At 41.3% G+C, this 57671-nt stretch carries 58 protein-coding genes, 1 tRNA gene and 1 pseudogene (2 of these 60 cut by a window edge); 20 read left to right on the top strand and 40 right to left on the bottom strand.

Annotation, left to right across the window (positions count from 1 at the left end; genetic code table 11):
* The 3 genes from FAI41_08905 to FAI41_08895 form a co-directional block, all read right to left on the bottom strand.
* Window positions 1-552, bottom strand: the 5' portion of a protein-coding gene (locus FAI41_08905) for an iron ABC transporter substrate-binding protein (protein ID QCE33846.1). The gene continues 636 nt to the left of window position 1, outside the view; the window shows 552 of its 1188 coding nt (coding positions 1-552); it begins with the start codon at window positions 550-552; its stop codon lies off the left edge, out of view.
* A gap of 110 nt (window positions 553-662) precedes the next feature.
* Entirely contained in the window at window positions 663-1184 is a 522-nt protein-coding gene (locus FAI41_08900; protein ID QCE33681.1) for a hypothetical protein, read from the bottom strand.
* Window positions 1185-1222: 38 nt separating this feature from the next.
* Window positions 1223-1921, bottom strand: a complete 699-nt coding sequence (locus tag FAI41_08895; protein ID QCE33680.1) for a Tim44 domain-containing protein — start codon at window positions 1919-1921, stop codon at window positions 1223-1225.
* 244 nt (window positions 1922-2165) lie between these two features.
* On the opposite strand from FAI41_08895, the gene secB reads away from it, so the two are divergent.
* Window positions 2166-2696 (top strand): protein-export chaperone SecB, encoded by a 531-nt coding sequence (gene secB / locus FAI41_08890; protein QCE33679.1) that lies wholly within the window; start codon window positions 2166-2168, stop codon window positions 2694-2696.
* 63 nt (window positions 2697-2759) lie between these two features.
* On the opposite strand, the gene FAI41_08885 is transcribed toward secB, so the two are convergent.
* Both FAI41_08885 and hemC read right to left on the bottom strand, forming a co-directional pair.
* Window positions 2760-3449, bottom strand: a complete 690-nt coding sequence (locus tag FAI41_08885) for a uroporphyrinogen-III synthase (protein ID QCE33678.1) — start codon at window positions 3447-3449, stop codon at window positions 2760-2762.
* 42 nt (window positions 3450-3491) lie between these two features.
* The gene (gene hemC, locus FAI41_08880; protein QCE33677.1) at window positions 3492-4541 is read right to left on the bottom strand and encodes a hydroxymethylbilane synthase; all 1050 of its coding nucleotides are present in this window, start codon (window positions 4539-4541) and stop codon (window positions 3492-3494) included.
* 117 nt (window positions 4542-4658) lie between these two features.
* Here hemC and tsaD point away from each other — a divergent pair, with 117 nt between their 5' ends.
* The 6 genes from tsaD to FAI41_08850 all read left to right on the top strand — a co-directional run bounded on the left by tsaD (window position 4659) and on the right by FAI41_08850 (window position 15035).
* A complete protein-coding gene (gene tsaD, locus FAI41_08875) occupies window positions 4659-5774 on the top strand; it encodes a tRNA (adenosine(37)-N6)-threonylcarbamoyltransferase complex transferase subunit TsaD (GenBank protein QCE33845.1) in 1116 nt (371 codons plus the stop codon).
* A 50-nt stretch (window positions 5775-5824) separates the two neighbouring features.
* Complete coding sequence (locus FAI41_08870; protein ID QCE33676.1) at window positions 5825-6808, top strand: glycerol-3-phosphate dehydrogenase; 984 nt, start codon at window positions 5825-5827, stop codon at window positions 6806-6808.
* Window positions 6809-6824: 16 nt separating this feature from the next.
* Complete coding sequence (murJ, locus tag FAI41_08865; GenBank protein ID QCE33675.1) at window positions 6825-8417, top strand: murein biosynthesis integral membrane protein MurJ; 1593 nt, start codon at window positions 6825-6827, stop codon at window positions 8415-8417.
* Between the two features lie 80 nt (window positions 8418-8497).
* The gene (gene mutS / locus FAI41_08860) at window positions 8498-11029 is read left to right on the top strand and encodes a DNA mismatch repair protein MutS (GenBank protein QCE33844.1); all 2532 of its coding nucleotides are present in this window, start codon (window positions 8498-8500) and stop codon (window positions 11027-11029) included.
* A 14-nt stretch (window positions 11030-11043) separates the two neighbouring features.
* Complete coding sequence (locus tag FAI41_08855; protein QCE33674.1) at window positions 11044-13704, top strand: hypothetical protein; 2661 nt, start codon at window positions 11044-11046, stop codon at window positions 13702-13704.
* Between the two features lie 65 nt (window positions 13705-13769).
* Window positions 13770-15035: an insulinase family protein gene (locus FAI41_08850; GenBank protein ID QCE33673.1), complete on the top strand. Its 1266-nt coding sequence runs from the start codon at window positions 13770-13772 to the stop codon at window positions 15033-15035.
* 42 nt (window positions 15036-15077) lie between these two features.
* On the opposite strand, the gene FAI41_08845 is transcribed toward FAI41_08850, so the two are convergent.
* The 6 genes from FAI41_08845 to FAI41_08820 all read right to left on the bottom strand — a co-directional run bounded on the left by FAI41_08845 (window position 15078) and on the right by FAI41_08820 (window position 22937).
* A complete protein-coding gene (locus tag FAI41_08845; GenBank protein ID QCE33672.1) occupies window positions 15078-15731 on the bottom strand; it encodes a class I SAM-dependent methyltransferase in 654 nt (217 codons plus the stop codon).
* 394 nt (window positions 15732-16125) lie between these two features.
* Window positions 16126-17097 carry a glutathione synthase gene (gene gshB, locus FAI41_08840; protein ID QCE33671.1) on the bottom strand — a complete coding sequence of 324 codons (972 nt, stop codon included), beginning with the start codon at window positions 17095-17097 and terminating at the stop codon, window positions 16126-16128.
* A complete protein-coding gene (greB, locus tag FAI41_08835; protein ID QCE33670.1) occupies window positions 17094-17603 on the bottom strand; it encodes a transcription elongation factor GreB in 510 nt (169 codons plus the stop codon). The genes gshB and greB overlap by 4 nt, the downstream gene beginning before the upstream one ends.
* The gene (gene uvrB, locus FAI41_08830; protein ID QCE33669.1) at window positions 17604-19724 is read right to left on the bottom strand and encodes an excinuclease ABC subunit UvrB; all 2121 of its coding nucleotides are present in this window, start codon (window positions 19722-19724) and stop codon (window positions 17604-17606) included.
* Entirely contained in the window at window positions 19721-21124 is a 1404-nt protein-coding gene (locus FAI41_08825; protein QCE33668.1) for an AarF/ABC1/UbiB kinase family protein, read from the bottom strand. Before FAI41_08825 ends, uvrB begins: the two co-directional genes overlap by 4 nt.
* Window positions 21117-22937, bottom strand: coding sequence for a M3 family oligoendopeptidase (locus FAI41_08820; protein QCE33667.1), 1821 nt, complete (start codon window positions 22935-22937; stop codon window positions 21117-21119). The genes FAI41_08825 and FAI41_08820 overlap by 8 nt, the downstream gene beginning before the upstream one ends.
* 171 nt (window positions 22938-23108) lie before the next feature.
* On the opposite strand from FAI41_08820, the gene FAI41_08815 reads away from it, so the two are divergent.
* From FAI41_08815 to FAI41_08770, 10 genes are all read left to right on the top strand, one after another.
* Window positions 23109-23195, top strand: a tRNA-Leu gene (locus FAI41_08815).
* Window positions 23196-23260: 65 nt separating this feature from the next.
* A complete protein-coding gene (locus FAI41_08810; GenBank protein QCE33666.1) occupies window positions 23261-23908 on the top strand; it encodes a ribonuclease D in 648 nt (215 codons plus the stop codon).
* 17 nt (window positions 23909-23925) lie between these two features.
* Complete coding sequence (locus FAI41_08805; protein QCE33665.1) at window positions 23926-24534, top strand: SIS domain-containing protein; 609 nt, start codon at window positions 23926-23928, stop codon at window positions 24532-24534.
* 174 nt (window positions 24535-24708) lie between these two features.
* On the top strand, window positions 24709-25479 hold the full coding sequence (locus FAI41_08800) for an LPS export ABC transporter periplasmic protein LptC (GenBank protein QCE33664.1): 771 nt from the start codon (window positions 24709-24711) through the stop codon (window positions 25477-25479).
* Window positions 25480-25622: 143 nt separating this feature from the next.
* A complete protein-coding gene (locus tag FAI41_08795; protein ID QCE33843.1) occupies window positions 25623-26372 on the top strand; it encodes a hypothetical protein in 750 nt (249 codons plus the stop codon).
* On the top strand, window positions 26362-27117 hold the full coding sequence (lptB, locus tag FAI41_08790; protein QCE33842.1) for an LPS export ABC transporter ATP-binding protein: 756 nt from the start codon (window positions 26362-26364) through the stop codon (window positions 27115-27117). The genes FAI41_08795 and lptB overlap by 11 nt, the downstream gene beginning before the upstream one ends.
* A 58-nt stretch (window positions 27118-27175) precedes the next feature.
* Window positions 27176-27724, top strand: coding sequence for a peptide deformylase (locus FAI41_08785; protein QCE33663.1), 549 nt, complete (start codon window positions 27176-27178; stop codon window positions 27722-27724).
* A gap of 3 nt (window positions 27725-27727) precedes the next feature.
* Entirely contained in the window at window positions 27728-28654 is a 927-nt protein-coding gene (locus tag FAI41_08780) for a methionyl-tRNA formyltransferase (protein ID QCE33662.1), read from the top strand.
* Window positions 28651-29439 (top strand): tRNA pseudouridine(38-40) synthase TruA, encoded by a 789-nt coding sequence (truA, locus tag FAI41_08775; protein QCE33661.1) that lies wholly within the window; start codon window positions 28651-28653, stop codon window positions 29437-29439. The genes FAI41_08780 and truA overlap by 4 nt, the downstream gene beginning before the upstream one ends.
* Window positions 29440-29688: 249 nt before the next feature.
* Window positions 29689-30855, top strand: coding sequence for an MFS transporter (locus tag FAI41_08770; GenBank protein ID QCE33660.1), 1167 nt, complete (start codon window positions 29689-29691; stop codon window positions 30853-30855).
* Here FAI41_08770 and FAI41_08765 read toward each other — a convergent pair.
* The 28 genes and pseudogenes from FAI41_08765 to FAI41_08630 all read right to left on the bottom strand — a co-directional run bounded on the left by FAI41_08765 (window position 30852) and on the right by FAI41_08630 (window position 55222).
* Window positions 30852-31181: a multidrug efflux SMR transporter gene (locus FAI41_08765; GenBank protein ID QCE33841.1), complete on the bottom strand. Its 330-nt coding sequence runs from the start codon at window positions 31179-31181 to the stop codon at window positions 30852-30854. The genes FAI41_08770 and FAI41_08765 overlap by 4 nt on opposite strands.
* 11 nt (window positions 31182-31192) lie before the next feature.
* Window positions 31193-32317, bottom strand: a complete 1125-nt coding sequence (gene dapE / locus FAI41_08760) for a succinyl-diaminopimelate desuccinylase (GenBank protein QCE33840.1) — start codon at window positions 32315-32317, stop codon at window positions 31193-31195.
* Window positions 32318-32373: 56 nt separating this feature from the next.
* The gene (gene dapD, locus FAI41_08755) at window positions 32374-33207 is read right to left on the bottom strand and encodes a 2,3,4,5-tetrahydropyridine-2,6-dicarboxylate N-succinyltransferase (GenBank protein ID QCE33659.1); all 834 of its coding nucleotides are present in this window, start codon (window positions 33205-33207) and stop codon (window positions 32374-32376) included.
* Between the two features lie 2 nt (window positions 33208-33209).
* Complete coding sequence (argB, locus tag FAI41_08750; GenBank protein ID QCE33658.1) at window positions 33210-34052, bottom strand: acetylglutamate kinase; 843 nt, start codon at window positions 34050-34052, stop codon at window positions 33210-33212.
* Between the two features lie 37 nt (window positions 34053-34089).
* Window positions 34090-34763, bottom strand: a pseudogene (locus FAI41_08745) (YihA family ribosome biogenesis GTP-binding protein).
* 40 nt (window positions 34764-34803) lie between these two features.
* Complete coding sequence (yidC, locus tag FAI41_08740) at window positions 34804-36603, bottom strand: membrane protein insertase YidC (GenBank protein ID QCE33657.1); 1800 nt, start codon at window positions 36601-36603, stop codon at window positions 34804-34806.
* Window positions 36604-36645: 42 nt separating this feature from the next.
* The gene (yidD, locus tag FAI41_08735; protein QCE33656.1) at window positions 36646-36858 is read right to left on the bottom strand and encodes a membrane protein insertion efficiency factor YidD; all 213 of its coding nucleotides are present in this window, start codon (window positions 36856-36858) and stop codon (window positions 36646-36648) included.
* A 6-nt stretch (window positions 36859-36864) separates the two neighbouring features.
* A complete protein-coding gene (rnpA, locus tag FAI41_08730) occupies window positions 36865-37224 on the bottom strand; it encodes a ribonuclease P protein component (GenBank protein QCE33655.1) in 360 nt (119 codons plus the stop codon).
* Window positions 37221-37355: a 50S ribosomal protein L34 gene (locus FAI41_08725; GenBank protein ID QCE33654.1), complete on the bottom strand. Its 135-nt coding sequence runs from the start codon at window positions 37353-37355 to the stop codon at window positions 37221-37223. Before FAI41_08725 ends, rnpA begins: the two co-directional genes overlap by 4 nt.
* An 88-nt stretch (window positions 37356-37443) precedes the next feature.
* Window positions 37444-38295 carry an LpxI family protein gene (locus tag FAI41_08720; protein QCE33653.1) on the bottom strand — a complete coding sequence of 284 codons (852 nt, stop codon included), beginning with the start codon at window positions 38293-38295 and terminating at the stop codon, window positions 37444-37446.
* Window positions 38270-39085, bottom strand: a complete 816-nt coding sequence (lpxA, locus tag FAI41_08715; protein ID QCE33652.1) for an acyl-ACP--UDP-N-acetylglucosamine O-acyltransferase — start codon at window positions 39083-39085, stop codon at window positions 38270-38272. Before lpxA ends, FAI41_08720 begins: the two co-directional genes overlap by 26 nt.
* Window positions 39086-39147: 62 nt before the next feature.
* Window positions 39148-39651 carry a 3-hydroxyacyl-ACP dehydratase FabZ gene (fabZ, locus tag FAI41_08710; protein ID QCE33651.1) on the bottom strand — a complete coding sequence of 168 codons (504 nt, stop codon included), beginning with the start codon at window positions 39649-39651 and terminating at the stop codon, window positions 39148-39150.
* Between the two features lie 69 nt (window positions 39652-39720).
* The gene (lpxD, locus tag FAI41_08705; protein ID QCE33650.1) at window positions 39721-40788 is read right to left on the bottom strand and encodes a UDP-3-O-(3-hydroxymyristoyl)glucosamine N-acyltransferase; all 1068 of its coding nucleotides are present in this window, start codon (window positions 40786-40788) and stop codon (window positions 39721-39723) included.
* 86 nt (window positions 40789-40874) lie between these two features.
* Window positions 40875-41765, bottom strand: coding sequence for an OmpH family outer membrane protein (locus FAI41_08700; protein QCE33649.1), 891 nt, complete (start codon window positions 41763-41765; stop codon window positions 40875-40877).
* Between the two features lie 33 nt (window positions 41766-41798).
* The gene (bamA, locus tag FAI41_08695) at window positions 41799-44267 is read right to left on the bottom strand and encodes an outer membrane protein assembly factor BamA (protein QCE33839.1); all 2469 of its coding nucleotides are present in this window, start codon (window positions 44265-44267) and stop codon (window positions 41799-41801) included.
* A gap of 178 nt (window positions 44268-44445) precedes the next feature.
* A complete protein-coding gene (gene rseP, locus FAI41_08690) occupies window positions 44446-45552 on the bottom strand; it encodes an RIP metalloprotease RseP (GenBank protein ID QCE33648.1) in 1107 nt (368 codons plus the stop codon).
* The gene (locus FAI41_08685; protein QCE33647.1) at window positions 45545-46735 is read right to left on the bottom strand and encodes a 1-deoxy-D-xylulose-5-phosphate reductoisomerase; all 1191 of its coding nucleotides are present in this window, start codon (window positions 46733-46735) and stop codon (window positions 45545-45547) included. Before FAI41_08685 ends, rseP begins: the two co-directional genes overlap by 8 nt.
* A 24-nt stretch (window positions 46736-46759) precedes the next feature.
* Window positions 46760-47488, bottom strand: coding sequence for a CDP-archaeol synthase (locus FAI41_08680; GenBank protein QCE33646.1), 729 nt, complete (start codon window positions 47486-47488; stop codon window positions 46760-46762).
* Window positions 47489-47500: 12 nt separating this feature from the next.
* On the bottom strand, window positions 47501-48199 hold the full coding sequence (gene uppS, locus FAI41_08675) for a di-trans,poly-cis-decaprenylcistransferase (GenBank protein ID QCE33645.1): 699 nt from the start codon (window positions 48197-48199) through the stop codon (window positions 47501-47503).
* A 44-nt stretch (window positions 48200-48243) separates the two neighbouring features.
* Complete coding sequence (locus FAI41_08670) at window positions 48244-48810, bottom strand: ribosome recycling factor (GenBank protein ID QCE33644.1); 567 nt, start codon at window positions 48808-48810, stop codon at window positions 48244-48246.
* Window positions 48811-48859: 49 nt separating this feature from the next.
* The gene (locus FAI41_08665; protein QCE33643.1) at window positions 48860-49588 is read right to left on the bottom strand and encodes a UMP kinase; all 729 of its coding nucleotides are present in this window, start codon (window positions 49586-49588) and stop codon (window positions 48860-48862) included.
* 86 nt (window positions 49589-49674) lie between these two features.
* A complete protein-coding gene (locus FAI41_08660; GenBank protein ID QCE33642.1) occupies window positions 49675-50595 on the bottom strand; it encodes a GTPase Era in 921 nt (306 codons plus the stop codon).
* Between the two features lie 14 nt (window positions 50596-50609).
* On the bottom strand, window positions 50610-51314 hold the full coding sequence (gene rnc, locus FAI41_08655) for a ribonuclease III (protein QCE33641.1): 705 nt from the start codon (window positions 51312-51314) through the stop codon (window positions 50610-50612).
* Entirely contained in the window at window positions 51314-52189 is an 876-nt protein-coding gene (lepB, locus tag FAI41_08650; GenBank protein QCE33640.1) for a signal peptidase I, read from the bottom strand. Before lepB ends, rnc begins: the two co-directional genes overlap by 1 nt.
* 41 nt (window positions 52190-52230) lie before the next feature.
* Window positions 52231-52629, bottom strand: a complete 399-nt coding sequence (locus tag FAI41_08645; protein QCE33639.1) for a holo-ACP synthase — start codon at window positions 52627-52629, stop codon at window positions 52231-52233.
* On the bottom strand, window positions 52626-53267 hold the full coding sequence (locus FAI41_08640; protein ID QCE33638.1) for a bifunctional (p)ppGpp synthetase/guanosine-3',5'-bis(diphosphate) 3'-pyrophosphohydrolase: 642 nt from the start codon (window positions 53265-53267) through the stop codon (window positions 52626-52628). Before FAI41_08640 ends, FAI41_08645 begins: the two co-directional genes overlap by 4 nt.
* Window positions 53268-53275: 8 nt before the next feature.
* Window positions 53276-54853, bottom strand: a complete 1578-nt coding sequence (locus FAI41_08635; GenBank protein ID QCE33637.1) for a bifunctional (p)ppGpp synthetase/guanosine-3',5'-bis(diphosphate) 3'-pyrophosphohydrolase — start codon at window positions 54851-54853, stop codon at window positions 53276-53278.
* Window positions 54854-54880: 27 nt separating this feature from the next.
* Window positions 54881-55222 carry a DNA-directed RNA polymerase subunit omega gene (locus tag FAI41_08630; GenBank protein ID QCE33636.1) on the bottom strand — a complete coding sequence of 114 codons (342 nt, stop codon included), beginning with the start codon at window positions 55220-55222 and terminating at the stop codon, window positions 54881-54883.
* Between the two features lie 303 nt (window positions 55223-55525).
* On the opposite strand from FAI41_08630, the gene FAI41_08625 reads away from it, so the two are divergent.
* Window positions 55526-56134, top strand: coding sequence for a superoxide dismutase (locus FAI41_08625; protein ID QCE33635.1), 609 nt, complete (start codon window positions 55526-55528; stop codon window positions 56132-56134).
* 73 nt (window positions 56135-56207) lie between these two features.
* On the opposite strand, the gene yajC is transcribed toward FAI41_08625, so the two are convergent.
* A complete protein-coding gene (yajC, locus tag FAI41_08620) occupies window positions 56208-56567 on the bottom strand; it encodes a preprotein translocase subunit YajC (GenBank protein ID QCE33634.1) in 360 nt (119 codons plus the stop codon).
* An 88-nt stretch (window positions 56568-56655) separates the two neighbouring features.
* On the opposite strand from yajC, the gene mutT reads away from it, so the two are divergent.
* A complete protein-coding gene (gene mutT, locus FAI41_08615) occupies window positions 56656-57072 on the top strand; it encodes an 8-oxo-dGTP diphosphatase MutT (protein QCE33633.1) in 417 nt (138 codons plus the stop codon).
* A gap of 13 nt (window positions 57073-57085) precedes the next feature.
* Window positions 57086-57671, top strand: the 5' portion of a protein-coding gene (locus tag FAI41_08610) for a competence/damage-inducible protein A (GenBank protein QCE33632.1). 179 nt of this gene lie beyond the right edge of the window; only the first 586 of its 765 coding nucleotides appear in the window; it begins with the start codon at window positions 57086-57088; its stop codon lies off the right edge, out of view.

Below are 57671 nucleotides of genomic sequence, written 5' to 3'. Positions count from 1 at the left end.
CTCAGCCTGACGATCTAAAGCCTCGCCAAGTAAACGGAGACTTGGTACGGTATTCGTAACTGGATCATGCCGAAAATCAACAAAAATAATAGGAATATTCGCTTTTTGAAGTCTAAGCGTTAAAGGATCTTCCAATCCTGGACCGTGACCTGAAGTGCTTAAAATAACAAGATCAGGATTTAAATCTAAAACCTTTTCAGGATTTACGCTATCTGCTGTTGTTTTTCCAATGACAGCCACTTTATCCATTTCTGGAAAAGATTTCTTTATTTTTGTATAAGTCTGCGTATCTGCCTGCTTAAACTCACCTTGCCACCCGACAACCCGATCAAAGAGGTTTTTCCCCTCTAATGGTTCCAGCGCATAAATAAGACGCCCCTCACCCAATAAAATTCTTTTTGGATGGTCTGGAACAGAAACATTCCGTCCCAAAATATCTTTAACTGTTTTAGCCTGTGCACTGGATGGCAATATTGGCAACGCAAAAAAGAGGCCGGCAGCAAAAACACCTAAGGAAAAACTTTTTATAATCCGCTTCTGCCATCCATACATCATATAAGCCTCATTTGTATTTATATTTCTCAGTTGCAAATGACAATTATTTGCAACAAGTATTTTTTAACCGATTTTTTTAAAATAAGCGACTAAGAAATCTACATATTTTATCTTATTGAAAATTTTACTCTTACAGCACCTAAATTATTAGGCGGATGAAAAATTTCCGTGATCCGAGAGGAATATTCTTTCCGCTCTAACCAATGACGCAACTCACGCCGAATGATACCTTTTCCGGAAATACCTAAACCCGTAATAATTTCCACCTCTCGCCAACGCTTCCCTTTTGCCCTTTCCATAAAAGAGCGGAACGAACAAAAAGCCTCCTGAACGGTAAAACCATGCAGATCAAGAACGTGAAGAATTTCTGTCGCTTCTTTTTTTGGGGGTCTTTCCTTTTTCTTTTCTCCCTCAAAAAAAACAATACGTGTTTTATTTTGAAAGTGCGGAATCCAGGTAGCTTTCTCTGGAAGAGTCACATGCACTTTGCGTGTTTTACGCAATAACGGTTTCATTGGACTATGTAGAGGACGTACCCGCTTTGCAATCAATTCCCAGAGCTGTTGCTCCCCCTCTGAAAGTTTTTCTGCAGGTGAAGAAATTTTTAACGCTGTTTTTTTCAATTCCAACACACCCTTCCATCTACAGAAAAATATTCAGCGATTGCTTAAACAGATTCAACCGCAATGGCACGCCAGACAGAACCGGATTCTTCAAAAAGCCATTTTTCTGAAAAATGGGTCAGACCCTGCGTTCCGAAAACAAGATGCCCAGAATCCTCCTTAGCCCCATTAATTTGCCAAGAAGAAATCTCAACCTCAACTCTTTTATGAGAGAACGATTCCTCTTCCAGAGGTAGCTCAGGTGGAAAAATAATCCGAATAATTTTCATCGATTCAATAGAGCTGACATGCGAAAACACAACCTCTTTTCTTTCGGCACGCAATGCCAGTTCTTTTGCAAATGCCTGCATCGCTTCTTTACCAAGAAGAGGCTCCAGCTTTTCTATCTGCCGAGCATCATACGCTTCCATAATATTACGGTAATGCTTCTCAATATCTTTCAAAAGTGCTTCTGCTGAAAAACCAGCCTGCTGTTCTGCGGCACGGGCAATAGAAGCAGCTCCCTCAGAACCAAGCTCTGGCATAAAATATTGCGTAGGATCTTTAGGAAGAGATGCATGCGTAGGCAAAGGCGGCGGCGTAGGCGTCACTTGCTTCCCAATTTGGATTGAAGCATTTGTTGAACTTTTCCACACCTGAATGCCGACACGTTTTCCAACAAAAAGATATAGCAAAACACCCACAACGATAACGGCGACTGCCAAAGACACAATGTCCCATGGAATATGATTTAAATAGTTCATAACCTACCAATAATTTTAAACACAGGCCTCACATTAAACAACAATCTTATAAAATATTCTACATGCAATTTCTAAAACATATTTAGTCTTTTTTAAGTGCGGTAAAGTAAATTATCACATTTTCCCCTCTTTAGCCTTTTGGGGATAGACATTTATCTATTGTTTTTCTTTAATATCTTCCTACATATCTATTCTAAATTCATTTTCAGACTTTATAAATTCACAGCTTTAATCATAAGGACACATCTCTGTGACTGACCAAACAGCTGACACATCAAACACACCTCTTCCACCACAACTTATCCATCAATATACGAAGGATCTTTCGTTTGAGGTGCCGCATGGTGCCGCGATTTTTATGGCCTTACGCTCTGCACCGCAGGTAAATATCAATATTGATGTGCAGGCCAATCAAATTAAACCTGCAGAAGCTGAAAATGGGAAACCACTTTTTGAAGTCATCCTTTCTATCAAAGCAGATGCAACTGAAGCCTTGCCAGAAGGTGAAACAAAAAAACCTCGCACTGTCTTTATTACTGAACTTGCCTATGCCGGTGTTGTCACACTAAACGGCGGCGAAATTGGACAAGAAGCCTTAGAAGCTTTCCTTCTTGTTGAGGTACCTCGATTCCTTTTCCCTTACGCACGTGCCATTATTTCCGATGCAACAAGAGAAGGTGGCTTTCCGCCAGTTGTTTTGCATCCAGTTGATTTTATGGCACTCTATCAAAGTAAACGTGCTCAAAATTTCCCAGAGCCCGCTGGCGAAGCCTAAAATAAGCTTTTCTGAACTCTTTGGGAGAAATTGCAAGAATATCCTCTGCGTCTCCCAAAGGTTTTACTTAAATATCTCAGAAAGATTATCTTCTATTCTTGCCCATTCTAAAGAATGTGCGTCTTCTTTAAGAATTTTTGCAATTTCAGGCGAGAAACAAAATATTTCTATTTTTCCCCGATCGATTTGAAAATCAGTTTTTTTTTCCTCTCTCTGAATCAGATTAAAAAAGGAACGTACCGTTTCTGAAGAGTAAAATAAAATTTGTTTCCGAATAGGTTGCTTTAAAAAATCACGCACCTCTTTTGAGAGGGAAGATGTCCACCGAACCTGATACGTTTTAAAGCGCCTAATTCCCAGAGATTTAACCAAGAAATCTCCATAAAGCTTTTCATTATTTCCGCAACCGATCGCAAGCCATGAATCTTTGGCTGTACATCCCATCTTTTCGTAAAGATTTTTTAGTTTTTCGGCATTCCCACCTGCGGAAAAAACATGTCGGAATCCAAGTTCTTTTGCCTTTTGCGCTGTGCTTTCGCCAACGGATAAAATACGACAGTTACGATCCTGTCGCTTTAAAGCCGGCAAAGCGTGGGAACTGGTAATTAAAATCGTGTTTCCAAAAATCGGTGCTAAAGGCGAAGAAATTTCAATTTGCAACATTGGTGCAGCAATAGGCTCTTTCTTTAAAGCCACCAACCTAGCCATAAGCTGAGAGAGACCTGGTTCCGGGCGAGTAACTAAAATTTTCATAGCTAACCTGCCTCTCCCTAAATACCGATCGCTGAAAAACCCTTAGTCTGATATGATGGCTTTAAAGATTTCAGCAGGCGTATCACGGCGCAGGGCTTCCCCTAACTCCTTGCCTAATCTCTCGGCATCTGAAGGCGTTCCCCATGTTGATTTTTTCAACACAAAAGAACCATCTTCACTCGCAAGAAGTCCTGTCAAATGGAGTGACCCCTCTAAAATTCGTGCATATCCGCCGATAGGTGTCCGGCATGAACCATCTAACTCTGCCAACAAAGCACGTTCAGCCGTTGCAATAGCACGCGCTTCCGGATCTTCAACAGCAGCTAAAAGCGCACAGAGTTCTTCATCTTTTTCTCTTGCTGTAATTGCAACAATCCCCTGCCCTGCGGCCGGAACCATAAAATCATGATTAAGAACAATATCGACACGATCTTCCATTCCGAGACGGCGAAGACCAGCGAACGCTAACATCGTAGCGTCGCATATACCTGCTTTAACCTTATCTAAGCGGGTTTGTACATTTCCTCGAATCAAGCAGAAACGTAAATCCGGTCTGATCGCAGAAAGCTGTGCTTGACGTCGAACAGAAGCACAACCAACAAGTGCGCCCTCTGCAAGAGCTGAAAGTGGATTTTCTGGACTTCTTAAAGCATCCCGATCCCGAAGGATAAGAACATCTCTGGCGTCTTCCCGTTTCATTGTACAAGCAAGCACAATACCTTCTGGAAGATGTGTTTCCAAATCTTTTAAACTATGAACGGCAAGATCAATCTTTTTTTTGTAAAGTGACTCATGAATTTCTTTTGAAAAAAGTCCTTTACCTCCAATTTCGGCCAAACGATCCTTTTGATTTCGATCACCGCTGGTTTTTACCTGGACTTCTTTAAAGGCGCCAATCTCTCGAAGTTGCGGGCAAAAACGTGTCAAACTTGTCATAAAGCTATGCGTCTGAACCAAGGCTAAAGGAGAAGCTCTTGTTCCAACCTTAAGAGGTAAAGCATAATCTAAAGACGATTTATGCCTGCAAGCAGGCGAAGTTTCATCTATGGCGTTCGAGGGGTGTGGGGCTGCTAATTTCAATGTATCCGTCATCGCAAAAAATGTAATTTGTCTTCGCTTATATATTGCCTTGAGCAAATCGTCATTAAAATAACAAAAAAAAATCTTTATACATGGCTTCTTGAAAGGAAAACTTTTACGTTAATGGTTATGCAATCTTCATCAGCTTCTCTCTCAAATACCCCATACATTCTTGCAATTGAATCATCTTGCGATGATACGGCCTGTGCTGTTCTGGCAGAAGACGGAACTGTTTTATCTCACCTAACAAAGACACAAATCGAACATCTTCCTCTTGGGGGTGTCGTCCCTGAACTTGCAGCACGTGCACATTTACAGGCTTGCGCTCCTTTGATTGAAGAAACACTCCTCAAAGCAAATGTATCGCTTGAAGATTTTCATTTCATTGCAGCAACAATTGGACCTGGGCTCATTGGCGGTCTTTTAACAGGAAACGGAATAGCCAGAGGGCTTAGCCTCTCAACAAAAATTCCCTTTATAGGCGTTAACCATATTGAAGCCCACATACTCTCCCCTTTATTTGATTTAAAACAAGAAAAGAAATCAGCGCTCCTTACCCATAATAAAGATTGCTTCCCCTACCTTGCCTTTTTATTTTCAGGTGGACATTGCCAATGCGTTCTGGTTGAAGAAATCGGAACATATACCCCATTAGGAGGGACGATTGATGATTCCATCGGTGAAGCCTTTGATAAAGTTGCCAAAATGCTTGGACTTGGCTGGCCCGGCGGACCTCAGATTGAAAAACTTGCTAAATTAGGCAATCCAGCATTCTTTTCTCTCCCCCGCCCCCTAAAAGGCAGAGAGGGATGTGATTTTTCCTTTTCAGGTTTAAAAACAGCTGTAAGCAAATTAATTGAACCTTATAACAATACAGCCCTGCCACTTTCACTTGTCCAAAATATTGCCGCCTCCTTTCAAAAAGCAGTCACAGATATTGTTGAAGACCGTGCCAGAAATGCTCTAAAAATAGCGCTTGAAAAGAATAATCTAAAATTCATCGCAACAGGTGGCGGCGTTGCATGTAACAGCGCAATCAGAAAATCTTTAGAAAAGATTGTAGAAGAACATGATTTGACATTTTTAGCCGCACCAAAAAATCTGTGCCCAGATAATGCTATTATGATTGGATGGGCAGCACTTTTACGACAGAAATGGCATGCAACACCTTCCTCTTTTAATGACATCCCACGTCCCAGATGGCCATTAAAAGAAATGAAAATTCTTCAAAACACTCCAGAATAACAAAAAATATATCACTCCATTTTGATAAAAGAAGATGAAAGCAGACGGAAATGAGATCGAAAAACACCTCTTCCCTTCATATTATTGGTGCAGGTGCGTGGGGAAGTGCGCTTGCGATCGCTTATAGCCGTTTTTCTACTTTAAATGTCATCCTTTGGTCTCGAAAAGAACTGAATAAAAATCAACCTTTTCCACGTCTTTCTAACTTTGTCCCCCCAGAGAAACTTCATCTTCGACAGGGACTTCCAACAGAAAACGATCTTTCTGAAACTGATATTATTTTCTTTGCAACACCGATGTGGACCTTAAGACAGGTTTCCTCCAGTCTCCCTCGGTCTCTTTCGCAAAAGATTTCTCTCGTGACATGCTGTAAAGGACTAGAAAAAGAAACAGAGTTAATGCCCTTAGAGGTGCTAAAGGAGATTTTTCCTCTAAATCCAAATTTTGTGCTTGCTGGACCTAATTTTGCCAAGGAAGTCGCTCAGGATTTACCTGCTGTGGCAACACTTTCCGGAGAAGATGAAGGCAAAACACAAAATCTTTCCGACAAGCTGTCTTTACCCACCTTTTTCATTTCACCTGATTTGCATCCAATTGCCATCCAAATAATGGGGGCCGCAAAAAATGTTGCAGCGATTGGTGTCGGAGCCACAATCGGTGTTGGACTTGGCGAAAATGCAAGAGCGGCTTTTATTACCTGTTTCCTACAGGAAATTCATCTTCTCATTAAGAAAAAGTCTGGAGATCCAAAAGGAATTTTTACCTTTGGGGCTATTGGAGACCTTTTCTTAACAGCGACAAGCTCTGCCTCACGCAATTATGCACTCGGTGAATATCTTGGAAAGCATAAAACCTACCCTCCCCATGCAGGAACAGATAAAGTTGCTATCACAGAGGGCGCTTTCACAGCTCCGGTTCTTTTAGAAATGGCTGAGCGCTTCAAAATTGATTTGCCCGCCATAAATGCCGTTAATAAAATTCTTCGAAACCCTTCTGAAACAGAAAAAACCATTCGAAGCCTCCTCTCCAACTAAATAAAAAGTTTCTCCTATGCTTAAAAATCTTTTTACTGTTGGCGGCTGGACAATGATCTCTAGGGTCTTAGGCCTTATAAGAGATCAACTCTTAGCCATCCTACTTGGAGCAGGGGCCGCTCAAGATGCCTACCAAGTGGCCCTGCGTCTGCCAAATATGTTTAGAAGATTTTTTGGAGAGGGTGCTTTTAATGCGGCTTTCATTCCACTTTTTACAGAAGAATGGGAAAAGAAAGGCGAAAAAGAAGCCCTTGCTTTTGCAAGCGAAGCTTTAACGACCCTTTTAGCCTTTCTTGTTGGGATTACCCTTTTAGCTGAAATTACGATGCCTTGGCTCGTTACCGCTTTGGCTCCAGGTTTTTTACATGGCGACGGCACACGTTTTCAGCTCGCTGTTCAATTTTCCCGCATCACAATGCCTTATATGACATTGATCTGTACGGCAGCCTTGATCGCCGGCATCCTCAATGCACGAGAGAAATATGCAGCGGCGGCCATCGCTTATGTGAGCTTTAATATTATTGGTATTCTGGCGATCATTCTCGGGGCATTTTTAGGAAAACTCTATATTCCCTCTAGCGAGATTTTTGAAAAAGAAATTTTTACAGCAAAAATTGGCGCATGGGGTATTTTAATTTCCGGCTTTGTACAACTTTTAGCTCTTTTCTGGGCCTGCAAGCGCGCAAAATTATTTTTCAAAAAACAGCTTCCTACCTTCTCTTACCGTATCAAGAAACTCTCACAACGTATCTTGCCAGGTCTTATTGGTTCCGGTGTTACCCAGCTAAACCTTACAATTGACACAATCATTGCCACATTATTGCCAACAGGTTCTGTTTCCTGGCTATATTTTGCAGATCGCTTAACCCAACTTCCACTTGGCATTTTGGGCGCTGCCTTGGGAACAACACTTTTACCTACCTTTTCTAAATCTATTGCCAACCAAAAAATGGAAGAACTGGTTCAGCAACTGTCCAGAGCCATTGAGCTAGCCTCTTATGTCATTTTACCAACAACCTTTGGCATTATAGCAATTGCGCCTTTAATTATTTCAGGACTTTTTGGATACGGCCATTTTCAAGCTTTTGATATTTTACAAACATCTAAAGTGTTGCGTGTCTATGCATTAGGATTACCCGCTTTTGTCATTTTAAAAGCAATCACCCCTGTTTTCTTTGCGCAGGGCGATACCTCAACGCCTGTCAAAGCAGGATTTATCGCCATTATTATCAATTTGACGGCCTCTATTCTCTTCTATCACCCTCTTGGTCTGCTGGCTCCTGCTATTGCAAGTGATCTCGCCGCTTATTTTAACCTTTTTATGCTCAGCATCATCCTTTATCGCAAAAAAATATTGGATCTTCCCTCCCTGATAAAAAGAGAATTTAAAATACTCATTCTTTCTCTCATGACAGGCGCACTTGCCTTCGAAATAATGCATTTCTTTGGAGAAAAGATTATTTCTTTTCATATGATTCCTAGATTAACCCTTCTTTTTTCCGTTATTCTTATTTCCGCCCTTTTCTATGGACTTTCCTCGTGGAAATTAAATCTCTTACCAAAAGAATTACTTTCTATCCTCGTACGTAAAACAAAACATTCTTCCTAATAGAAGTGATCTCCCAGATGAAACCCTTAAAACCAAAAAACAATTATCAAAGACCTATAAGAGATAATGCAACACCAGCAATGTCCCAATGGTTTGATCTTAAAGAACAAGAGCCGAATGCTTTGCTCTTTTTTCGAATGGGAGATTTCTACGAGCTTTTTTTTGATGATGCCCACATTGCAGCTTCTGCGCTCGATATTGCACTGACTGCTAGAGGCGAGCAACAAGGCCTGCCAATACCAATGTGTGGTGTGCCTGTTCGTGCGGCAGATGCTTATCTTGCACGTCTTATTAAACAGGGCTTTAGAATTGCTATTGTTGAACAGGATAATCCACCACCCGGTACCAAAGGTCCCATGCCGCGAAAAATTGTGCGTATTGTGACACCGGGAACCATTACGGAAGAGGAGTTACTCGATTCAGAAGAGCCTAACCTGCTACTTTCTATTAGATCTTATCGTAACAAATTAGGAATTGCTTGGGCGGATATTTCAACGGGAGCCTTTGAAACCAAAAGTATTTTTACAGCTAATCTTTCTGAATTACTTGCACGCTTAACACCCTCTGAAATTTTATGTGAAAAATCCCTACTTCCGCCAGAGTTTCGCCCTTTATTAGCGCCTGTTTTTCCAAATCCATCCCTTAAAAAATCTCAAAAGCTTCTTTTGGAAGCGACAGGGAAAGATTTTGAAACAAAGACACAAGAAGAAACCCTTGCTTGCGGTTCTTTGCTTGATTATTTGCAAGAGACGCAAGCAGGAACGCTGCCGCCCCTCCATGCTTCTGAAGAAAAAGAAGTTTCTGTTCTTGGAATGGATGGGCCAACACGTCAAAATCTTGAAATCGTAAAAAGCCGAAGAGGTGAAAAAAAATATAGTCTTTTATGGGCCGTTGATCGGAATATAACACCAGCTGGAAAACGCCTTCTAAAATCTTGGCTTTCCTCACCAAGCTGTGACATTAAAATCATTGAAGAAAGACAGCTTGCTTGGACAAAACTGTCCATTGAAACCGAACAACTTCAAAAATTACAATCAGCCCTGCGCCAAGTACCGGATCTTGCGCGCGTTATTGGTCGCATTCGTAACCAAAGAGGAAGTCTCAAATCCCTCATTGAAACACGCAACGCTTTACTCGGATGCGATGAAATTATTATTCCTTTGCAGGCGATCTTAGCGAAAGAAAAAACGGGAAACATTCCCTTAAATACTTTTTTAGCAAAAATTCTCTCTGCTCTTTACGGACGGGCCGACAATTTAAAAGATCAGCTCACTGCGGCCTTCCCTCCAGATCTTGCCAATGAAACCATTACCGATGGATTTGATCCCAAGTTAGATCGCTTGCGCCATACGCAACGAAATAGCAAAGCGATGATTATCGCACTTGAATCAAAATTAAGAGAACAGCTTGAGGTTTCCTCTTTAAAAATTAAATACCATAGTCAGCTTGGCTTTATTATTGAAATGCCCTCTGCTCAAGCCTCAAAATTAAAAACCAAAGAAGGTTTGATCTTAAGGCAAGGGACAGCCAATCTTACACGTTACTCCTGCTATGAACTTGAAGAACTCTCCGTTACCATTAAAAATGCAGAAACAGAATCTGAGATTGAAGAAAAACGTATTGTCGAAGAGCTTACTTTAAAAATCGCCACTACTTTTGAACTTGACGAAATTAGCCAAGCACTCGCCGAAATAGATGTTCTTTGCAGCTGTGCCACCCTTAAAAATGAAAAGGGCTGGTGCTGCCCAACAATCAGCGAAACACCAGAATGTTATCTGACAGGATCATGGCATCCAATTGTCGCCACAGCCCTAAAGGAACAAGATAAAGATTCCTTTATCCCCAATGATTGTGCGCTCTTTCCTGAAAAACGCTTAATGTTGCTGACAGGCCCAAATATGGCTGGAAAATCAACATTTCTTCGTCAAACGGCTTTGGCCGTCATCTTGGCTCAATCTGGTTTTCCGGTTCCTGCAAAACAAGCCAAAATTGGAATTTCAGACCGTATTTTCTCCCGTATTGGCGCTTCAGATGATCTCGCACGTGGACAATCCACCTTTATGATTGAGATGGAAGAAACAGCAGCGATCTTAACGCAAGCGACAGAAAAATCTCTCATTGTCGTCGATGAAATTGGACGTGGGACGGCAACAGCAGATGGGATCTCCATTGCTTGGGCGACGCTTGAGGCGCTTCATTCTAAAATTAAATGCCGTGGAATTTTTGCATCCCATTTCCATGAACTTGCGACCCTATCAAAAACGCTCTCTGCGTTATCACTTTATACAATGGCAACACGAGAATGGGAGGGAAAGCTGATTTTTCTCCATGAAATAAAGCCCGGCGTTACATTTGAAAGTTGGGGAATTCATGTTGCCGCTATCGCAGGTATTCCAGCCTCTGTTATAAAAAGAGCAAGAGAAATCCGAGAAAAAATAGAAAACCCGACGGTTACAATCAATCAACTTCCCCTTTTTGAGACCTCTGTAACGCCTCTTGATTCAAAAGAAAGTATTTTACACGATAAAATTGAAAAAATTGATCCTGATTCCTTAACCCCTCGACAAGCACATGATCTTCTTTACGAACTTAAAAATTCTCTTCAGAGCTGAAAGATAGAATATCTATGACAAAGGTTTCGCATTATTGGCACCCTTCCGAAAGACAGATCAAAAATTCTGAAATTTCATCACATTCCCGAAAATTACAGAATTTACTCGGAAAGAAACGTTCTCTTATTCGCGAAACTTTTCAAAATGAAGCCCTTGGCGGAGCTAAGGCTGCTAAAAACTTTTCACGTTTCTCTGACCGTATTATCTTAGAGCATATTATTCCGCTGACAGAACTTGCGAAACGTCAGGAAAAAAATTGGGCTATCTGTGCAACAGAAATCTTTGGAACAGGCTATCTCTCTCCTTTTGATCCTCTAAACCTTATTTTGATTTATAAGGGTAAAGCTTCCAGCCGCCTCAAAAAAGAATTTGAATCTTTTTTATATCTACTTTGGATTGCAGGATTTCGACTTCAGGCCGAAATTATTTCCTTTGAAGATACCCCTAAAAAAATACCCATGCCTTTAAGATTTATTTTTGGTGAAAAGGAAATTTTATCTGAATTTAAAAAAGAGAATCATATTCTCTTTCAAAAACAAATCCATAAACTCATCGAAAAAAAAATAAAATCTCTCTATGGCCAACAAAATATGTTTGCCTTTAATCAAAAAGATGAAGAAAAATTCTCTCCGATACGGAGCATTCTTGAATTTGATCATATTCTAAATTTTTTGCACTCAGACCATCTTTCAGAATTTTTTCAATTTCAAAAAAAACCAAAAAACATCGAAGGTGAAAATTTTCCACTTTCCATTCTCATAGAAAATAAAATTCTATTGCCGAATGAGATTACTTTATTTCACTTTATCTGGCGCTTCTTATGGACAGTACGTTTTCACCTTCATTATCTAACAAACCGCCCCCAAAAGAACCTAACGCCTTTTCTTCAGCCGCTTATTGCCGCTAAAATGAAATATCCTGGCACACGTAATGAAAATTACCAGGATCAATTTATGCGACATTATTTCCTTTCCATTCGAATGTTAGAGCGCTTAGAACGCACCGTTGATCCGATGTGTTTCAGAAAAATCTCTCCCTCCTTGTCAATTGCACAAAGAATTTTTCTGACCTCTCCACAAAATATGGATAACCCCATAACAATTCTTCGCACACTTGAAAAAGCAAATTTAACCCGAAAATCTTTACACCCCGAAGATATTAGCCTTATCATTCGTTCCTCTTCTAAATTACGTAACCTCATCGGAGATCCGGAAGCCTCACGCATTTTACTCAATCTCATTCGAAAGGCGCCGCTATTTTTAGGGAAATATTTCCTAAATAATGCAGGAATTCTCTCGGCAATGATCCCGCCATGGCAAAGATTTTTTGGCATAACAAGAATTTCTCCAAAAGGCACTTCATACCTTCTGGATCAGGAATGCCTTAATGTTGTTAATATTCTTACCTTGCTTGAATATGGTTTTTTTCAAAAAAAAGCACCTCTTGCCTCCAAACTATTTAAAACAATTTCAGAATGGAAAGCGCTTTATTTAGCGGCTCTTTTACAAAAAATTGGTGAAACGATTGAAATTGATAGCTATGTTGAAAGTGCTGCGATCGGGCGCAATATTGCAGCACAGTTAGGTCTATCCGAAGCTGAGCAAGAAACTGTCTATTGGCTCATCCTCCATAGAGATATTTTACATGAATCAATCCATAAAACAGAAAATATTAAGGAAAAAATGCGCAATATTTCGCGCAAAATTCAATCACCAAGCCGTTTAAAACTTATTTATCTTTTAACCATTGCCGACATTATGTCCTCCCGCAATGATATTTCTACAAACTGGGATGAAAGCCTTTTACAAAAAACATATTTTAGGCTTTGTAACCGATTACGAGGGAATATTAGGTTAAAGCAACGAGATGTTCTGCATATTAAACAGCAAAAAGAAATGCTTCAAAAATTTCTCGATAAAAATACCGACCATAAGACCCTAAAAGAATACCTCAATATTGGCTCTTACGAATATTGGTCTAAATTTTCAACGGAAGAGCAAAGAGAGCATTTTAACCTTTTCCATGAATATTTAAATTCGTCTTTAAAAATTAAATATCACATTCAAATCCATCAGCAAGAAACAATCATCACGATCATGGTGCCCGATCTTCCGGACGTTTTATCCTATTTGACAAAGCGACTACATGAAATTCAGGTGAACATTAATTATGCAGAATTTTATGCCTTCCCTTCGATAAAAACTGCCTTATTCATTCTCCACTCACCGTGGTATGGTGGTATTGTCGAAACAATTGAAGAAAGTATCCAAAATCTTACAATCCTCTTAAAATTCGCTTTTGATGAGGATGCTAAAAATTTTGAAAAAATTCTCACAGAAAACGCATTTCCTGAACTCGAAAAATATTCAATTCTGCCCCAAAAAGAGAGAATTCTTTCGCCGGCACATCTTTACTTCGATCATCACTTTTTTGATAATAGGCTTTTTATTGAGATTAATGGTCGTGATAGCAAAGGCTGTCTGGCACGCATTTGTGCGACTTTTTCCAAGCATAAGATCAGAATTAAACAAGCAAATATTCGAACCTATGGCGTGCGTATTACAAACACTTTCCATGTCACAGACCAAAATGAACAAAAAATCACAGATCAAAAACTTTTAGCGCATTTTCAAGATGATATAACAAATATTCTTAACCGAAACTTTGATAATTAATCATTTATAGCTATGAAAATAATCTCTTTTTCCTTTTGATTTTTAAAAACGGGTATCCCTTATCTATGTCCACTCCTCCCAAGATCTCAACATTACCAAATGGCCTTACGATTGTTTCTGAAACAATGAAAAACGTTGAAACGGTCTCTTTCGGCGCTTACGTCAATACGGGCGCACGTAATGAATCTGCTGAGATTAATGGCGCAGCGCATTTTCTAGAACATATGGCGTTTAAGGGAACAAAAAAACGTACTGCTCTTGAAATTTCAGAAACAATCGAAAATGTCGGCGGATATATCAATGCCTATACAGCACGTGAAACAACCGCATACTATGTTAAACTTCTAAAAGAAGATCTTGCTTTAGGCGCTGATCTGATTGGGGATGTGCTTACCCACAGTCTCTTCGCAGAGATGGAAATTGAAAAAGAACGCAAGGTGATCTTACAAGAAATTCACCAGTCTCACGATGCACCGGATGATATTGTTCATGATATTTTCCAGCAAACTGCTTTTCCAAACCAGCCCATTGGACGCCCTATTCTAGGAACCACCTCTAGCGTTCAAAATATGAGTCGTGAAAATCTAATCCATTATATGGGATCACATTACTCTGCAAAAAATATCACAATTGCCGCCGCTGGGAACTTAGATCACGATCATCTTGTTTCCACTGTGCAAAAATCTTTTGCAGATTTGCATTCAAACGCTGCCCCAAAAAGCCTAGCGGCAAAATATATAGGCGGAAGAGACCATATTGAACGTGATTTGGATCAAATGCACCTTGTTTTAGGATTTGAAGCACCCAATTATCACGATGATGATTTTGATGCAGCTGCAACCTTATCGGTTATTTTAGGTGGTGGCATGTCCTCTCGTTTATTCCAAGAGGTTCGTGAAAAACGTGGACTTGTTTATACAATTTATAGTTTTCTGCACGCTTTTTCAGATAGTGGCATTTTTGGAATTTATGCTGGAACCAGTGCTGATGAAACGAAAGAACTTCTCCCTGTCATTCAAGAGGAACTCCATAAAACTCTTAAAAAAATCACTGAAGAAGAGCTAAAAAGAGCAAAATCACAACATAAAGCTTCCCTCCTTATGTCCATGGAAAGCACAAATAATCGTTGTAGCCGTCTCGCACGACAAATGCAGCTCTGGGGACGCATTATTCCATTAGAAGAAAGAATTCAAAAAATTGAAAACCTCACTTGCGGTGATATTCTTCAAAGTGCCCAGAAAATTTTCTCAACGCCAAAGACAATCAGCTCTATTGGCAAAATGAAACACGAACAATCTTTTGAGGATTTCAAAAAAGAAAATTTTCTTTAAAAATAAAAAGAGCCCCTCCAATTTTGAGGGGCTCTTTTTTTATCAGGATTTTTCGTTTTTCAAAATAGCGAGAGAGAATAATCCAAAAGGCGGAACGGAACTAAAATGTACTTTTGGAAGAACCTCTTGAGGGAAAAGCTTCTCAATGGGGAAATCCGGGTGCCAGCCTAAAGCTCTCGAAGCCCGTGCTAGTTTTTTCTCTGCGAATAAACGCAAACCATTTCGTGCATTAAAATGATTGATAAAAAGAATATATCCATTGGGACGAACCACTCTGGTGAGTTCTTTAAAAAGCTTATCTGGATTTGGAACAACAGAAGCAACAAACATCCCAACCGCAATATCAAAACTATTATCAGGGAAATCTGTATGTTCGGCATCTATCTCCTTAATCTCAAAAATATTGGTGAGATTAAGACGATCCACTCTTGCTCTGGCTTTTTCTAGCATATGGGATGAAAGATCAATGCCAGTGACATTTTTTTCAAGGTTATAATGCGGTAAAGCTAAACCCGTACCGACCCCGACCTCTAAAACATCTGTTCCTGGAAGGGAATTTACAGCTTTGATTGCACGACGGCGTGCTGGCCCTGAAACGCTTCCGAAAACAATATCATATACTTTTGCCCAACGTTCATAAGCATCCTTTACACCTTTTTCATCTAAAAAAAATGTCTTGCCTTTTTTATCACTCATTTGACGTCACATTCCCTAATTTGTTGCTTGTCATCCTCTTTAATAAGATCTCAGACAAAACGCCCTTGCATTAAAAGGGCACATTCTGGCACAAAATTATCAACAACTTTTTAAAAGAAAAAATATGTTCTGGCTGAATCTTCTCTTCTGCATTATCGCGATCTTCTTCTGGCTTAGTCTTATACTTTTACAGTTTAAGAACTCAATTCACGTATGGTTTCTTTGCGTTTTCCACAAACCCCCGGAAATTCCTAAAAGCCAAGAATTAGGTTTTACCCATATATTTCCTAAGCATGACAGAAAATCCTTATCAAAGGATTCTAAGGAGCATAATTAAAACACAGAGACGTTCCCTTATACATAAGAATCCCATCTCTGTGAAAAAATATCTTCCTTATTTCAACTTCTTTAGAATTGAATCCCAAATTTTACCTGCAATGTTCGTATCATCAAAGCGGCTCATTTCTCTCACCCCCGTCGGCGAAGTCACATTAATTTCTGTTAACCAATCCCCGATGACATCAATGCCCGTTAATAACAATCCCTCTTGACGCAAAAAGGGCTTTAAACGTTCACAAATTTCCAATTCTCTTGAAGTCAGCTTAGAGGATTCCGCACGCCCTCCGACATGCAAATTTGAACGATCTGACCCTTCTGCCGGAATACGGTTTATCGCCCCGACAACCTCGCCATCCACCAAAATAATACGTTTATCGCCCTTACGCACCGCAGATTCATAACGCTGTAGAATAACCGGCTCTTTTGAGAGAGAAAAAAACATTTCCAAAAGAGAAGCAAAATTTCCATCTTCGGAACGAACACGAAAAATACCCGCACCCCCATTACCATAAAGCGGCTTGAGGATAATATCTTGCCACTCTTCCCTAAAAGCCTGAATTGCCTCAAGATTTCGTGAAATCAATGTCGGTGGAAAAAGTCCCGGAAAACGTAAGGGCGCTAATTTCTCAGGCGCATTAATAATACCAGAAGGTTTATTAAGAATTAAAGGTCCACTTTCCTGTGAATCCAATACATCAAGTAAATAGGCGGCTGTTAAATAAGACATATCAAAAGGCGGATCTTGGCGCACAAGGATAACATCCATTTTTTTGAGATCTAAAACTTCCCAAGCCCCGAAATCAACAAAATCTTTTTCCTGATCCCTCAAAGAAACTTTGCGTGCCTTTGCTTCAAATAAGGGGGCACCTGTTTCTTTCTCTGTTTTTAAAATCAAATCAAGCGGTGAATAAGTATAGATTTCCATTCCACGTGCTTGTGCCTCTAACATCAGCGCAAAAGTTGTATCCCCTTTGGTTTGAATATGCTCCACAGGATCCATTTGAACAGCAATTTTTAACGGCTTCATAAGCTCTCCTCTGTTTCTGGATAGGTGATCTCCAGAATCTCTACAAATTTATCCCCTTCAGGACTTTTAATAATTCTTTCATCCCCGACAGAAGCGCCTAAAATAGCTCTCGCCAAAGGTGATACAATACTGACTTCAGACCTTTCCATCTGCGCCTCATCAACCCCAAGAATGGTAAAAGAGTTTGTAATATCATCCTCATTTACCACTTTTACGGTTGCACCGAAAAAAACACGGTGACGTGTTTTTTGATCTTCCGGTTTAACAATAAGTGCATTCTCCAAACGTTTAGCTAAAAAACGCATACGACGATCAATTTGACGCAACCTCTGACGCCCATATTGATAATCGGCATTTTCCGAACGATCTCCATTTCCGGCCGCCCACGAAACAATTTCAACAATTTTAGGACGCTCTACGAGTCTTAATTGATCTAGCTCTGCGCGGAAACGGGCAGCGCCTTTTTCCGATAAATATTTTCGAATAGAAAGATTAATTTCTGCCATTTAGTGCGATCTGCTTTTCTGACGATTACGTGCTTTTTTCTGTGGCATCAATGCCGTATTTGAAGGCGGAAGAATTACCCCTAACTCCTCTGCTTCCAAACGCCGAATCTGATCTCTGAGAGACGCTGCCTCTTCAAACTCTAAAGAAGCAGCAGCCTCTCTCATTTTTACTTTTAACTCTGCGATGGAAAGTTTTTTCTTGTTAGGCGTTTCAAGACTCTCTCCTTTTTCCGCATCTACATCTGAAAAAAGATCTGTTCTAATTTTACTCTGAGCAGAACGTGGCGTAATGCCATGTTTTTTGTTCCACTCAATTTGAAGCTGACGGCGTCGGTCTGTTTCCTCAATCGCATATTTCAAAGAACCTGTTAAACGGTCAGCATAAAGCAAAACACGTCCATCAATATGCCGAGCCGCACGTCCAATCGTTTGAATCAAAGAAGTGCGTGAGCGTAAAAACCCCTCTTTATCCGCATCCAAAATTGCCACCAGAGCACATTCTGGAATATCTAAACCTTCCCGTAAAAGATTGATCCCAATCAGAACATCAAAGACACCTAGGCGAAGATCTCGAATAATTTCCACACGCTCCAGCGTATCAATATCCGAATGAAGGTAACGTACACGAATTTGAGCCTCAGAAAGATATTCTGTTAAATCTTCTGCCATTTTTTTTGTTAAAGTGGTTACGAGAATGCGGCCGTTTTTTTCAACCGTTTTTTTGATCTCATGCAAAAGATCATCAACTTGCCCCTCAACAGGTCTCACTTCGGTAATCGGATCTACCAATCCTGTTGGACGGATAATTTGTTCTGTAAAAACACCTTCCGTTTGATCCATTTCCCACTGACCAGGGGTTGCAGAAACAAATAAAGTTTGCGGCCGAAAAGCATCCCATTCAGAAAAAGAAAGCGGCCGATTATCCATGCAGGAAGGTAAACGGAAACCAAAATTCGATAATGTTTGCTTCCGGGCGTTATCCCCCCTTTCCATTCCACCGATCTGAGGAACGCCCACATGGCTTTCATCAACAATTAAAAGCGCATCTTCTGGCAAATATTCAAAAAGTGTCGGTGGCGGATCACCTGCCCTGCGTCCAGATAAATAACGGGAGTAATTTTCAATGCCTTTGCAAACCCCTGCGGTTTCGAGCATCTCCAAATCAAATTGCGTCCGTTCCGAAAGACGTTGCGCCTCTAAGAGCTTATTTTCATTTTTAAGCTCTATGAGACGAGTTTCTAACTCCTCTGATATAAATTTCATCGCCTGATTGAGTGTCGGACGTGGCGTAATATAATGAGAGTTCGCATAAATCCGAACCTCCTCATGCGCACCTGTTTTAGCACCCGTTAAGGGATCAAATTCCTCAATCGTTTCAACTTCGTCGCCAAAAAAGCTGACCCGCCAAGCCCTGTCCTCATTCTGAACAGGAAAAATATCAATTTGATCCCCACGAACACGGAAACAGCCACGTTCAAAAGCATGGTCGTTACGTTGATATTGTAATTCAACTAAAGAACGAATGAGACTATCCCGATCAAACTCCTCTCCTGACTTAACGAGAACAGTCATAGCCGCATAGGCTTCTGGGCCGCCAATACCGTAAATACAAGAAACAGAAGCAACGATAATCACATCATTACGTTCTAATAAAGCTTGTGTTGCCGCATGGCGCATCCGATCAATACGCTCATTTCTTTGACTATCTTTTTCAATATAAGTATCTGAACGCGCAACATAGGCTTCAGGCTGATAATAGTCGTAATAAGAAACAAAATATTCTACCGCATTTTCAGGAAAAAATTTTCTCATTTCTTCATAAAGCTGAGCGGCCAAGGTTTTATTCGGCGCCAAGATAATTGCCGGCCGCTGAAGCCTTTCGATGACTTTCGCCATCGTAAAGGTTTTTCCTGAGCCTGTTACCCCTAAAAGAACATGATTTTTTTCTTCTGTTTTTAGACCTTTAACAAGATTCTCAATTGCCGCTGGCTGATCTCCAGCGGGTTCATAGTCAGAATGAACCTTAAATAACCTTGTTTTAGGCTTAATTTTCTGCGGTTGCGGAAAAAAATCTGTTTGCCTTGGTGCTATCGGTTTCTTTTTTTTTCTTGTCGCTTTCATGAATGAAATACGACCTCATCACCTTGTATTTTCAATCCTGCTGATTGCAAGATCTCCTGCTGCGCATTTGCAAGATTTTCCATCGAAAACAAAGCAATCTCCTCTTCAAAAAGTGCTTTCCAATTAATGGATGCCCCTAACCTTAAAAAAGCGCCCCCCAGACCTAAGGCAGAACGATCTAACAGGACAAATTCTTGTGGCAAGGTCACGCCACCGCCCTTTTTGAGCGTTGCATAAACATTTTCCAAAACCTCATGCGCTGCTTCAGAATTATTCGTTTTTTCAAGAGAATGTTCTCCCTCAATCAAGAAAGGACGAAAAAAGAAAGAACTCCATAAATTCAAAGCCTCAAAAATATCATCGTTTACTTCTTTAAATCCCCACATTTCATAAGCTTTGCGCTGTTTAAGGGGATCTTGCTCTTTCATCGCTTGATAAAGCTGCACAACGCCCTGAACAAATTTTGCAGGGAAAACACGAATGCTTCCAAGGTCAAATAAATTAACGTCCCCATTCTCTCTTACACCGTAATTTCCAGAATGTGGATCTCCATGCAAAAAGCCGAAACTATAGAAGGGAAGGTACCAAGCCTTAAAAAGCGTTCTGGCAACTTTATTACGTTCCTCTTGTGAGGGGTTTTTAGAAAGAAAATCTGAAAAACTTATCCCTTCCAGCCATTCCATCACCAAAAGACGATGCGTAGAAATACGTTTCGCCGGCCTTGGTACATGAATTTCCGGGATGGATTTTAAAATATTGCCAAAAATAGAAAGATTAGCGACTTCTCTCCGGTAATCTAGCTCTTCTCTCAGACGATCTGAAAGCTCCTTAAAAACACGGTCTTGTTTAATCGCACCATCAAAAAAAGAATAAACACCAAAGAGGGCTTTTAACTGTAATAAATCCGATTCAATGGATTTCTCCATTCCCGGATACTGGAGCTTACAGGCAACCTTATATCCATTAGAAAGAAAAGCCTTATGAACCTGCCCTAAAGACGCAGCATTACAGGCTTTCTTATCAAAAGAATTAAAATATCTTTCCCAATCTTGTCCGAGTTCATTGCGCATGCGGCGTTGGACAAAACTCCACCCCATTGCTGGCGCCTGCATCTGCAGCTCAGAAAGTTCCGCAATATAATCCTCTGGCAAAAGCCCAGGAATAGATGCCATAAGCTGAGCCACCTTTACCAAGGGACCACGCAAATTTCCTAAAGCAGCCTTAAGCTTCTCTGCATCTTGACGAACAGAGCCAGTCTGAACAGAAGAAGGAGAAAATTTACGCCATGTGGCTCTAGCAACGGCGCCACCGACAACTGTTCCTGATTTCACCATTCTTCGTGCATTATGCAAAAGATTTGGGTGGTCAAGAGAACGTTCTTCAAAAGATTTTTCAGACATCGTCTTTTTCCAACTGGTTGATCAATTTTTGAATTTCTTCCAGACCATGTTGCCAGAAAGAGGGATCTTCCGGATTAAAGTCAAAAGTTGCCAATAAATCTCGGTAATCTTTTGACCCGCCAGCACTCAGTAACGCCATATATTTAGAAACAAAACCTTCTGGCTGATTTTGATAAAGTGAGAAAAGTGCATTTACCAGACAATCGCCGAAAGCATAGGCATAGACATAAAATGGCGCATGAATAAAATGCGGCACATAAGACCAGAAATAGGCATAATTCCCTTCCAGCTTAATCGCATCTCCCAAACTTTCATGCTGAATTTCACGCCAAAGCTCACCGAAACGCTCTGCTGGAATCTCTCCCTTTTGGCGCTCTTCATGGATGGCTTTTTCAAAACGATAAAAGGCCATCTGCCGCACAACAGTGTTGAGCATATCTTCCACCTTTCCGATGATAAGAATGCGGCGTTCCTCTTTCGTTTTGGCCTGTTTTAACAAATATTTAAACGTTAGCATTTCCCCAAAAACAGAAGCGGTTTCTGCCAATGGCAAAGGTGTTGAGGCCTTCAAATATCCCTGTGTTTCCCCTGCTAAAAGCTGATGAATACCGTGCCCAACCTCATGTGCTAAGGTTGAAACGTCACGTGCCTTCCCTTGGAAATTTGTTAAGATATAAGGATGCACCGCAGGCGTAACAGGGTGCGCAAAGGCACCTCCTGACTTTCCGGGAACGGCCTTGGCATCAATCCAAGCATTATCAAAAAAGCGCCGAGCATATTTTCCCATTTTAGGATCAAATTCCGTATAAGCGGCGCAGACAATTTCAACCGCCTCTTCCCATGTAAAGCGTTTGGTATCTTCTTGAGAAACCGGTGCGTTACGATCCCAATAATCCAGATAATCTTGCCCTAGCCATTTAGCTTTTAAACGATAATAGCGATGAGAAAGAAGAGATTGTTTCTCTTGAACAGCCGCATCTAAAGCGTCAACAACTTCACCGGAAACCCGATTTGCCAAATGTCGGGAAGATTGCGGAGTCTCATACCCACGAAGACGATCCTCTGCACCTTTTGCCTGTAATAAATTGTTCATAATGCGGGTAAAAAGAGAAGATTTCTCTTTTAATAAATTCCCAACAGCTTCCGAAGCTTCCTTTCTGACTGTTTGCTTCTGATCCGTTGTCCGAGAAAGCGCTTCAGTTAAAGAAATTTCCTCACCATTAAGCGTAAGGGTTAATTCTGCCATTGTTTCATCAAAAAAACGCACCCAAGCAGCACGTCCGCTTAAAGAAGTCTCCATAAGGGCAAGCTCTGCCTCTGCTGAAAGCTGATAAGGCTTAAACTTCCGTATTCCCTCTAAAAAGAATTTCCAACTTTCTAAAGAAGAATCTGAAGACCATTCTTCAAATTTCTTATCCTCAACAGCAATGGTTTCCAAAGAAAAGAAAAGAAGATTACGAGAGATTTCAGTCATTTTCTCCCGAATATTTTGAACCTGACGTCCAATTTTCGGATCATTTGTATTGGCGGCAAAAGCAAGATGCGAAAAAGCAGAAATTTTTCCTGAAAGCTCTTCAATCTGCTCATATTCTTGTATCAGCGCTAGAAAGGATCTTGCAGAAAGCATTGCAACCTTTCCCTGATATTGCTCTTGAAATTTTTTAGAATGCGCCAAACAAGCTTCTAAATCATGCTTTAAATTCGAATCCTCAAAATTTTGATAAAGGTCTGACAGATCCCACCTAGGGGCCTTCACAGCTTCAGAAACGACTGCTTTTGTCTCATCTTGCGTATTAAAGACCGTTTGTCTCATTTGAATATCCATTTTAAAGCCATAATCCAGTTTTCTATAAAATCTAATGACGAGAGTAATTCAATAAAAAGCGCTTTTCTAGAAAAAACTCCCGTTGACGAAAGCCATAATGACTTATAATAAAAAGACTTACTATCCTAAAGGAAAAGCTTTAAGATAGGCTATATATTAGCCCAGATGGCGGAATTGGTAGACGCGCAGGCTTCAGGTGCCTGTGTCCTTCTGGACGTGGAAGTTCGAGTCTTCTTCTGGGCACCATAGTCTTTTGCGAAAGACGATATTTCAAACAGAATTCCCTAAAAATAATAACGGGACGATTAATTATGAAAACGCCCGAATCTTCCATACATTTTTATAAAAACGATCTTCCAGATGACCTCCATCTTGGAAACTCTGTTGCCATTGATACAGAAACAATGGGACTTAATCTGCACAGAGATCGTCTTTGTTTAGTGCAAATCTCACCAGGAGATGGAAGTGCGCACCTTGTTCAACTTCTACCTGAATCGCTTGGCGGAAATGGGTATCATGCCCCCAATCTAAAGCGCCTTCTTTCAGATCCGAATGTTACAAAAATCATGCATTTTGCACGCTTCGATCTTGCCGCAATCTGGCAATATCTTGGTGTTGTTGCTGCCCCTGTTGTCTGTACAAAAATCGCTGCAAGACTAACAAGAACCTTTACTGACCGTCATGGCTTAGCTGCTTTGTGCCGAGATCTCCTTGGTATTGAACTCTCCAAACAGCAGCAAACTTCTGACTGGGGAAATCCTGACCTCAGTTCAGAACAGTTACATTATGCCGCTTCGGACGTTCTCTATCTCCATAAGCTATGGAAAGAGTTAGAATCTCTTCTCATTCGGGAGGATCGACTCTCCTTGGCGCAAGAATGTTTTTCATTCCTGCCTACACGTGCCAAATTGGATTTAATGGGTTACGATCAATCTGATATTTTCTCTCACCGAGCCTAAATAAATACGGTCACTCAATGCCTGACACGATACTTAATGCTTTTGAACGCTCTTTATATCTTGAAAAAGAAGCCATTCAAAAGCTGTGTCTTCTCTGCTCAAAAGATCAGCTCTTTCGTCAATCTATTCTTGATCTTGTTATTCACCTCAATAACATTCCCAATCATATTGTTTTTTCTGGTGTCGGAAAATCCGGATATGTTGCGAGACTTATTCAATCCGGATTTTCTTCTGTAGGTATTCCCTCTTTTTTCCTTCATCCCACAGAAGCTGCACATGGGGAGCTTGGAACTTTGAAGAAAGATAATTTCCTATTGCTCCTATCTAAATCCGGGAATACGGCTGAATTACAGACAATGATTGAATATGCGAAATCACGCTCTATTCGGACAGGCATTATTACAACCACAAAGAAATCCCCTTTAGCTCAAATGAGCGACATCGTTATCGAAATGCCTATTTCAACTGAATCAGGTCTTTTTGGAATGTCTCCGACAACAAGTTCTCTTTTATTTTTAGCCCTTGGAAATGCACTAGCAACCTCCATTGCAGAATTAAAAAAAGTAAAAAAAGAGAATTTTTTAGAAAGTCATCCCGCTGGTGCTATTGGGAAAATTTCGCTTTAAAATGCCTGAAATAATCCTAAAAACTTCCTTCTTAAAAGATCCATTTTTGAAAAAAAATCACATATTTTTTCAAAAAAACTTAAAAAATTTTAAGGAAGTTAAAGCCCATGATATTATACTTCGATTACCGACAGTTTTGGGTTTTAAAATAACAATGGGTGCGAATTCTAAACGGTGACAGACGAAACGCATATTTCTCAAACTTCAGATGAATCTCCTTCTCGAAATACCTCTCAAATTCAAAGGGAGGATTTTAATACTTCGAACCGAGAGAAAAGAAGAAAAGAGTTAGAACACCTTCAGGAAGAAAGCCGTTCAAAAAGAAAATTACCGACACCAGAAGAAATTGAACGCCATCAAAAGAAAATCTTAATTGCTAAATGGGCCTTACCTGCCATTGCTTTCACGCTTTTAATTTCTATTATTCTTTGGCCAGAAATTTCGCATCTTGTTCATGAAAACAGAGTGATTAAGTCTCATATTACCCATAGAGGCCCTGAAAGTAGCAATATGGAACAGGCCGTCTATCGGGGGGTTGATTCCCATAACCGCTCTTATATGATTACCTCTATTACCGCCCGACAGATTGGCGCTGAAAGAATTGATATGGATCATCCCATTGCAGATATGCATCTTTCTGATGGAAAATGGATTGAAGTAAGGGCTGATCGAGGCACATTTATGCAAGATCGAGGGCTTCTAGATCTTGATGGGCATGTCTATCTTTACCGTAGTGATGGGCTTTTTATAAATGGCCTATCTACCAGTATTAATCTTAATAAAAATATCATTGCCTCTCCTGATTGGGTACATGCGGAGGGCCCAACAGGAACACAAGATGCTGAAAGCTTTTTTATGGATCAAAACCGTGGTGAAATGCTCTTTATAGGGCCGGGACGCTCTCTCCGAAATCACGATGAAGAAAATACTGAATCACATCCATGAAGCCACTCTTTTCTTTAAAAAAAAATATTCTCTTCTTTTGTATTGGAAGCCTCTTCGCAACACCGTTATCTCTCAAGATGACCCTCGCCGCAGAAGATGAGTCTCACGGCCCAACTGTAAAGCTTTATTGGAAAAAAGAAGAAATTTACGATCGGAACACCCATACTGTCACCCTTACAGGCGGTGCGCGTGGTATTCGTAAAGGTATCACCCTCGATGCAGATACGCTCATCGGTTATCTTCGAAAAAAGGCACCGCTTGATCCTGTAACCAAAATGCCTCTTTCTCAACCTCGTCCAGAAGATCAAGATTCAGATGGAGATCAGGATCTTTATCGTATCGAAGCCATTGGTCATGTTCATATCTTTAACCAAAAAGATCAAGCTTGGGGAGATCATGGAATTTATGACATGGATAAAGGAATTATGCTCTTAACTGGCAAAAAATTACGTGTGGTTTCAGCCAAAGAATTTATTACGGCACGTGATGTCATGGAATATTATCCAGATACCCATATCTCCATTGCCCGTGGCGATGCAACGGTCACAACCAATGAGGGCAAGCGTATTACAGCAGACATTATTAAATCAATTGGTTACTCTGATGAGGAAAAAGCTAAACTTGGCCCTAACCCACCAGATCTTGATCGTGCCTTTGGCTGGGGAGATGTGACCATTCGAACACCGACTCAAACAGCTGTTGGGGATCGCGGAGTTTATTTATTTGGCCCTGAACTTGCGCGACTAATGGGGCATGTCCGTGTAACCCAAGGACAAAATCAAAATAATGGATCTCAAGCAATTGTGAATATGAAAACAGGGATTTCACGAATGCTTCCGGGAGGAAATGATCCCGTCCAAGGCTTAATCGTTCCCAATGAAAATGCGAGCTAAAATGATCGAAAACGATATTCTCAAAACAGGTCTTGTTGCGCACAACATCATCAAATCCTATAAAAAACGACAAGTTGTTAAAGGTGTCTCCTTACACGTGCAAAAAGGTGAAGCCGTTGGATTACTCGGCCCTAATGGTGCTGGAAAAACAACCACTTTCTATATGATTGTCGGCCTTGTGCAAGCGGATCAAGGTATGATTACGCTCGATAATGCGGACATAACACGTCTTCCAATGTATCGTAGAGCCCGTTTAGGCGTTGGCTATTTGCCACAGGAAGCCAGTATTTTTAGAGGATTATCCGTCGAAGAAAATATCATGGTTGCCCTTGAGGTTGTCGAATCAGATCGTGACAAACGCCACATGATGCTTGATAACCTCTTAGAAGAATTTGGGATTACACGCTTGCGCAAATCCTCCTCCATGGCTCTCTCTGGTGGGGAACGTCGAAGACTTGAAATCGCCAGAGCACTTGCGAGCCAACCGGATTATATTCTCCTCGATGAACCCTTTGCAGGTATTGACCCGATTGCCGTTAGTGAAATCCGTGAACTTGTTATCCATCTCAAAGACCGTAATATCGGTGTGCTTATTACAGACCATAACGTGCGTGAAACTTTAGGGGCGATTGATCGCGCTTACATTCTCTATAGCGGTCAGGTTTTAACGGAAGGTACCCCCGAACGTATCGTTGAAAATGATGACGTGCGACGAGTCTATCTCGGCGAAAACTTCTCGCTATAATGTCTCTTTTAAAAGAACACTCGTCAATCCTGCTCTTTGTCTGATATACTCCTCCATTATGCTTAAATCTCTACTTAAAAATCTTGATAAAAGTAAATTGCTTCCTATCCTTATTCCCCCCCATCCTATTTTGCATAAACGTGCAGAAGAGGTGCTTCCCAAGGATATGGAAGAAATTAAAAAAATTATCCCTGCAATGTTTAAAACCATGTACGATGCACCGGGCATTGGCTTGGCAGCACCGCAAATCGGCATTTCAAAAAGATTCTATATTATGGATCTAAGCCGTGACGAAGAAGCGCCTGATCCTAAAGTTTTAATCAATCCTGAAATTATTGAGAAAAGCGAAAAGCTTTCCTCACGGGAAGAAGGCTGTCTTTCTCTTCCCCAGCAATTTGCTGAAATTATTCGTCCTGAAAAGGTTAAAATCCGCTACCAAGATCTTAATGGAAATATTATTGAGGAAGAGGGAGAAGACCTCAAAGCGGCCTGTTTTCAGCATGAACTTGACCATTTAAATGGTGTCCTCTTTGTGGATCATCTTTCAAATTTGAAAAAAGGTCGAATTCTTAAAAAGCTTATTAAAGAACAGCGGAAAAAAGGATAAAATATGCGCCTTATTTTTATGGGCTCTCCAGAATTTTCTGTTCCTGCGCTTAACGCTCTCATTGAATCAGGACACGAAGTGGTAGCTGTCTATACCCAGCCCCCTCGCCCAACAGGACGTGGCAATAAAATTACCAAGCAACCTGTTCATCTCGCCGCCGAAAAAGCTGGGATTGAAGTCCGTTGCCCAGAGCGCCTTCGAAAACGACCTGAAATTCTTAAAGAACTTCAAGAGCTTAAGGCCGATTTAGCTGTCGTTTGCGCCTATGGTCTCTTATTACCGCAAGAAGTACTTGATGCGCCACGTTTAGGCTGTATCAATATTCACGCAAGCATCTTACCACGCTGGAGAGGCGCCTCTCCTATTCAGGCAGCGATTGCGGCTGGTGACAAAGAAACCGGTGTCACTCTCATGCAAATGGATGCAGGGCTTGATACTGGAGATATTTTAGAAATTTCCAGACTGCCTATCCTTCCAGAAGATACCGCAGAAACGCTTTCCGCTCGCCTCTCACACCTCGGCGCAGAACGAATCAAACATTTATTACAGAATCCTCTTCCCTCTCCTACTCCCCAGCCAACAGAAGGTGTCACCACCGTTGGCCGCTTAAAACGGGAAGATGCTCAAATTGACTGGCATCAATCAGCACAAGAAATTGAAAATAAATTTCGAGCCTATCAGCCTTGGCCCGGAAGCTTTACATATTTAAACGGCGAAAAACTTAAAATCGGTGATTTAAAAATTGTAAAAACACCAATTCAGCACTCTACAAAACCGGGATTAATTATTGCACCTGACCTGACAGTTGCAACTGGAAACGGGTTCGTTTCCATTGAAAAAATCCAAAAGCCCGGACGTAAAATGGTCAGCGCCAAGGATTTTCTGAATGGAAACCATCTGGAATCTGACGCCGCTTTTGATTCAAAATGAGAGATGCCTGCCTTCCCGATAAGAAAAGATGGGCGCTTCTCATTGAGTATGACGGTACCAACTATGTTGGCTGGCAACGTCAAAAAACGGATATTGCCGTCCAAGAGCTCTTAGAAGAAGCCGCATCCAAGCTCGTCAAAGGCAAGTATGTGCATTCTGTTGCTTCTGGCAGAACGGATTCTGGTGTTCATGCCTGCGCCATGCCTGTTCATTTGGACTTTCCGGTTGATGCAAAACTTTGTGAGCGTAATGTCATTGATGGGATTAACTATCATCTAAAGCCGCATCGTATCGTTGTCTTAAAGGCAGTTCCTGCTCCCCAAGGATGGCATGCCCGATTTTCTTCTTTATGGCGGCGCTATGAATATCACCTCCTGACACGTCGTGCGCGCCCTGCTCTCATGGAAGGGAAAGTCTGGCATTTCCCTTTCTCTTTAGATGTAAAAGCAATGCAAAATGCGGCACAGCATTTATTGGGTCAGCATGATTTTACAACCTTTAGAGCGAGCGCCTGTCAGGCGCTCAGTCCAATCAAAACATTGGATCAATTAGATATTATTCAAGAAAATGATCTCATTCGTATCATTACGAAATCCAGATCCTTCCTGCACCATCAGGTCAGAAATATGGTAGGCACCTTAACCCTTGTCGGGCGTGGCCAGTGGAGTGAAAATGATTTAATCCGTGCCCTAGAAGCCAAAGACCGCGCCGCTGGCGGACAAACAGCTCCCCCAGAAGGCTTATTCTTTATGGAAGCCGGTTATAAAGAAAATCTTTTTTCCTAAAATTTTTCTCTTTAATCCAAAAAATTTGAATCTTTTAAAAATTTTGATTGCTTATTTTTTAAAGGAAAATAAGCGATGGTCAGCCTTTATCCCATAATCGTTATTTTTTATTCATTATTAAAAAAATGACAATGGATAGTGAAACTATTAAAATAGATATCAATATTTTGAGTAAAAAAGTTGATTTTGTATCTGGCGATAATATGCGCTGCTCTATTACTGGCTTTTTCTTGTAAGTAAACGATATTTATGTTTCCGATTTTATTACGATCTATTCGTAAATATGCTTGGCTGAGAGGGCTTCTCTGTGCCTTAATCTGCAGCTCTATCGGCTCTGGTCTTACTTTTATTATGGTTTTTGGTGCGTTAGCCAAGTTGAAGGCTTCTCCTTCCTCCTTTGCGCTCGCTTTTATTCTCTCTATCTTGCCTGGCTTTTTTGGCAGCATTTTAGGAAAATCTCTTTTAGAAAAAATAGAAGCAAAATATTGCTTTATCCTTGCGGAAGCGATTGGTGCTTTAGGCTTGCTCATTCCTTATTATGGCCTGCATCAAGAATCTGTTTTTATTTTACAGCTTACAGAAACAGCCTCTTCGCTTGCTGCTGGCATTCTTATTCCTTCCCTCAATCATTACAGCAAAACAAAACTTGATCCTCAGGATATTGCTTCAGCCTCTATCATTGATACATTGGTCTTTACCTGTCAGGTTTTATTTGGAATTGGCTTAGGCGCCTTTCTTTACGGCAAAATTGAAAACAGCACTTATTTACTGACTGACCTGTTCAGCTACCTGATTGCGATCTTTTTTCTCTTTTTATTGCCAAAATTAGGCAATCTTTCCAAAGAAAATCCCCCAGTAGAATCGCTTCCTAACTCTCTCTCTTCCCGACAACATGCAAGTCTTTATTTATTGCCAGCCTTAGCGGCAACAAGTGCCGCTGCAATGTCACTTTTGCCGACCTTAATTCATGCTTCTCAAAAAGATCTGTTACTTTTATTATTTTCTAGAAGTTTAGGTCAGCTTATGGGACCTTTTTTAATCAAGGAAGAACGCTATAAAAACCATTCTTCCTTCTTTATTTTCATATGTCTCTTGATTTTCATCGGGTGCTATCTTTGCGTACCACTCACCCAATCATTCCTCATTGCATTGGTCCTTGTTTTTTCAGCCCATATTTTTTCCAATATCGTTTATAGTCTTGGCTGGTACAGCTTATTAACAAACTTCAACCAACAGCAAATTGCTGCAGCCTCTGCTAACAGTTACCAAAAACAAATTTTTGTCAGTGCCATTGTAAGTCTTTTGGCTGGCATTCTTGCCGATAAAATCGGTAGTTCTTTGTCTTTATTTTTATGTTCTTTCATCGGATTATCGCTTTCTGCCATAATTCTTTTTCGTACAAAAAATAGGACTTAGCCTTTAACACCACCACCTGCTGCGGCGAGTAGAGTTCCCAAGAAAATAAAACCAATCCCTGTCCATGCCATCAAGGAAAGATGCTGCTTGAAAATAAGCAGGCCAATAAAGGCAATGGCGATAATCCCTCCACCACACCAGATCGCATAAGCAAGGCCTACGGGGATTGCGACCAAAGCTCTGGCCATACAAAAAAAGCACATGCCATAAAGACAAAGAGCCGACAGAGCAGGCATGATTTTTGAAAAACCTTCGCTTTGATTCATCAAAGAGGTTGCCGTGACTTCAAGGAGAATTGCAACAGATAAATAAATCCACGGCAACATAGAAACGAAACTCACCCGAGAAATTCCTCACAGATTTTTGTTAATTTTTCAATATCTTCAACAGACGTACATTCATTGATCGCATGCATGGTTTCATTCACTAATCCAAGCTCTGCAACCTGCATATATTTAGAAATAAATCTTGCATCTGAAGTGCCGCCGCCTGTTTCACGACGTGGAAAATATCCTGTGACTTTTTCAGCCGCTTTTTCCAGTCTTTGAACATATTCACCCGGTTCTGTAAGAAAAGACTCTCCGCTAATTGAAATTGCCACTTCTGCTTCAGGAAAGGCAGAAATAATCTTATGAATCTGCTCTGAGAGTGACTTTCCTGAATGAAGTTCATTAAAGCGAATGTTAAAACATGCTGAGGCGCTGGCTGGAATAACATTACTTGCCCCCTCCGCTGTTTCTAACGATGTAAACTGTAGAGAAGATGGCTCAAAATAAGCACTCCCCTCATCTAAAATCCAGCTCTGGAATTCATTCAAAATTTTAGAGAGAATTGGAATAGGATTTTTTGCTAAATGTGGATAAGCAACATGCCCTTGTTTACCTTGAACTTTAATAAGCGCATTCAAACTCCCTCTGCGCCCGATTTTCAGCACATCTGCTAATTTTTCAACGCTTGTTGGTTCTGCTAAAAGGCAAAAATCAGGCTTCTCTCCCTGCTTTTCCAGCCATTCTAAGACTTTACAAGTCCCAAAAGTTGCTTTCCCTTCTTCATCGCCTGTCAATAAAAAGGCAATTTTTCCCTCTAAGGGCTTTTTTTCAAGATGACGGGCAACAGCCGCAATCATACAAGCAATACCGCCCTTCATATCGACAGCGCCACGCCCCGTAATAACGCCATCGACAATATCACCGGCAAAAGGATCTAGCCGCCACCCTTCACCAGCAGGCACAACATCCGTATGGCCTGCAAAACACAAATACTCGCCGCCCTCTTCCCCAATAGAGGCAAAAAGATTAGGTGTTTCTTGTCCCTCAGGGCCAAAAGAAAGATTTTGACAGGAAAAGCCCAGTTTTTCGAGCATTGCCTGCACCAAAGATAATGCGCCGTCATCTGAAGGCGTTACCGATTTGCGGCGTAGTAAATGCTGTAAAATGAAGGTTGGATTTTTCAAATCCTCCAGAGCAAAAAAGTCTGTTTTCCTCTCTAAGCTTTCCACTGCCAAATCTCTTTCAATTCTTAATCACGTAAAAGTTCATTAATACCTGTTTTTGAACGTGTTTGCGCATCAACTCTTTTAACGATGACGGCGCAGGAAAGACCAGGCTTTCCTTTTTCAGATGGCTCACGAAAGCCGGGAACAACAACAGAATAAGGCGGAACTTCTCCACGGAATTCCTCTCCTGTATTGCGATCAATGATTCTTGTCGAGGCGCTTAAGAAAACGCCCATTGCAAGCACCGAACCTTCACGGACGATAACACCCTCTGCGACTTCGGAACGTGCCCCAATAAAACAATTATCTTCAATAATCACAGGTGCTGCTTGTAATGGCTCCAAAACGCCACCAATACCTGCTCCGCCGCTGATATGACAATTCTTGCCAATCTGTGCACAAGAGCCAATCGTTGCCCATGTATCAACCATGGTCCCCTCACCAACACGTGCCCCAACATTGACAAAAGAAGGCATGAGGACAACATTTTTTTCAATATGTGCAGAATAACGCACGACAGAACCTGGGACAGCTCTGAAACCGGCCTTTTTAAAATCTGTTTCCGTCCATCCTGTACATTTTAAGGGTACTTTATCAAAACCAGATGCCCCACCGCACGCCTCTGGAAGAACTTCGTTATGAGAGAGTCTGAAATAAAGAAGAATGGCTTTCTTTAACCATTCATTCACCTGCCATTTTCCATTTATATTGCATTCTGCAACACGAAAGACCCCTTCATCCAAGGATTGGAGAACATGCTGAACAAGCGCCAGCTCCTCTGAATTTTGGCCAGGAATCAAAGAATCTCGGCGTGTCCAAAGTTCTTCTATTTGTGTCGAAAATTTGTTATCTGACATTTTTATTTTTCCATTCCTTCGTGCAAAATAATCGGTCTCTCGTCTATTTGAATAGATGTTCCAATGTTCGTTTCTTTTGAAATAAGTATTTTTCTAAGATTTTCAGGCGAGCGTCCATCTAAGATAATCGCCTCCTCTGCCCCCGCTTTTAAAGCATCCAAGCAGGCCTTTACCTTAGGGTACATCCCGTGACGGATAATTTTTGCCTCATAAAGCTTGACGATTTCAGCCTCATTTAAATGATGTTGTATGATCCCATTTTTATCAAGAACACCAGCAACATCCGTTAAAATAAAAAGACTTGTCTTTAAAGTGGCAGCGATGATTGCGGCAACAGTATCCGCATTGATATTATAATTTTGTCCGGCACTGTCTCTGCCAATAGGCGCAATAACAGGAATAATCCCAGCATTTAAGAGAGTCTTTAAAAGATCCTTGTTGATTTTAAGGGGATGCCCAACAAAACCTAATTCTTGGTTAATCGCTGTTGCCTCAATAAGAGAGGCATCCGTTCCAGAAAGGCCAATCGTGGGAACGCCTTCTGATGTAATTTCTGCAGCAATACGCTTATTAACCAAACCACACAAAACCATTTGTGCGACATCTAAAGATTCTGAAGTTGTTTTTCTAAGGCCATTAATAAAAGTACTCTGAATATCCAAACGCTCTAGCATTTGGGTAATTTCAGGACCTCCACCATGAACGATAATCGGCGCTATATTTTTTTGATATAAGGAAACAATCTGCTTCGAAAAAGAAGCACCGCCCCCCACCATTGCATGCCCACCATATTTAATGACGGCATAACGCATAAACGGGCTTGAAAACGTTTTTTTTTCTCGCATATTTTTCTAGACCCACCACCCTACAATAGAATTGTACCTAAGTTGTTGGTTTCGTAAGTGAAAAAGTCGTTAAGGCAGCTCTTAATTCTTGAATTCCTAAATTTTTCCGACTACTCGTAAAAATATCTCTGGGTTAGCTGCCGGATGCAGGCGTAAAATATTCTCTAAGGTTTCAAGCCCTTTTTGCAAATTAGCAGCGCTTGTATCATCCACTTTTGTCAGAACAACCCGATATGAGATAGCGGCCTTATCTAAAAGCGAAAAAACATCTTTATCACTTTGTTTCACACCGACCCTTGCATCAACCAAAACGATCACCTGCCGTAGTGTTGGACGCCCTTGAAGATACAGAAACATTGTTTTCTGCCAATCTTCTTTGACCGTTTTGGAAGCCTTCGCAAAACCGTAACCCGGCAAATCGACTAAAATAAGCTTTTGACCTAGATTGAAAAAATTCAACTGTTTCGTACGGCCAGGTTCAGAAGACGTACGTGCTAAGCCATTTTGCCCCGTCAGCGCATTAATAATGCTTGATTTTCCGACATTAGATCGACCAACAAAAGCAACTTCAGGAAGAGAAGGCTCAGGCAAATGTTCTAAGACCTGCGCTCCATGAAAAAAAGAACAATCCTGTGCAAAAAGTTTTCTGCCTGCTTCTATTTCTTCAGGAGAAAAACGATCTTCCTCAAGATTTACCTGATTTTTTACCATCTCAAATTTTCCTCTTCCCTTTGTTTTTCATTACTGAAAATTATTTCTTACCTTCAATAACGCCACCTTTTACGGGGACAGGAAGAACAGTACGGCGTTGAATATAAGCCTGTTGCAAATATGTTAAAACGTTATTCCATGTATAGTAAACAAGAAGACCAGCTGGAAAATCTGACATAATAAAAACATATACCAAAGGCATAAACTGCATGATACGTGCTTGCGCAGGGTCAAGACTGACCATTGTCTGCCGCTGCATCATCCAAAAAGTCAGCCCCAATGCTAAACCCCATAGGCTAACATGTAAAAAGGGAGATACAACCGTTGGATCAAAAGGCAAGAGACCAAAAAGATTAAATATATTTGTTGGGTCTGGAACCGATAAATCTTTAATCCAACCGAAGAAAGGTGCCTGCCGCTCGTCAAAGCTCATATTAAGCATTTTATACAAACAAAAGAAAATCGGTGCTTGTATTAAAATAGGCAAACATCCCGCCGCAGGATTAACTTTTTCTTCTCGGTATAATCCCATTACCTTTTGGTTCATCGTTTTTGGATCAGATTGATATTGTTTTTTAATTTCCGCCATTTTGGGCGCAAGTAATTTCATTCTTGCTGCCGAAACCGCTGCCTTAGAAGCTAACGGGAAAAGAATAATTTTCACAATGACAGTCAACGCCATCAGCGCTAAGCCGAAATTTCCAATAAATCCATATAAATAATGTAAAAGATAAAGGATTGGACGCGTTAAAAAGGAAAACCATCCAAAATCAATGGCTGAATCAAAACTTTTTAATCCACATGATTTTTCATAATGTGAGAGAATTGGTGATGATTTTGGCCCCGCATACACATATGTCTCTATCTTTGATGTCGCATTTGAGGGAGTTACCAAAGCAGGCATTGCCAATGAAACCTGGTAATCGCCGTTTTCTTTTACAGAAGGTAAATGTGCATAAGAAAGCGTCATCTGTTGGCTTTGTGGAACACCAGCAGCAACTAGCCAGTATTTATCTGCAATACCGCCCCAGCCACCAGCGCCTGAATTGCTCCAAGCAATATTTCCAGAAGCCTCTGATTTCTTTTTAATATCCTTATAGCTCATATCTTTGAGCTTACCGTCTGAAACGCCAATAGGCCCTAAATACTCTGTCATTGAACCTGTATTAGCCGGCAAATAATTTCTATGAACCATTTGATACGGTTGCAGAGTGATATTTTTTTGAGAATTATTCACAATCTCCTGCTGGACATTGAACATATACTGTTCATCCAAAGAGATTTTTATTTTAAATGTTAAGCCTTCCCCATTGTTCCAAGAAAGGTCAACCGGCTTTCCACCAGCTTCAAGAAGTGTGTTATCAGCTTGCCAGAGCGTTTCAGAGGTCGGGATTTTTACGTTCTGATTTTCAAGATTCTGCTTCCACCCAATGCTGACATAAGTTGGCGTTTTGGAATCTTCTGCTGAAAGAAGACGAACATAAGGAGAATTTTTGTCTAATGTCTCCCGATATTTCAGGGAAATAAGATCATCAATTTCTGCACCACGAAGACGAATAGACCCCTTAAGCATTTTACCAGAAATTTGAATGCGCGGAGATTCTTCTTTCTTAGAAACAGTTTCTCTAGAGGTCGTCGATGTTAGAAAACCTGTTGCGCTTTCCTTTAGTTCCGACTGGATCGCTTTATCTTGAGGACTGTTTACGGAAGCATTTTTTACAGGGAACGACTGTGGAAAATATTTATGCTGTATCCAAGCCGACCCACCCAAAATTAAGGCAGATCCAACAATGGCAATAGCCAATCTTGTTGTTCCTGCTTTCTGCTTATCACGATCCATAAATATGACCCCATCGTCCCTTAAAATACTACAAAATACACTTCAGACAGGCGGATCAAATCCACCTGGATGCCACGGATGACACTTAAGAAGTCTTCGTATTGTCAAATATCCGCCTCTCAAAACACCATAAGTTTGAATTGCCGAATAGGCATACGCACTACAGGTTGGATAGAAGCGGCAATTATTCCCCAAAATAGGACTAACGCAAAAGCGATAAATTTTTAAAAAGAGCAAAAATATATATTTAAACAAAAGAAATCACTTTGTTTGATTGGCCGACATTTTTTTACCGCAAGCTAAAACACCCGACTTAATATCGGCAACCAACTTTAAAAATACTTCTGCATCTGTTGTTTTCCGTCCGATGAGGACATAATCGCCCGCCGGCACCTCAACCTCTTTAACAACCTCTTGAAAGGCTGCGCGAAGGCGACGGCGTATCCGATTTCGCACAACAGCATTTCCAAGTTTTCTAGTGACTGTAAAGCCTACGCCTACCGGAAGTGCGGAAGGATATGCCTGTATAACAACACCATGACGAACAGCCTTGACCCCTCGGGCGGCTGCTCTTAAAAACTCAGATCTTTTTTGCAAGTGCCTATAAATAAGACAACTCAAGCAGAAAGTTTCTTACGACCTTTTGCTCTTCTTGCGGCAAGAACACGACGTCCGCCGACAGTAGCAGAGCGTGAGCGAAAACCATGACGGCGTTTTCTGACAAGTTTAGATGGTTGATAAGTGCGTTTCATTATTTTTCTCCAAAATAAAACTATTTATTTTTAAAATTCTAATGCATTGATACTGATGCATCAGGGGTGTTGTCAATTTTCAATCGTTTTATTTGGCAGAATTTTTAATACCACCAAAAAACAGACCGAGTTCTGCTGCCATTTCTTGACACAGAGAATCATCTATAACAAATGTACTCCCCGCTTCATAAGCAACACCTGCCAATCCACCTTCGGCAGCTAATTTAAGAGTTTCTAAGCCAATCATAGGCATATCTACTCTCATTTCTTGATTCACTTTCGGTTTTTTTAATAAAAGACCAGAGCGTTTTAAAGGAAGAATACCCAAGGGCTTAATCCGCCTGAGCATATTATCTGTTCCCTCAGGACCTTCAGCTGCTAGAATACGACCATTTTGCACAACGCATCCCTGCCCCATATCAAAAGGTGCCGTTACTGTTAAAAAATCCCAAGCAAGATTTAAATCCTGCGTTTCTTTTTCAGAAAGACTCCTATTAAATCCTTCCTTACCGATACAGTTTGGGAGATATGTGTCAGCACCTTTGATTTGAAAACCTTCTTTTTCCAGTAAATTCACAACTGTTTTTAACAAGGCATCATCACCTTTTGTAAAACGTTCCCCAATTTTCCATAAAAAACGCAAAGCCCCAAAATCTGGACGCAAATTGACTAAAGAAGGACGTTTCACCGGGCCTATCATTACAATTTCAGAACATTTACTTGCCTTTAAGTAGGCAATCATCGCCCCAACTTCACCTAGACGGAAGACCTTAGGAGAAAAAGGCAATAATGCCTTTAAATTTGCATAATCTTTAAGGGCTAAAACTGAAAAATCAATATTTTGACTTTGCAAGGCGTTTGCCAAATGTACAGGCAAATTTCCACCCCCTGCAACGATGCCTATCTTTTTAGAATCAACCATCTCCATTCTCAAAAACATGGGCGAATATCAAGCCACGCTTACTCGGCGTTTCTATAAAATTCAAAATCTCTGCAACCTTAGCTTCATGCCCAAAACGCGCTTTAACCTCTAACACTCTCTTTGCAAAAGGAACGTTCTGCTTAGCCGTCCGAGGATATAAGAGCCTAAGCGCCTGACGCATCAGTTGACGCTCACGGTGCTGAACACCGCTGCGTTTTAGACCAACCCAGTTAAGGCCGACAAGGCGTCCACGATTACCAATGACACTCCCATAAGGAATGACATCTCTTTCAACCCCTGTTTTTCCACCCACAACAGCTCCCTGACCAATTCTAACAAATTGATGTATTGCTGATGCCCCCATAATACGAGCATAATCTTGAACGATAACGTGCCCGCCCATTACGACATTATTAACAATAATAACATGGTTACCAACCCGACAATCATGCGCAATATGGGCATTCACCATGATGAGGCAATTATTTCCGACAGAAGTGATTCCCCCTCCGAAAGCAGTTCCTCGATGAATGGTAACCCCTTCACGAATGACAGTATTATCTCCAATAATGCATTTAGAATTTTCCCCCTGATATTTCAAATCCTGAGGCGCAAGGCCAACGGTTGCAAATGGATATATTTCTACACCATTTCCAATTTTTGTATCTCCAGAGATAGAAACTGAAGAATGAAGGTGAACGTTATCGCCAATGACAACATTCGAATCTATATGGCACCATGGACCAATACGGACGCCTTTACCAAGAATGGCACCCTTTTCAATTATGGCTGTTGGATGAACTTCCATGGAGAACAACTACTTCCGTGGAGAGAATTAAAAGAAAAGATCGGAACAGAAAAATAAAGAAATTATTTCTCTGGCGGATCCAAAATCATAGCACTAAAGGATGCTTCCGCAACGGATTTTCCATTAACGCGTGCCACCCCTTTAAAACGCCAGACATTACCACGCTGACGATCTTTTTTAACCTCTAAATGCAACTGATCTCCAGGGCCGACCGGTTTTCTAAACTTGGCACCTTCAACAGTCATAAAATAAACAATCTTATTGCCACGCTCATATTCCAAGCCCATCATTACTAAGGCGGCAGCCGTCTGTGCCATTGCCTCAATAATCAAAACACCCGGCATCACAGGCGCTACTGGGAAGTGTCCTGGGAAAAAGGGTTCATTAATCGTAACATTCTTAATACCGACGGCAGATTCACCAAATTGAATTTGCTCCATACGATCAAGCAAAAGAAAAGGATAACGATGCGGCAAAGCTTTCATAATAGCCGCAATATCGGCTGTCTTACCAACAGAAACCTCTTTTTTTTCTTCCGCAGCGCCTATGTTCGGACCCGCACTCATGATCTACTCCTCTTTTTCTTCTATCGCCTAGAAAGCGAATTTCACTTTGCCCAAATAAATAAAAATATTTTATACTTTACTTTTCTCACCCTTCGCAGGACGACGTGAGAGACGGCGTAATGTTGCGACGTTACGAAAAAATTCTCTAAATGGAAGTGCTGGACTTCCAATAACATCTGCCTTTTCCTCGACACTAGACATCACACCACACTGCGCCCCAATCCGTGCACGTGATCCGATCTTTAAATGACCTGTCAAGCCGGCTTGCGCTGCAATCTGCACAAAATCACCGATTTCTGTTGAGCCTGAAATCCCTGCCTGAGAAACGATGACAACGCAATTTCCAATTCTAACATTATGCGCAATTTGCACTAAATTATCAATACGGCAACCCGCACCAATAACCGTATCTCGTACGGAACCACGATCAACAGCTGTATTTGCGCCAATCTCTGTATAATCTCCAATGACAACTCTGCCAATTTGGGGAATATTTTGAAAACCTTCTGCACCAATGGCAAAACCAAAGCCTGGATGCCCTATCCTTGCCCCTGTATGAATGGCAACACCATTTCCTAAAAGAGCGCACTCAAGACTCACATGAGAATAAATGCGGCATTTTTTTCCTAAAACAACACCATTACCAATCGAAACATGACTTGCAATGACACTTCCATCCCCAATAACAGCTTTACGCCCAATTGTACAAAAAGCGCCAATAGACACATTTTGGCCAATTTTCGCCTCCGGCGAAATGACAGCGGTTGCATGGATAGAAGATTCTTTAGGGGATTGTGCAAAAAACCGTGTTACGATTTTAGCCCAAATAAAATATGGCTGGTCTGCAACAATCGCAATCGCCCCATCAGGAAGATGCTCCTCAAACTCAGGACTAACAATCACGGCTCCAGCAGATGTTTTTTTAATCAGCGGGATATAACGACGGTTGTCAAGAAAAGCAATTTCCTTCTCACCTGCTGACTGCAAAGGCGCAACCCCATAAAATAACTTTTCTTGAGCTCCTGCCACATTTTTACCGCCAATATGACAGGCAAGCCCCTCTATCAATTCTTCAACAGAAAACGGCCCCTGACGTTCAAAAAATCTTGGGTCGCCCGGAATTTCATCTATAGCCAAAATATCCTTCTCCGATGCTCAGAGTCATTAAAATAATAGAAATTTAAATTCTTAGTTTTTTACAACCGGTCAATTCCTATCCGAAATTAATTACGCAAGACAGATGGCGGCCCTTTTTCTTCAGGTGGCGGCGCTTGGTTCATCAAACGTTCCTCATCTGCTGTTGTTGGCATTTTACCACTTTTTGCCAAGAGTTCAGGATCTTCATCTGCTCCCGGAATATAAACATGCGGTAAAATTTTATTCAGACGATCTGCAACTTCTTTTGTAATATCTTGCTCATCAACATGCAAAACCGTTTGTTCAGAACGCAAGATAAGATTCATATTATGCGCTTCAGCCACCTGGCCAATAATACCATTCCGCTGCTCAAGTTCACGTTCTAACTGATGAAATGCAACTTGATAAGCCTCTTGAATAATTCGAGCTTTTCCACCGAACTCACGCTGATCTTTTACACGTCTTTCTTGTAATCTCTTTTCACGTGCTTGAATCTGTTCTGGCGTTAGGCTGTGCGCTTGCGATTGCAATTGTTGAACTTCTCCCTGCCAAGCTCTTTCCTCATCCTGAACAATTCTAGCTAATTTATCTCGCCTTGCGCCAAGTTCCTGCTGAATTTCACGTGCCGCCGTTGATAGCGCCATCACGCCTGGAATATTAATAACGCCAATTGTTGCCGCCGGCGGCGGTGCCTCTTTTGCAATCGCAGACGGAACAGGCACATTTGGCAAAGGTAAGATAGGAGGTGTTTGGGTCCCCATTTGTTCATCCATTCCCTCTGGCGGCATTTCCGCCGGCATCTGTGCAGGCGCTGAGTTTACCGTTGACTTGTCGGATTTAGCAGCCTTGGGCACAAACCAGCCTTCACTTTTTGCAGGCTCTACTAAAACCAGAAAACTTGCAAAAGAGAACAACAACCCGCTCCCAAAGCAACAAATTTTCTTACGCCGAAGATACCTATCTTTCCAGTTTTTCATAGAGATTACCTTTGCCTTTTCCCTGTTCCAAAATCAGAATTGCTGTCCAAAGCCAAAACGGAATGGATACGTAATATCTCCCGGTTGCTTTTCAAATGGAACTGCCAGGTCAATATTAACAAGTCCAAAAGGACTCTTCCACGAAATTCCTTCACCAATTGTTGCTCTAGGAGAGAAAGTATTACCCTGAATCGGTGTACACCCAATACCGCCATATTGCTGAGCATTACAAGTGCCATCTGTCGGCGTATAAAGTTTCTCCACGCGAACACCTCCCAAACCTCCAATATCAATAAACGAACGGGCAGAAATACCCAAGGATTTTCCCATCGGAACAGGATAATTTATTTGGAATGAGGCCGTGTACATTAAACGTCCACCGAGCATATCTTCTTGGCCTTCCCAATTCGGCGTACAATTTTTTCCACCATCGGGGGCTCCCGGTCCGCAATCAAGATGGCCAGAACGAGGGCCCACACCCCCCTGAAGAAAGCCACGTAGATTTTGTCCGCCAAGATAAAAGTTATCAATAATCCGCCGATCTGAATCTGCATTTCCCCAATTGCCCATATAGCCAAAGCCCCCTTTAACGCTGACACCCCAATCATGATTCCCGGTGAATTTATCTAAGGGATAATAATAAGCTCCGTTAATTTTTCCACGCATATACTCCTCATCCCCGCCAATACCTGCAAAGTCACCTGACACTGAAATAATATATCCGGCACGCGGTGCCCCTCGATTATCTCGACGATCATAAGTCAAAGATGTGCTCAACTGAGAGAGCAAAGACCAGCCACGAGAATCAATAACATAAGCAGAAGAAACATACTGATCATTATAACCCGATGAGGCTCCCGTGATCGCTTGCCGTAAATTAACATTTCCAACATCTCGATCAACAAGACTATATGTCCATGATTGTGAAAGGTAACGGCTGATACTATACCCTGTCCTTAAATCGAAACCGTACCTTCCCTCGTTATAACTTTGATATGTTTCATCCAAACTTTGCGTAAAATATAAATCGGCGCCCGCAACCATATTTCGTCCCAGAAAATATGGATCCGTAACCGAAATATCCGCCTGACGCTCATAATAAGCAATGGTACCGTTAAAGCCGGCACTAACGCCCGATCCAAGTAAATTAGTCTGTTTAACAGCGACATTTCCCATAACACCAGCATCCGTGGAATATCCGCCACCCACCGAGAATTGACCTGTTGGCTTTTCTTGGACATGCGCAATCAAGTTAATTTTATCTGGAGCAGATCCCGGCGTTTGACTAATACCAACATCTTTAAAATAACCTAAATCCTGAATAGCGTATTTGGTAAATTTCTTTTCCAATGGGGTAAAAGGGTCTCCTTCTGCCATTGGCAAATTTCGCCTGACAATCGAATCTCTTGTAATGGTATTGCCATTAATATCAATTCGCTCAACATAAGTGCGAGGCCCCTCAACAATATCGAAGAGCAAATCAACTGTTCGTTTCTCTGGATTACGTGCGATCTCACTTCTAACAACTGTAAAAGGATAACCATGCCCTTGTAGCCATTCCTGCATACTGGTCGCAACATCCTGCACAGCAGTCGCATCATAAAAAGCCCCTCTGAGCAAAGAGACCATATGTGATTGCATCATTTTTGGCGTAACACCCGTGACGGTGGAGCGAATATTTAATTTTGAGAGACGGTAACGTGCGCCCTCATGAACCGTATAAGTGATGTAGAAACTTTGATGATCTGTCGAAAGCTCTCCTGTCGCATCCACAAGATGATAATCAATAAAACCATTATGCAAATAAAAGCGCCGCAGGAGCTCGCTATCATATTTCACACGATCTGGATTATATTGCGTAGAGGAAGAAAAAATACGATACCACGCATCTTCTTTAGAAGAAACAACGGCCGATAAAGCCGCCTGTGTATAAAATTGGTTCCCAACAAAAACAACTTTTCTCACCTTCGTTTCGTGCGCTTCATTAACTTTGAAAATCACATCAACACGATTATGGGAAAGTTTAATAATTTGTGGCGTTACAGTCGCACCATAGCGGGCTTTACTCGCATAAAGGTTTAGAATCCGCTGCCGATCGGCAGCAATAGCTCTGGCAGAGTAAACGGCCTTTGTTCGCAAAGTAACCTCTTTGGTAAGGTCTTCATCTTTAATGGAACTATTGCCTTCAAAAACAATCCTGTTCACAACAGCATTTTCTGCAACCGTAACAACAAGAGCACTCCCCTCACGCTCAAGGGTGACATCCCTAAACAACCCTGTTGCATAAAGGGTTTTTAAAGATCTGTTTAAATTTGTACGATTAAAACTGTCACCAGGTTGCACCACCATATAAGATAAAACAGTGCTGGTTTCGATACGGTCATTGCCACGAACCTTAATATCTTCAATAATATTAGAGGTTGTGACAGGTGCCGCTTTAGCAATATTTTCTGCGCTTGTTTTAGGGAAAGCCAATGTCGGAGAAAGGATGAGTAAAACCATAGCGCTTAAATAAGCAAGCGCTACGAGCAAATATCCTCTGGTCCTCTCTATCAAATGGGCCCTCAAATAGTCGTCCTTATCTATTCTGCCGTTCTACAGCCGCATGCGTTTCCTAAAACGTCAACAAGCCTCCAAATATTTTAAATTATTTCTATAGAACGTTAGAATATAGCATCTGTCAGTGTGTTATAGAGACAAAAATCTTATAGAACCAACTAAAAACACCAATTCCTCTTAAATCGTTATACGTAGATAAAATAAACAAAAGCAGAATAAGTGCGATCCCAATTTGTAAGTAAATATCTCTTACACGATCTGGAATAGGACGACGGATAATACCTTCTATTGCATAAAAAACAAGACGTCCGCCATCTAATGCCGGGACAGGTAGAAGATTCAACAAACCTAAATTAATAGATAATAAAGCCATAAAAGATAAAAGACTGACCAAACCGTAAGAAGCAACTTCACCTGACATTTGTACAATTCGGATTGTTCCGCCTAATTCGGCTGTACTACGCTGACCGGTAACAATTTCCCAAAGGCTTGAAAGAATATGTGCAGACTGATTCCATGTTTCTTCGACGGCTAAAGGAACAGCTTTATAAATCGGAACAGGATTTCCCCGTGCACTGGTAAAAGCCACCCCAATGCGGGCAACATTCTGACCATTTTCCTTATCTACCTTAGGGGTAATAAGGATATTTTGCTTTTCTTCGCCACGTTTTACCTCAAAGGAAATTGCTTGATCAGAGTGAGAGATAATAAATTTCTGAATTTGCTCAACAGACGTGACTGGTGTCCCGGCAACACGTAATAAATGATCTCCAACTTTCAAACCTGAGGAAGCGGCTGGACTATTTGGCAAAATAGAACCAACATCCGGACGCGCCTCAAACTTTCCAGAACAAGAAAAAATGATGCTAAAAAGAATAATTGCAAGAATAAAATTAAAAATAGGCCCCATAGAAACGACAAGCATTCTTTGAAACACAGATTTTTCAAAAAATGCACTCCCTGGAACAAGCTTTTCAGCCTCTTCCGAGGTGTCGGGTTTTTCAAACCCATGTAAACGCACATAACCGCCGAGTGGAAAGGCACTTAAACGCCACTCTGTTCCGGACTTATCATACCAGCCCTTTAACGCTGTTCCAAAACCAATTGAAAAAACATCTACTTTTATCTTGCAATAGCGTGCGGCAAGATAATGCCCCATTTCATGCACAAAAACCAAAATAGCGAAGACAGCAACGCTGGCAACAATCATGCGCAGAAACTCAAACATGCAATTCTCCCTGAGCAATGAGCCGTTCTGCTACCTGACGCCCAAAGCGATCCCATTCAAAAACTTCCTCTAAGGAAGTTAAGTTGCTTCCAAATCGACCTTTTTCCAAAGACTTAGAAATCAAAGTACCAATTTGCAAAAACGAAATTTTCTTATTTAAAAAATTCTCAACAGCAATTTCATTTGCGGCAGAGAAAACAGCTGGAGCTCCGCCCCCTATTTTTAAAGCTTCTCTTGCCAGTGCTAATGGCAAAAATTTTCTCTCATCCATCGGATAAAAATCCAACTTGCTCATCTCAGTAAGATCTAAGCGTGGAGAATTCGTTTTTAAACGTTTTGAAACACCAAGTGCATGTGAAATAGGAATACGCATATCTGCTGCCCCCATTTGCGCCACAAAACTTCCATCACGAAACATCACACCGCCATGAACAACAGATTGCGGATGAATAACAACATCAATCTTTTCACTTGGAAGCTCAAATAGGCGAGCTGCTTCAATAACTTCCAACCCTTTATTAGCCATACTTGCAGAATCAATGCTGATTTTTGCGCCCATTGACCATGTTGGATGTTTCAATGCCATTTCAGGCGTAACCGATTTCATTTCCTCTCTGGAAAAAGTTCTGAAAGGGCCGCCAGAAGCCGTCAAAAGGATTTTTTCCACCTCTTCCATCGGGCTTTTACCAAGCGCTTGAACAATCGCATTATGCTCAGAATCCACCGGAAGAAGACGTCCGCCACTTTTACGGATTGCCTCTAAAAGAACAGAACCCGCACAGACAAGGGCCTCTTTATTTGCTAACGCAATATCGCCACCGTTCCGTGCAGCAGCCAAAATAGGCTCTAATCCTGCTGCTCCTGTAATCGCTGCCATTGTCCAGTCAACGGGGATAGAGGCCGCCTCAATAACGGCTTTGCGGCCGGCAGCAATTTTAATTTTTGTTTCTGAAAGCAACGCCTTTAAATGTGGAAATTTTTCTTCGTCATGAAGAACGGCCCATTCAGCGTCAAGCGCCTTTGCTTGTTCTGCCAATAAATGGACATTACTCCCACCGACAAGCACACGAACAGAAAAGTCCTCTTTTGCATTTTTGAGCAAATCAACTGTGGAAACACCAATACTTCCCGTACTGCCAAGCACAGTAACAGTGCGAGGATTCTTTTCTTTATGATTGTTCATTATGCTACCCAAACTCCCCCAAAATTAAAAAATATATTTTAAATGAACGTTCCAGAAAGGTTCCGTCCCTGCAAATAATTGCAAAATCAGCGCAACAGGTATCGCACCCAACATGCCATCCAAGCGATCTAACACACCGCCATGACCTGGAATAATTTTCCCAGAATCTTTTACACCGGAACGCCTTTTTGCTGCACTTTCACACAAATCACCAATCTGAGAGCTAATGCCTATAAGGAAAGCATAAAAAGCAACGTCAGAGACCCAATGTCCCGTAAAGGCATGTACAAGAATCATGCCGATCAGCATCGCGAAAAACAATCCACCAACAGCACCTGAAATCGTTTTTCCCGGCGAAATCGAAGGGGCTAATTTTCTACCACCAATCAAACGACCTGAAAAATAAGCACCCGTATCACAAGCAGCTACAATCAAAAAAACAAAAAAGACTGTTTCAAGTCCTGAAGGCGCAAGACGCAATAAAAAGAAACCAATACCGCCAACCGCAGCGATGAGCAAAGCCAAAAATTGGGAAAAATATAATTTCACCCCTCTAAAAGGCATTTCTTTGCTTCCTCTTGCCAGAGGTAAGGCTTCAAAGGCAATGAAAAAGGAAATAACAGCGACAAAAAGATTATAGGGCCAACCGCCGTACCAAATCGTAATAAAAGCAATCATGAGCAACACGATTGCCGAAAGCAGTCGAGGCATTAAATCTGCCCACCCTGCTGAAGAATGAAATAATTTTTTCAACCAAATTCTTCCTTAATTTCTTGCACCAAATCGTCTGTGTCGAGAGGCAAATTCCAGAAGAACTTTATCAAACTCAATTTCTGTAAATTCTGGCCAAAAAATATCTAAAAAAATGAGTTCGCTATAAGCAGCTTGCCACAGTAAAAAATTTGATAAACGCGCCTCTCCACTTGTCCGGACAATTACATCTGGATCTGGCATCCCTGCCGTTTGAAGATATTTTTCAATAAGAGATTCATCGACTGCCTCTAAAGATAAATTGCCTTGTAGCAACTCTTTTGACATTTTTTTAAATGCCGACGTAATCTCAGATCGGGAACCATAGGAAAGCGCCAAGGTTAAAGTTAAACGTTCATTTTTAGAAGTCTTTTCAATTGCAAGCCTCAGTTCCTCTTGAACCTCAGGCGAAAAACGGTCAACCTCACCAATGACTTGAAAACGAACCCCCTTTTGATGTAGCTCATCCACTTTTTCTCTTAAATAATAAACAAGCAGTGCCTGAAGATTTTCGATCTCTTCATCCGAACGTCGCCAATTTTCAGAGGAAAAAGCATATAAGGTAACATAAGGAATATTTGAGTCCAGCGCCGCTTTTGCGCAACGCTGGACAGCCACTCCCCCCTCTTCATGGCCGTCAACAATTGCAAGGCCATGTTTTTGCGCCCAGCGACCATTTCCATCCATAATAAAAGCAATATGTTTAGGACGCATTGAAGGATCTTTCCGAGCTTTTGGCATGTTTTTAAAAGAAGCCCTCAAACCTGTTTAATTTCACTTTCTTTTTTAGAAAGTAATTCATCCAAATCTGAGATAAAGCTATCTGTCAGTTTCTGAATGCTATCAATCCAGTTCTTCAACTCGTCTTCGCTGATAGAACCTTCTTTTTCCTCAGCTTTAGCCTTTGTCATCCCATCACGACGTGCATTGCGGACAGCAATTCGAGCATTCTCAGTATAACGTCCTGCTGCTTTAGCAAGCTCTTCACGGCGTTCCCCTGTTAATTGCGGAACAGGAACGCGCACTGTCTGCCCTTCAGAAGCTGGGTTTAGACCTAATCCACTATTTCTGATTGCTTTTTCAACAGCTTGAACCAAGCCTTTATCCCAAACAGAAACAGAAAGCATGGAAGGCTCCGGCACCGCTATTGAAGCCACCTGTGTCAAGGGAGAAAGAGAGCCATAGGCTTCCACACGAACAGGCTCTAACAAAGCAGGGGTTGCACGACCGGAACGCAGACCTGAAAATTCTTTTTTTAAATTGACCTTCACCTTATCCATGCGTTCATGAATTTCCTTAAGAAGATCGTCAAAATTACCGGACATTTTTCACCTCACGATTCAATAAAAATAATAATATGCTCTTCGAAACGATTTACTCTGCAATCGTTGTAAACTTCCCTTTACCACACAATGTCTTTGCAAAATTTCCATGTTCATGGATATCAAAAACAACGATAGGAATCTTTTTTTCTCGTGCCAAACTAATTGCGGCAGCATCCATCACTTTTAAACTTTTAGAAAGAACATCAATATAAGAAAGCGTTTCATAGCGTGTTGCCTCCGGATTTTTGTTCGGGTCATCGGAATAGACACCGTCAACCTGTGTACCTTTTAGAAGCACATCACATTCCATTTCGCTTGCCCGCAAAGCCGCAGCCGTATCTGTTGTGAAAAATGGATTTCCAGTACCGGCACCAAAAATAACAACACGACCTTTTTCCAAATGCATCAAAGCACGCCGACGGATATAAGGTTCTGCAATTGCAGCCATATGAATGGCCGTCATAACACGGGTTTCAATATTATTTTTTTCCAAAGCATTTTGCAGGAGCAATGCATTGATGACCGTCGCCAACATTCCTGCATAATCACCTTGCGCACGATCCATACCTTTTGCTGCTGCGGCAACACCTCTAAAGATATTTCCACCACCAACAACAAGACAAACCTCTACACCTGCTTTGGAAACTGCCGCAATATCTGAAGCAATACGGTCAACAACCTGAGGATCTATGCCGCCGCTACCTTGCCCCATTAACGCCTCTCCAGAGACCTTTAAAAGCACTCTTTTATATTTATAGGGGGAAGAAATTTCATTCATTACAATAAGGTTCCTGTCAAGCCAGATAAGTTGCCTTTTTATATCTTAAAAAAAGCATCCAATCATCTATTATCTTTTGTTATAAATTAAAATTTTGGTCTGATTTCTTGCAACCTATGGTGATCCTGGTCCCATTTAGGTCTTTCCTTTACCTGTAAAAACAAATGACATGTTTGCCCTAAGGAATGTTCGACAGCAGCACGTGCACGCTTACCGATCTCCCTAATACGCTTACCTGCCTCACCAATCACAATAGCCTTTTGTGCTGAACGCATCACATAAACATTTGCATCAATTCGAATAGAACCGTCTTCTTTTTCTTTATAGCTCTGGATCTCCACCGTTGAATCATAAGGAAGCTCATCATGCGTTTGTAAAAAAACTTGTTCCCGAATGAGTTCTGCCACCCATGTTCGCTCCGGCATATCTGTCAGCATATCATCTGGAAAATGAAACGGCCCTAAAGGCAATTTCTTTGCCAGTTTCTGCATCAGACCTTTAATGCCATCGCCTGTCAGTGCACTAATCATAAAAACTTCGTCTGCTTGGCTTTGGGCCATCACCTCTGAAGCAAGTGGCAAAAGAAGTTCACGTTTCATCCCATCAATCTTGTTCAGAACAAGCCATAGAGGAACATTCCCTTTTTTGGCCTTAAAACCTGCTTCGATTGAGATGTTTTTAATTTCTTCCTTCTTCGCTTTTGTTGCATCCACAACCAGCAATGCTAGGTCAGCATCTCTTAACCCATCCCATGCAGCACCTACCATTGCCTCGTCAAATTTACGTTTCGGTTTAAATAAACCCGGCGCATCACAAAAAATAATTTGTGTATTGTCTTCATTGACAATTCCTCTGGCACGCATACGGGTTGTTTGCGCTTTAGGTGTTACAATTGAAACCCTTGCCCCAACCGCCTTATTAAGAAAAGTTGATTTTCCAGCATTCGGTGCCCCTAAAAGCGCAACAAAGCCACAGCGCACTGTTTTTTCTTCTGAATCTGAGGACATATTTTCCTTTTCCATCACTTGGCGTTTCCTTCTATCAAAAGATGAAAAAGATTTGCTGCTGCTTCTCTTTCTGCTTCACGCCGACTACCGCCGATCCCTTCTGCTGATAGACTTGCCCCTTCTACCTTTATACGGAATTCGGGGGCATGATCTGTCCCTTTACGTTCTACAATCGTATAGACAGGTAGTGGCTTCCCTTTTCCCAAAAGATATTCCTGCAAACGGCCTTTCCATTCTTTCGGCGGCTCCTTGTAGGCATGAATACGATTTTTCCATAGACGGCGAATAACTGCATTCGCTTCTAAAAAGCCACTATCTAAATAAATACTTCCTAAAATAGCTTCCATCGCATCAGCACGTACGGAGGCAATATTACGGACATTTTTTTCTTTCAAACCAATTTCCAGGCTTTTTTCAAGTTCAATCTCTTTGGCGACTTCTGCAACTGTATCCCCAGAAACAAGAGCATTATGTCTTAGTGCAAGATTACCTTCACTTTCGGAAGGAAAGGTTTCAAAAAGCCATGTTGCCATCGCCAAGCTTAAAACCCGGTCTCCCAAAAACTCCAAACGTTCATTCGAGGCTGTTTTTTTTTCTATTTTTTTTCGCCGTGCCCCTCTTAAATCCATAAGAGCCGAACGGTGCCTCAAGGCATGGCGTAAAAGATCTTGTGATCTAAAAGAATAGCCGAGAGCTTTTTCTAATTGTGAAAAAGGCATTATTTCCCCTCACTTTTTTCTCTAATAGCATGGAAAAAACGATCAAAACGAAATTCTAAAGGCCAGTACCAAAAAGCCCATTTAGGATGTTCAAAATCTAGAGAAAACAGAACGGTTCTCGCTTTCCCTTCGACATTTTCAAGGGGCACAAATCCCAAATCGTGATCGCTCATAGCAATATAATTACTGCCTAACGGGGTGGCGCAAGCCCCGCCTTCCCGTCCGCCTTGAAAACGACTATCAGAACTGTCATCACGGTTGTCACCCATTACAAACAAACAATTTGGCGGCACAATATATTCTGCCGTATTGCTTGCCGCGCCATACTCTGTTTGCTGTAAAATACGGTAATCCCTTTTTAGGATTTTTCCGGATTCCTGATTTGTTGTTTCTTCCCAATATTCTTTGCCATTCCAGTTGCGTCCCTCTCGATTAGGGTAATCACGCTCTCCTTGAAAATTTCGTGTTAGTGGCACGTTATTTAGATAAACTGTTCCATGCTTAAGCTGGATATGGTCTCCTGGAAGCCCAACAACTCGCTTAATATAATCAATGGACGTATCCTGTGTGAAACGAAAAACAACAACATCCCCATGCTTAGGCAGAGATTCAAAAATCCTTCCCTTTAAAAAAGGTAAGGGAAAAGGAAAAGAATAACGGGAGTAGCCATAATCATATTTCGTCACAGAGATATAATCCCCGACAAGCAAGGTCGGCACCATAGATCCCGAAGGAATAGTGAAAGGCTGAAAAACAAATGTTCTAACGCTAAAGACTAAGCAAAGTAGAAAAAACATCTGTCCTAAAAAAAGAAACCAGCCATCTTCCTTCGCCCGCTTCAAAAGCTCTTTTATATCTATCTGCTTATTATCCATTCTTTTATTTATTACCCTTATTTATAATAATCATCTTAATTTTAGATATTTTCAAGAATAACCTGCGCCATTGCAAATGGCGGATCATCTGTAAGACTTAAAAAAGCCTTTGCCTGCGCATTGTTTTGTGTTTTCTCTTTCAAAACGGCCAAGGCGCCCCCTGTTAACTTCAAAGAAGGAGCCCCTGCCTGATTTCGAAGCACAACAATATCTTGAAAGCTTACATGTTTTCCAAAACCGGTTCCTAATGCCTTCGCACAGGCTTCCTTTGCGGCCCAACGTTTTGCATAAGCCGCCGCACGCAATTTAAAATTAAATTGATCGGCATAATCACGTTCTTCTTTGGAAAAAACACGCTCTAAAAAACTATCTCCAAAACGGTCGATAATCTCCTCAATTCTTGTAATGCGGCATAGATCAATTCCTATACCTATAATCATAAAACCTCGCCCTCTATCAAAGGAAAAATTGCTCTTGCCGCATGAAAAAAGCCTGAGCGTTTCTGCATAATCTCAACAAGCTCTCTAAGCTTCTCCCAAGAGGGGACCTTCAGATCCATCTGAATTTCTGCAAACCTGTCTTTACGCATCACAACATTCATTCGCTCTAGTACAGAACCATGAGCTTCCGCCAAAGGAACAATCCCCGCCGTTGCCTCTAAACGTGGATCAACAACCAAAAGAAGATGTGCATTTAATAAATGCGGATAGACATCCTGTTTATCCAAGTTCCACATAACAGGAAAGCTTGACTCTTCTTTTGTTGCCAATTTAGGACATTCTGAACGATGTATTGTGCAAATATTTGAAGCATCCAAAACAGCACAGACACTGTCTCCCGGAAGTGGCGCACAACAAGAAGCAAGCGCTAAATGCATCCCCCCACTTGCATGAATATCCTCCCATTCCTGAATAAGAGAGCTAATACCATCTACAAGAGGAACCATTTCCTTTGCTAAATCAATATCACCAGAGGAAATTCTTGGGTAAATGGCTTGAAGTACTTCTTCGGGTGAAATGAGATTTAAACCAACCTTTTGATAAAGCACAAATAAAGAGCTACAGGAAAAACGATCCAATGTTGTCGCTAAAATCTCTTCACTCCCAGAAACACCGGCCTCACTAAAAATTTGCGCCAGATCACGGCGCCCTTTTTTTGATAGGCCAGAAGGTCAATTTTCTGGACTGCCTGACGTACTCTGGTTCTCGCCTTGCCACTAACAACTTTATCGACCCAACTTCTTTCCGGCATCGCATCAATGGCGGTAATAATTTTAACCTCATCACCATTTTCAAGAACATCTGAAAGATTGCTCCATTTTCCATTAATTTTACTGCCGACACAGTGATCCCCAATTTCTGTATGTACAGCATAAGCAAAATCAATCGGCGTTGCGCCTGCTGGAAGACAAACAATGTCACCGCGCGGTGTAAAACAAAAAACCTCATCCTCATAGAGTTCTAAACGGGAATCAATCTCAAAAGCCCTTGCATCAACAGCGTTTTCTGCAACATAGCTCAAGCTTTCAAGCCACTTCATTCGATCTTTAGAGGAAAGCGAAGCCTGTTCTTTATAAATCCAATGCGCACTCACCCCATGCTCAGCCTGCTCATGCATGCGTTTGGTTCTAATCTGGATTTCAATACGATGGCTTCTAGCCTGTAGATTTAAAACCGTATGAAGGGATTGATAACCATTTGGCTTGGGAGAGGAGATGTAATCCTTAAACTTCCCATTAACTGCACGATAGGCTTTATGCAGAGCCCCCAAAACAGCGTAACAGTCTGCCTCTTTTTCAACGATAATTCGAAATGCTAAAATATCAGAAAGCTGTGTAACTTTTAGCTGTCCTGCATTTATTTTTCGCCAAATTGAATAAGGGGTTTTTTCACGTCCTGCGACTTCCGCTGATCCATACCCTGAATCCGTGCATATTTTTACAAGCGCAGAAACAATTGAATCAATATCTTCCCCACCATCTGCCCGCAAGTAATTGATATGCTCACGAATAGCAATATCTGCATGAGGCTCGGACATTGAGAAGGCTTGCCGTTCTAAAAGGTTTTTCACCTCATACATCCCAAGCCGCTCGGCCAGTGGAACATAAATCAGCAGCGTCTCCGTCGCAATACGACGACGTCTTTCCTCCGATTTTACATGATGTAATGTACTAATATTATGTAAGCGATCGGCTAATTTAATTAACAGAACACGAACATCTTTTGCCATTGCCAAAACAAGCTTCCGGAAATTCTGTGCCTGCTTATGACCAACAGGATGCAGCTCCATTTTTGTAAGCTTGGTGACACCGCTAACCAAGAAAGCAACTTCTTCCCCAAAGATCTGAGAAAGTTCTTTGAGAGAAATGCCTGTATCCTCAGGAACATCATGGAGAAATGCCCCCATAATGACGGAGGCATCCATTTTCCAGCGCGCCAGAAAAACAGCGACAGAGATAGGATGTGTGATATACAACTCACCACTATCCCTACTCTGATCACCATGCGCATTGGCAGCAAAAATAAGGGATTTCTTAACTCTCAACACCTCCTCTTCTGGAAGATATGAGAACAAAAGGGACGCTAGTTCCTTTTCCCAAGCTTGGCCCACTGTCTCTTCAATATATCCAGCAAGCTTTACGGGAAGATCCATTGTCTTAGACAATCAAAATCTATTTGTTAAAAACGAATATTAAAATTCGTTATCGTCCCCAGATGAACTTTCATCAGGTAAAATTTCTTGCAAACCGAAAACATTTTGTTCTGGGATTGTCAAATCTTCACCCTCATCCTCATCTGCTTCATCTTTAGGGGTAGCAACAAAAGAATGGATAATAGATTCTCTGAGTTTTTCAGGGCTGATTTTTTCTTCGGCAATTTCACGAAGTGCAACAACTGTATTTTTATCGTTATCTCTTGGAAGGGTTAGCTCTTCCCCACAAGAAAGCGAACGGGCTCTCCGAGCTGCCAGTAGAATGAGTTCAAAGCGGTTTTGAACTTTTTCAATACAATCCTCAACGGTAACGCGTGCCATATTTAATTCCTAAATTTCAACTGCCAATTCTTGATTTTATCATGCATAGCGCACAACGACGCATTGTTCACTCAGAGTAGAACATATTTGCATAACATATTTTTATCTCTTTATCATTAAAGAATTATATACATCCCGCTGCAATTTTCAAAACAGATATATATAAATGCCTTTCTTTTCTTCAAAAGATTGCGCCAAAAGCATAATCCACATCTTGATTTTTTCCCTTCTCCACCCATCTATAAGGCTATTAAAGCGATATTTTATCGCCTTTAAAATGAGTCATGATACATGAGGACAAAAATGAGCTTTCAACTTCCTCCCTTACCTTTTGCCGACACAGCGCTTGCTGAAAAAGGCATGAAAAAGGAAACACTAGACCTTCATCACGGAAAGCATCATCAAGGTTATGTTAATGCACTGAACGGTTTGGTTGAAAAAAATCCTGAACTTCAAGGAAAAAGCCTAGAAGAACTGGTAAAATTTGCGGCTAAAAAACCAGAACTTTCTGCCGTTCTTAACAATGCGGGTCAGCATTACAACCATTCTCTCTTTTGGAAAAGCCTTTCCCCAGATGGCGGTAAGATCCCTGCAACGCTAGAAGCAAAAATCAAAGAAGATTTTGGAAGCGTTGAGGCGTTCAAGACAGCTTTTAAAACTGCCGCAACCACACAATTTGGCTCCGGCTGGGCATGGCTTGTCCTAACCTCTGAAGGTAAGCTTGCTGTAACAAAAACACCAAATGCAGAAAGTCCGCTGTCTCAAAATACAGGCAAAGCGCTTTTGGTAATGGATGTTTGGGAACACGCCTACTATTTGGACTTCCAAAACCGCAGGCCTGACTTCACAGACAATTTTTTAAATAATCTTGCCAACTATACCTTTGCGGAAGAAGTTTTAAAACAAGCTTAATCCCAATACGAAAGGCCTGCCTTTTATAAAGCAGGCCTTTTTCTTATCTCATCCATAGAGAGATAACAGTTTATTAAACTTCGTTTGCAGGCTTTAATTTCGGAATAACAGATGCAATGGTCTGACGCGCAACCTTTACTTTAACATTCGGTGCAATAAGTACTTCAACTTCTGTTGATTCCGGACGTGTTGCTTGGACTTCCGCAATAATTCCGCCCGCTGTAATGACTTGATCGCCACGTCTTAAATTCGCCAATTGCTCTTTCAAAATTTTCTGTCTTTTTTGCTGAGGACGAATCAGTAAAAAATAAAAAACAACAAAAATAAGTAAGATCGGCCCAAATTGGAAAGCGGCATCCAAGATGGAGCCACCCGCAGGCGCTGCACCAGCCACACCATCTGCATAGGCTGGAGAAAATAATAAACTCAACATTTCTTCTATCCTCTTCTATCTAAAAAAGAAGTAAACTCCTTTTAAATTATCTCCCTCTTCTATCCGCATATGATTTATATGGATACCCATGACTTCACTTCTTCTTGTTTCTGCTGCCCTCCTCATCAATCAAAATAATAAAATTCTTATTGCCCAAAGACCTGAGGGAAAGCCAATGGCCGGCCTGTGGGAGCTTCCCGGCGGTAAAATTGAACCCGGAGAAACACCGGAAATAGCTCTCCAACGTGAACTCCAGGAAGAGCTTGGCATTCATGTTTCCCTCGAAGATATGAAAGCATTAACCTTTACAAGCTTTGACTGCGGTAAATTTCATTTATTGATGCCTGTTTTTCTCATTCGGCAATGGCAAGGCACCCCCTCTGGAAAAGAAAATCAAGTTCTAAGCTATATCTCTCCAGAAGAGCTTGAAAATTTTGAAATGCCGCCAGCAGATATTCCGCTCATCCCTCTTATTCAATCTTTCATGCATTCCAATAATCTCTAAAGGATTTTTTCCAATGAGAAATACAAAAATTCCACGTGCCTGTTTTTTAATCATTGGCGATGAAATTCTTTCTGGACGGACAATAGAAAAAAATCTCCCTGTCCTTGCACAGCTATTAAATCAACACGGCATACGTTTAACAGAAGTCAGAATTATTCCCGATCAAAAAACGCATATTATTCAAGCGATTACGACATGCCGTGCTGCTTATGACGAGATATTCACAAGCGGCGGCATCGGGCCTACCCATGACGACAAGACAACAATAAGCGTTGCTGAAGCTTTTGACCTCCCCCTCAGACGACATGAACCGACCTTTAAACTTTTAAAGCAAAATTCAAAAAATGGGGAATGCAATAAAATGGCAGAAAAAATGGCTTGGCTGCCGCAAGGTAGCCGACCCATTGAAAATAGCCTTTCAGCGCCACCAGGATTTAGTATTGGAAATGTTCACGTTATGGCTGGCGTTCCAAATATTTTCAAATCTATGGCAGAATGGCTCATTCCAAAACTTCCCAAAGGATTACCACTCCATAGTATGGCATGGCATAGTTTTGATTTAGGCGAAAGTGAATTTGCAGAAGATCTTGAACAGTTAC

This window comes from Acetobacteraceae bacterium (assembly GCA_004843165.1).
Lineage (GTDB): Bacteria > Pseudomonadota > Alphaproteobacteria > Acetobacterales > Acetobacteraceae.
This window is presented reverse-complemented; position numbering and strand designations above follow the sequence as displayed.

Coding starts and splice junctions, on each gene's coding strand:
- lpxA (QCE33652.1), bottom strand. CDS start 39,085: ATGGAAGTTCATCCAACAGCCATAATTGAAAAGGGTGCCATTCTTGGT.
- lptB (QCE33842.1), top strand. CDS start 26,362: ATGCGAGCTAAAATGATCGAAAACGATATTCTCAAAACAGGTCTTGTT.
- FAI41_08820 (QCE33667.1), bottom strand. CDS start 22,937: ATGAGACAAACGGTCTTTAATACGCAAGATGAGACAAAAGCAGTCGTT.
- FAI41_08670 (QCE33644.1), bottom strand. CDS start 48,810: ATGTCCGGTAATTTTGACGATCTTCTTAAGGAAATTCATGAACGCATG.
- tsaD (QCE33845.1), top strand. CDS start 4,659: ATGCAATCTTCATCAGCTTCTCTCTCAAATACCCCATACATTCTTGCA.
- FAI41_08870 (QCE33676.1), top strand. CDS start 5,825: ATGAGATCGAAAAACACCTCTTCCCTTCATATTATTGGTGCAGGTGCG.
- uvrB (QCE33669.1), bottom strand. CDS start 19,724: ATGAAAGCGACAAGAAAAAAAAAGAAACCGATAGCACCAAGGCAAACA.
- FAI41_08825 (QCE33668.1), bottom strand. CDS start 21,124: ATGTCTGAAAAATCTTTTGAAGAACGTTCTCTTGACCACCCAAATCTT.
- FAI41_08780 (QCE33662.1), top strand. CDS start 27,728: ATGCGCCTTATTTTTATGGGCTCTCCAGAATTTTCTGTTCCTGCGCTT.
- FAI41_08785 (QCE33663.1), top strand. CDS start 27,176: ATGCTTAAATCTCTACTTAAAAATCTTGATAAAAGTAAATTGCTTCCT.
- FAI41_08630 (QCE33636.1), bottom strand. CDS start 55,222: ATGGCACGCGTTACCGTTGAGGATTGTATTGAAAAAGTTCAAAACCGC.
- argB (QCE33658.1), bottom strand. CDS start 34,052: ATGCGAGAAAAAAAAACGTTTTCAAGCCCGTTTATGCGTTATGCCGTC.
- FAI41_08720 (QCE33653.1), bottom strand. CDS start 38,295: ATGTTTTTGAGAATGGAGATGGTTGATTCTAAAAAGATAGGCATCGTT.
- FAI41_08805 (QCE33665.1), top strand. CDS start 23,926: ATGCCTGACACGATACTTAATGCTTTTGAACGCTCTTTATATCTTGAA.
- truA (QCE33661.1), top strand. CDS start 28,651: ATGAGAGATGCCTGCCTTCCCGATAAGAAAAGATGGGCGCTTCTCATT.
- FAI41_08855 (QCE33674.1), top strand. CDS start 11,044: ATGACAAAGGTTTCGCATTATTGGCACCCTTCCGAAAGACAGATCAAA.
- FAI41_08895 (QCE33680.1), bottom strand. CDS start 1,921: ATGAACTATTTAAATCATATTCCATGGGACATTGTGTCTTTGGCAGTC.
- lepB (QCE33640.1), bottom strand. CDS start 52,189: ATGGATAATAAGCAGATAGATATAAAAGAGCTTTTGAAGCGGGCGAAG.
- dapD (QCE33659.1), bottom strand. CDS start 33,207: ATGTCAGATAACAAATTTTCGACACAAATAGAAGAACTTTGGACACGC.
- bamA (QCE33839.1), bottom strand. CDS start 44,267: ATGGTTTTACTCATCCTTTCTCCGACATTGGCTTTCCCTAAAACAAGC.
- FAI41_08660 (QCE33642.1), bottom strand. CDS start 50,595: ATGTCCTCAGATTCAGAAGAAAAAACAGTGCGCTGTGGCTTTGTTGCG.
- FAI41_08725 (QCE33654.1), bottom strand. CDS start 37,355: ATGAAACGCACTTATCAACCATCTAAACTTGTCAGAAAACGCCGTCAT.
- FAI41_08885 (QCE33678.1), bottom strand. CDS start 3,449: ATGAAAATTTTAGTTACTCGCCCGGAACCAGGTCTCTCTCAGCTTATG.
- yidC (QCE33657.1), bottom strand. CDS start 36,603: ATGGATCGTGATAAGCAGAAAGCAGGAACAACAAGATTGGCTATTGCC.
- hemC (QCE33677.1), bottom strand. CDS start 4,541: ATGACGGATACATTGAAATTAGCAGCCCCACACCCCTCGAACGCCATA.
- FAI41_08645 (QCE33639.1), bottom strand. CDS start 52,629: ATGATTATAGGTATAGGAATTGATCTATGCCGCATTACAAGAATTGAG.
- rseP (QCE33648.1), bottom strand. CDS start 45,552: ATGTTTGAGTTTCTGCGCATGATTGTTGCCAGCGTTGCTGTCTTCGCT.
- FAI41_08685 (QCE33647.1), bottom strand. CDS start 46,735: ATGAACAATCATAAAGAAAAGAATCCTCGCACTGTTACTGTGCTTGGC.
- fabZ (QCE33651.1), bottom strand. CDS start 39,651: ATGAGTGCGGGTCCGAACATAGGCGCTGCGGAAGAAAAAAAAGAGGTT.
- murJ (QCE33675.1), top strand. CDS start 6,825: ATGCTTAAAAATCTTTTTACTGTTGGCGGCTGGACAATGATCTCTAGG.
- mutS (QCE33844.1), top strand. CDS start 8,498: ATGTCCCAATGGTTTGATCTTAAAGAACAAGAGCCGAATGCTTTGCTC.
- uppS (QCE33645.1), bottom strand. CDS start 48,199: ATGCGTCCTAAACATATTGCTTTTATTATGGATGGAAATGGTCGCTGG.
- greB (QCE33670.1), bottom strand. CDS start 17,603: ATGGCAGAAATTAATCTTTCTATTCGAAAATATTTATCGGAAAAAGGC.
- FAI41_08700 (QCE33649.1), bottom strand. CDS start 41,765: ATGAAAAACTGGAAAGATAGGTATCTTCGGCGTAAGAAAATTTGTTGC.
- FAI41_08850 (QCE33673.1), top strand. CDS start 13,770: ATGTCCACTCCTCCCAAGATCTCAACATTACCAAATGGCCTTACGATT.
- FAI41_08665 (QCE33643.1), bottom strand. CDS start 49,588: ATGAATGAAATTTCTTCCCCCTATAAATATAAAAGAGTGCTTTTAAAG.
- FAI41_08625 (QCE33635.1), top strand. CDS start 55,526: ATGAGCTTTCAACTTCCTCCCTTACCTTTTGCCGACACAGCGCTTGCT.
- yajC (QCE33634.1), bottom strand. CDS start 56,567: ATGTTGAGTTTATTATTTTCTCCAGCCTATGCAGATGGTGTGGCTGGT.
- mutT (QCE33633.1), top strand. CDS start 56,656: ATGACTTCACTTCTTCTTGTTTCTGCTGCCCTCCTCATCAATCAAAAT.
- FAI41_08845 (QCE33672.1), bottom strand. CDS start 15,731: ATGAGTGATAAAAAAGGCAAGACATTTTTTTTAGATGAAAAAGGTGTA.
- gshB (QCE33671.1), bottom strand. CDS start 17,097: ATGAAGCCGTTAAAAATTGCTGTTCAAATGGATCCTGTGGAGCATATT.
- FAI41_08770 (QCE33660.1), top strand. CDS start 29,689: ATGTTTCCGATTTTATTACGATCTATTCGTAAATATGCTTGGCTGAGA.
- FAI41_08810 (QCE33666.1), top strand. CDS start 23,261: ATGAAAACGCCCGAATCTTCCATACATTTTTATAAAAACGATCTTCCA.
- FAI41_08765 (QCE33841.1), bottom strand. CDS start 31,181: ATGTTGCCGTGGATTTATTTATCTGTTGCAATTCTCCTTGAAGTCACG.
- rnc (QCE33641.1), bottom strand. CDS start 51,314: ATGCCTTTTTCACAATTAGAAAAAGCTCTCGGCTATTCTTTTAGATCA.